Origin of the sequence: Sphingomonas astragali, assembly GCF_051400615.1 — a bacterium.
In the GTDB taxonomy this organism is placed as follows: Bacteria; Pseudomonadota; Alphaproteobacteria; order Sphingomonadales; family Sphingomonadaceae; genus Sphingomonas.
On record NZ_JBLFFH010000002.1, the window covers coordinates 896,400 to 954,070 of the forward strand.

General features: G+C 67.9%; 48 protein-coding genes (2 of these 48 cut by a window edge). 23 read left to right on the top strand and 25 right to left on the bottom strand.

The window, feature by feature from the left end; all coding sequences use genetic code 11:
- Positions 1-351: the beginning of a serine hydrolase domain-containing protein gene (locus ACMGER_RS12545; RefSeq protein ID WP_436812471.1), read on the bottom strand. 1,494 nt of this gene lie to the left of the window's left edge; the window shows 351 of its 1,845 coding nt (coding positions 1-351); it begins with the start codon at positions 349-351; the stop codon falls past the left edge of the window.
- Positions 352-545: 194 nt separating this feature from the next.
- Between ACMGER_RS12545 and ACMGER_RS12550 the strand changes: the two genes are divergently transcribed.
- The gene (locus ACMGER_RS12550) at positions 546-1,676 is read left to right on the top strand and encodes a pyridoxal-phosphate dependent enzyme (protein ID WP_436812472.1); all 1,131 of its coding nucleotides are present in this window, start codon (positions 546-548) and stop codon (positions 1,674-1,676) included.
- 11 nt (positions 1,677-1,687) lie between these two features.
- On the opposite strand, the gene ACMGER_RS12555 is transcribed toward ACMGER_RS12550, so the two are convergent.
- A complete protein-coding gene (locus ACMGER_RS12555; protein ID WP_436812473.1) occupies positions 1,688-2,296 on the bottom strand; it encodes an FMN-binding negative transcriptional regulator in 609 nt (202 codons plus the stop codon).
- The gene (locus tag ACMGER_RS12560) at positions 2,278-3,267 is read right to left on the bottom strand and encodes a dipeptide epimerase (protein ID WP_436812474.1); all 990 of its coding nucleotides are present in this window, start codon (positions 3,265-3,267) and stop codon (positions 2,278-2,280) included. The genes ACMGER_RS12555 and ACMGER_RS12560 overlap by 19 nt, the downstream gene beginning before the upstream one ends.
- Before the next feature lie 159 nt (positions 3,268-3,426).
- On the opposite strand from ACMGER_RS12560, the gene ACMGER_RS12565 reads away from it, so the two are divergent.
- A complete protein-coding gene (locus ACMGER_RS12565) occupies positions 3,427-4,743 on the top strand; it encodes a M20/M25/M40 family metallo-hydrolase (RefSeq protein ID WP_436812475.1) in 1,317 nt (438 codons plus the stop codon).
- 11 nt (positions 4,744-4,754) lie between these two features.
- Here ACMGER_RS12565 and ACMGER_RS12570 read toward each other — a convergent pair whose 3' ends face one another.
- The 5 genes from ACMGER_RS12570 to ACMGER_RS12590 all read right to left on the bottom strand — a co-directional run bounded on the left by ACMGER_RS12570 (position 4,755) and on the right by ACMGER_RS12590 (position 11,388).
- Positions 4,755-5,786, bottom strand: a complete 1,032-nt coding sequence (locus ACMGER_RS12570) for a helix-turn-helix domain-containing protein (protein ID WP_436812476.1) — start codon at positions 5,784-5,786, stop codon at positions 4,755-4,757.
- Positions 5,787-5,905: 119 nt separating this feature from the next.
- Positions 5,906-7,321, bottom strand: a complete 1,416-nt coding sequence (locus ACMGER_RS12575; protein WP_436812477.1) for an amidase family protein — start codon at positions 7,319-7,321, stop codon at positions 5,906-5,908.
- Entirely contained in the window at positions 7,318-8,436 is a 1,119-nt protein-coding gene (locus tag ACMGER_RS12580; RefSeq protein WP_436812478.1) for a hypothetical protein, read from the bottom strand. The genes ACMGER_RS12575 and ACMGER_RS12580 overlap by 4 nt, the downstream gene beginning before the upstream one ends.
- A 433-nt stretch (positions 8,437-8,869) precedes the next feature.
- Positions 8,870-10,606, bottom strand: coding sequence for a GH39 family glycosyl hydrolase (locus tag ACMGER_RS12585; RefSeq protein ID WP_436812479.1), 1,737 nt, complete (start codon positions 10,604-10,606; stop codon positions 8,870-8,872).
- Between the two features lie 350 nt (positions 10,607-10,956).
- The gene (locus tag ACMGER_RS12590; RefSeq protein ID WP_436812480.1) at positions 10,957-11,388 is read right to left on the bottom strand and encodes a response regulator transcription factor; all 432 of its coding nucleotides are present in this window, start codon (positions 11,386-11,388) and stop codon (positions 10,957-10,959) included.
- Positions 11,389-11,477: 89 nt separating this feature from the next.
- On the opposite strand from ACMGER_RS12590, the gene ACMGER_RS12595 reads away from it, so the two are divergent.
- Positions 11,478-12,539, top strand: coding sequence for a pseudouridine synthase (locus ACMGER_RS12595; protein ID WP_436812481.1), 1,062 nt, complete (start codon positions 11,478-11,480; stop codon positions 12,537-12,539).
- A complete protein-coding gene (gene rsmD / locus ACMGER_RS12600) occupies positions 12,536-13,123 on the top strand; it encodes a 16S rRNA (guanine(966)-N(2))-methyltransferase RsmD (RefSeq protein ID WP_436812482.1) in 588 nt (195 codons plus the stop codon). The genes ACMGER_RS12595 and rsmD overlap by 4 nt, the downstream gene beginning before the upstream one ends.
- A 17-nt stretch (positions 13,124-13,140) precedes the next feature.
- On the opposite strand, the gene ACMGER_RS12605 is transcribed toward rsmD, so the two are convergent.
- Positions 13,141-14,430, bottom strand: coding sequence for an MFS transporter (locus ACMGER_RS12605; protein ID WP_436812483.1), 1,290 nt, complete (start codon positions 14,428-14,430; stop codon positions 13,141-13,143).
- Between the two features lie 106 nt (positions 14,431-14,536).
- Between ACMGER_RS12605 and ACMGER_RS12610 the strand changes: the two genes are divergently transcribed.
- Complete coding sequence (locus tag ACMGER_RS12610) at positions 14,537-14,746, top strand: hypothetical protein (RefSeq protein WP_436812484.1); 210 nt, start codon at positions 14,537-14,539, stop codon at positions 14,744-14,746.
- Here ACMGER_RS12610 and ACMGER_RS12615 read toward each other — a convergent pair.
- Positions 14,704-16,353, bottom strand: a complete 1,650-nt coding sequence (locus ACMGER_RS12615) for an inorganic phosphate transporter (protein ID WP_436812485.1) — start codon at positions 16,351-16,353, stop codon at positions 14,704-14,706. The genes ACMGER_RS12610 and ACMGER_RS12615 overlap by 43 nt on opposite strands.
- Positions 16,354-16,587: 234 nt before the next feature.
- On the opposite strand from ACMGER_RS12615, the gene ACMGER_RS12620 reads away from it, so the two are divergent.
- On the top strand, positions 16,588-18,897 hold the full coding sequence (locus tag ACMGER_RS12620; RefSeq protein ID WP_436812486.1) for an ATP-dependent helicase: 2,310 nt from the start codon (positions 16,588-16,590) through the stop codon (positions 18,895-18,897).
- A gap of 82 nt (positions 18,898-18,979) precedes the next feature.
- Here the strand turns inward: ACMGER_RS12620 and ACMGER_RS12625 are convergent, their stop codons facing one another.
- A complete protein-coding gene (locus tag ACMGER_RS12625) occupies positions 18,980-19,225 on the bottom strand; it encodes a hypothetical protein (RefSeq protein WP_436812487.1) in 246 nt (81 codons plus the stop codon).
- A gap of 174 nt (positions 19,226-19,399) precedes the next feature.
- Positions 19,400-19,759 (bottom strand): WYL domain-containing protein, encoded by a 360-nt coding sequence (locus tag ACMGER_RS12630; protein WP_436812488.1) that lies wholly within the window; start codon positions 19,757-19,759, stop codon positions 19,400-19,402.
- A 189-nt stretch (positions 19,760-19,948) separates the two neighbouring features.
- On the opposite strand from ACMGER_RS12630, the gene ACMGER_RS12635 reads away from it, so the two are divergent.
- The 5 genes from ACMGER_RS12635 (at position 19,949) to ACMGER_RS12655 (ending at position 26,169) form a co-directional block, all read left to right on the top strand.
- Positions 19,949-20,488 carry a glycine zipper 2TM domain-containing protein gene (locus ACMGER_RS12635; RefSeq protein ID WP_436812489.1) on the top strand — a complete coding sequence of 180 codons (540 nt, stop codon included), beginning with the start codon at positions 19,949-19,951 and terminating at the stop codon, positions 20,486-20,488.
- A gap of 199 nt (positions 20,489-20,687) precedes the next feature.
- Positions 20,688-21,509, top strand: a complete 822-nt coding sequence (locus ACMGER_RS12640; protein ID WP_436812490.1) for an alpha/beta fold hydrolase — start codon at positions 20,688-20,690, stop codon at positions 21,507-21,509.
- Positions 21,510-21,597: 88 nt separating this feature from the next.
- Positions 21,598-24,162, top strand: a complete 2,565-nt coding sequence (locus tag ACMGER_RS12645) for a TonB-dependent receptor (protein WP_436812491.1) — start codon at positions 21,598-21,600, stop codon at positions 24,160-24,162.
- A gap of 85 nt (positions 24,163-24,247) precedes the next feature.
- The gene (locus ACMGER_RS12650) at positions 24,248-24,679 is read left to right on the top strand and encodes a cupin domain-containing protein (protein WP_436812492.1); all 432 of its coding nucleotides are present in this window, start codon (positions 24,248-24,250) and stop codon (positions 24,677-24,679) included.
- 134 nt (positions 24,680-24,813) lie between these two features.
- Positions 24,814-26,169 (top strand): MFS transporter, encoded by a 1,356-nt coding sequence (locus ACMGER_RS12655; protein WP_436812876.1) that lies wholly within the window; start codon positions 24,814-24,816, stop codon positions 26,167-26,169.
- 107 nt (positions 26,170-26,276) lie between these two features.
- On the opposite strand, the gene ACMGER_RS12660 is transcribed toward ACMGER_RS12655, so the two are convergent.
- Positions 26,277-27,974 (bottom strand): DUF885 domain-containing protein, encoded by a 1,698-nt coding sequence (locus ACMGER_RS12660; RefSeq protein ID WP_436812493.1) that lies wholly within the window; start codon positions 27,972-27,974, stop codon positions 26,277-26,279.
- Positions 27,975-28,081: 107 nt separating this feature from the next.
- Between ACMGER_RS12660 and ACMGER_RS12665 the strand changes: the two genes are divergently transcribed.
- From ACMGER_RS12665 to ACMGER_RS12680, 4 genes are all read left to right on the top strand, one after another.
- Complete coding sequence (locus ACMGER_RS12665) at positions 28,082-29,452, top strand: MFS transporter (protein WP_436812494.1); 1,371 nt, start codon at positions 28,082-28,084, stop codon at positions 29,450-29,452.
- Between the two features lie 31 nt (positions 29,453-29,483).
- A complete protein-coding gene (cysK, locus tag ACMGER_RS12670) occupies positions 29,484-30,404 on the top strand; it encodes a cysteine synthase A (protein ID WP_436812495.1) in 921 nt (306 codons plus the stop codon).
- 78 nt (positions 30,405-30,482) lie between these two features.
- Positions 30,483-30,809 carry a hypothetical protein gene (locus ACMGER_RS12675; protein ID WP_436812496.1) on the top strand — a complete coding sequence of 109 codons (327 nt, stop codon included), beginning with the start codon at positions 30,483-30,485 and terminating at the stop codon, positions 30,807-30,809.
- A gap of 222 nt (positions 30,810-31,031) precedes the next feature.
- Positions 31,032-32,441, top strand: coding sequence for a cell wall hydrolase (locus ACMGER_RS12680; RefSeq protein ID WP_436812497.1), 1,410 nt, complete (start codon positions 31,032-31,034; stop codon positions 32,439-32,441).
- A gap of 124 nt (positions 32,442-32,565) precedes the next feature.
- Here the strand turns inward: ACMGER_RS12680 and ACMGER_RS12685 are convergent, their stop codons facing one another.
- The 4 genes from ACMGER_RS12685 to hisI are packed head-to-tail and all read right to left on the bottom strand — an operon-like array spanning position 32,566 to position 35,676.
- A complete protein-coding gene (locus ACMGER_RS12685) occupies positions 32,566-34,368 on the bottom strand; it encodes an acyl-CoA dehydrogenase C-terminal domain-containing protein (protein WP_436812498.1) in 1,803 nt (600 codons plus the stop codon).
- Between the two features lie 9 nt (positions 34,369-34,377).
- Positions 34,378-34,782: a MerR family transcriptional regulator gene (locus ACMGER_RS12690; RefSeq protein ID WP_436812499.1), complete on the bottom strand. Its 405-nt coding sequence runs from the start codon at positions 34,780-34,782 to the stop codon at positions 34,378-34,380.
- A gap of 31 nt (positions 34,783-34,813) precedes the next feature.
- A complete protein-coding gene (locus ACMGER_RS12695) occupies positions 34,814-35,317 on the bottom strand; it encodes a hypothetical protein (RefSeq protein ID WP_436812500.1) in 504 nt (167 codons plus the stop codon).
- Positions 35,314-35,676: a phosphoribosyl-AMP cyclohydrolase gene (hisI, locus tag ACMGER_RS12700; RefSeq protein WP_436812501.1), complete on the bottom strand. Its 363-nt coding sequence runs from the start codon at positions 35,674-35,676 to the stop codon at positions 35,314-35,316. The genes ACMGER_RS12695 and hisI overlap by 4 nt, the downstream gene beginning before the upstream one ends.
- A gap of 204 nt (positions 35,677-35,880) precedes the next feature.
- On the opposite strand from hisI, the gene ACMGER_RS12705 reads away from it, so the two are divergent.
- A complete protein-coding gene (locus tag ACMGER_RS12705; protein ID WP_436812502.1) occupies positions 35,881-36,312 on the top strand; it encodes a hypothetical protein in 432 nt (143 codons plus the stop codon).
- 39 nt (positions 36,313-36,351) lie between these two features.
- Here ACMGER_RS12705 and ACMGER_RS12710 read toward each other — a convergent pair whose 3' ends face one another.
- Complete coding sequence (locus tag ACMGER_RS12710) at positions 36,352-36,603, bottom strand: DUF7218 family protein (RefSeq protein WP_436812503.1); 252 nt, start codon at positions 36,601-36,603, stop codon at positions 36,352-36,354.
- Positions 36,604-36,730: 127 nt separating this feature from the next.
- Between ACMGER_RS12710 and purF the strand changes: the two genes are divergently transcribed.
- The gene (gene purF / locus ACMGER_RS12715) at positions 36,731-38,191 is read left to right on the top strand and encodes an amidophosphoribosyltransferase (RefSeq protein ID WP_436812504.1); all 1,461 of its coding nucleotides are present in this window, start codon (positions 36,731-36,733) and stop codon (positions 38,189-38,191) included.
- 120 nt (positions 38,192-38,311) lie between these two features.
- Positions 38,312-39,022, top strand: coding sequence for an SDR family NAD(P)-dependent oxidoreductase (locus tag ACMGER_RS12720; RefSeq protein WP_436812505.1), 711 nt, complete (start codon positions 38,312-38,314; stop codon positions 39,020-39,022).
- Between the two features lie 204 nt (positions 39,023-39,226).
- Here the strand turns inward: ACMGER_RS12720 and ACMGER_RS12725 are convergent, their stop codons facing one another.
- The 3 genes from ACMGER_RS12725 to ACMGER_RS12735 form a co-directional block, all read right to left on the bottom strand.
- Entirely contained in the window at positions 39,227-42,025 is a 2,799-nt protein-coding gene (locus ACMGER_RS12725) for a TonB-dependent receptor (RefSeq protein WP_436812506.1), read from the bottom strand.
- A gap of 320 nt (positions 42,026-42,345) precedes the next feature.
- Positions 42,346-43,056, bottom strand: coding sequence for a TetR/AcrR family transcriptional regulator (locus tag ACMGER_RS12730; protein WP_436812507.1), 711 nt, complete (start codon positions 43,054-43,056; stop codon positions 42,346-42,348).
- Between the two features lie 39 nt (positions 43,057-43,095).
- Positions 43,096-44,649: a carboxylesterase/lipase family protein gene (locus tag ACMGER_RS12735; RefSeq protein WP_436812508.1), complete on the bottom strand. Its 1,554-nt coding sequence runs from the start codon at positions 44,647-44,649 to the stop codon at positions 43,096-43,098.
- 168 nt (positions 44,650-44,817) lie between these two features.
- On the opposite strand from ACMGER_RS12735, the gene ACMGER_RS12740 reads away from it, so the two are divergent.
- Both ACMGER_RS12740 and ACMGER_RS12745 read left to right on the top strand, forming a co-directional pair.
- Positions 44,818-47,469, top strand: a complete 2,652-nt coding sequence (locus tag ACMGER_RS12740) for a TonB-dependent receptor (protein ID WP_436812509.1) — start codon at positions 44,818-44,820, stop codon at positions 47,467-47,469.
- A gap of 177 nt (positions 47,470-47,646) precedes the next feature.
- Positions 47,647-51,039: a glycosyl hydrolase gene (locus ACMGER_RS12745; RefSeq protein WP_436812510.1), complete on the top strand. Its 3,393-nt coding sequence runs from the start codon at positions 47,647-47,649 to the stop codon at positions 51,037-51,039.
- Between the two features lie 28 nt (positions 51,040-51,067).
- On the opposite strand, the gene ACMGER_RS12750 is transcribed toward ACMGER_RS12745, so the two are convergent.
- The 4 genes from ACMGER_RS12750 to ACMGER_RS12765 form a co-directional block, all read right to left on the bottom strand.
- A complete protein-coding gene (locus ACMGER_RS12750; protein ID WP_436812511.1) occupies positions 51,068-51,475 on the bottom strand; it encodes a response regulator in 408 nt (135 codons plus the stop codon).
- Entirely contained in the window at positions 51,460-52,506 is a 1,047-nt protein-coding gene (locus ACMGER_RS12755; protein WP_436812512.1) for a sensor histidine kinase, read from the bottom strand. Before ACMGER_RS12755 ends, ACMGER_RS12750 begins: the two co-directional genes overlap by 16 nt.
- Complete coding sequence (locus tag ACMGER_RS12760; RefSeq protein WP_436812513.1) at positions 52,503-53,915, bottom strand: DUF7125 family protein; 1,413 nt, start codon at positions 53,913-53,915, stop codon at positions 52,503-52,505. The genes ACMGER_RS12755 and ACMGER_RS12760 overlap by 4 nt, the downstream gene beginning before the upstream one ends.
- A gap of 162 nt (positions 53,916-54,077) precedes the next feature.
- Complete coding sequence (locus ACMGER_RS12765) at positions 54,078-54,587, bottom strand: GNAT family N-acetyltransferase (protein ID WP_436812514.1); 510 nt, start codon at positions 54,585-54,587, stop codon at positions 54,078-54,080.
- A 101-nt stretch (positions 54,588-54,688) separates the two neighbouring features.
- Between ACMGER_RS12765 and ACMGER_RS12770 the strand changes: the two genes are divergently transcribed.
- From ACMGER_RS12770 to ACMGER_RS12780, 3 genes are all read left to right on the top strand, one after another.
- Complete coding sequence (locus ACMGER_RS12770; protein ID WP_436812515.1) at positions 54,689-55,657, top strand: LysR substrate-binding domain-containing protein; 969 nt, start codon at positions 54,689-54,691, stop codon at positions 55,655-55,657.
- 188 nt (positions 55,658-55,845) lie between these two features.
- A complete protein-coding gene (gene gabT / locus ACMGER_RS12775; protein ID WP_436812516.1) occupies positions 55,846-57,123 on the top strand; it encodes a 4-aminobutyrate--2-oxoglutarate transaminase in 1,278 nt (425 codons plus the stop codon).
- Positions 57,120-57,671, top strand: partial view of an NAD-dependent succinate-semialdehyde dehydrogenase gene (locus ACMGER_RS12780; protein WP_436812517.1) — the start only. 918 nt of this gene lie beyond the right edge of the window; only the first 552 of its 1,470 coding nucleotides appear in the window; the start codon lies at positions 57,120-57,122; its stop codon lies off the right edge, out of view. The genes gabT and ACMGER_RS12780 overlap by 4 nt, the downstream gene beginning before the upstream one ends.

The window sequence follows — 57,671 nt, forward strand, 5'->3', positions numbered from 1 at the left end:
GGTGCCGGCGCCGAGATAGGCGTTGAGGTCGCGATCGAGATCGAGCCGGCCAGCTTCGGCGAGCTGCATCGCCAGCGTGTAGGTGAAGAGCTTGGTCACCGATGCGAGGCGGAACAGTGTGCGATCGGGATCGACGGGACGACGCCGCGCCAGATCGGCATAGCCATAGCCGCGCGACAGCAGCACGCGACCGTGCCGCACGATCGTCACCGCCACGCCGGGCGTGCGGGTGGCGCGCATCCGCTCGCGCACCAGCCGGTCGGTCGCGGCGATCAGCGCGCGCTCAGGATTCCCGGCGGCGGCCGCCGCCGCAACGCTCGGCGCCAGCGCCAGCCAGGCGGCCAGGATCACCGTCAGTCGCCTCACCCGCCTCATGCCCCCAGCAAGCCCGATCGGCCGGGCATTGTCTGCTCCTGCCGGTCCATCCGCTTAGCAATCGCAGTCGCGCAGCCGCTCTCCGAAATGCAAATCTTCCGCCCTCCCGCGCGAAGACGGCCGCGCCGCGCTACGCTGTCCCGCATCGATCCCGACTGCAAGGACCTGCCATGACCGCTCCCAGCTATATCGGCACCGACGGCACATGCTATCCGCTCGACGTGCCGCGATGGCGCGGCGACGACGGCGGACCGCTCGCGATCAGTGATCTTCCCGGCATCGGCCGTGATCGGATCGCGACAGGCGAGCGATCGCTATGGCGCTACGCCGCGGTGCTGCCCTTTCCGATCGCCGCGCCGATCAGCTTCGGCGAGGGCTGCACGCCGCTCGTGCGCCGGCGGTTCGCGGGCGGGACGCCGCTGTTCAAGCTCGACTATGTCTCGCCGACGGGCAGCTTCAAGGATCGCGGCGCCGCGGTGATGATCTCGGCGCTGCGCCAGCTCGGCGTCGACCGCGTGCTGGAGGACAGCTCGGGCAACGGCGGTGCGGCGATCGCCGCTTATGCCGCCGCGGGCGGGCTCGGGGCGAAGATCCTGGCGCCCGCCAGCACCTCGCCGGCCAAGACCGTGCAGATGCGCGCGCACGGCGCCGAGGTCGAGCTGGTGCCCGGATCGCGCCAGGACACCGCCGACGAGGCGGTGCGCCAGTCGGCGCGGATCTTCTACGCCAGCCACAATTGGCAGCCGCTCTTCCTCCAGGGCACCAAGACGCTCGCCTATGAGCTGTGGGAGGACCTCGGCTTCGCCGCGCCGGACAATGTCGTCATCCCCACCGGGGCGGGGAGCAACGTGCTCGGCTGTGACATCGGCTTCAGCGAGTTGCTGCGGCATGGCGAGATCGCGCGGCGGCCGCGCCTGTTCGCCGCGCAGCCGGCCAGTTGCGCGCCGATCGACGCGAGCTTCCGCGCGGGCGCCGAAGGGCTCGTTCCGATCGCGATCTCGCCGACCATCGCCGAGGGCACCGCCATCGCCGCGCCGGTGCGGCTCGGCGACGTGCTGTCCGCGATCCGCCGGTCCGGGGGCGGAACGGTGGCGATCACCGAGGAGGAGATCGTCGCGACGTGGCGCGCACTCGCCGCGCTCGGCTTCTACGCCGAGCCGACCAGCGCCACCGCCGCGGCAGCCTATGCCGCGCTCATCGCGGACGGGACGATCGGGCCGGAGGAGACGACGGTGATCCTGCTCACCGGTGCCGGCGCCAAGGCGACGCCGCGCATCGGCGAGCTGCTCGGCGTGCTCTGAGCCGCGCCGGCTCATCGCCCGGGATTGAAGGCCGCCATCCAGTCGAGCAGGTCGTGGGCGCCCTCGCCGCCGAGGCCGGCGACGATCTCAACATAGTCGACGTCGCGTTCGCCCTGGCCGAGCTTCATCAGGGGCGCTGCGGTCCGGACACGCGCCTCGAAGCCGATGATCCGGCTCGCCAGCAGCGTGTACCGCGCGCCCATCTCCCCCAAGGACCAGGGGCACGGCCGTTCCTGTTCCATCGCCGTCACCAGATCGTGGAGATGCGCCGCAATCCAGTCATCGTCGTCGATCAGCGTCATCACGACGTCGAAACGCGCCGCCGCATAGTTCCAGGTCGGCGCCTGGGTCCGGTCGCTCAGCCATGATGGCGAGACATAGCCCTGCGGCCCCATCGCCAGCACGGCAGCACGCGGATCGGCGCGCAGCCGCTCGGTCAGGGGGCTGTGCCGCGGGAAATGGCCGCGGATCGCGACCAGCGTCCCGTCGTGGCCGCGCACCGGCCGGACCGGAAGCGGGATCGCGAAGGGCGCCTCGCCAGGCGCGACGATCCACGCCAGCGGATGGGCCTCGATCAGCGCGGCGAAGTCGTGCGCGCCGCTCATGCGGCCGGACCGCACCACAGCGGATCCTCGCAGCGCACCGTGCCGCCGGCATAGGTCGCGGCCGGCTCGCGATCGCGCGCCAGCAGCAGCGGTCCGTCGAGATCGACGATGTCGCAGACCTGTCCGAGCAGATAGGCGGGCGCCAGCGCCAGCGACGTCCCGACCATGTTGCCGACCATCACGCCCAGCCCGAGCCGCCGCGCCTCGCGTGCCATCGCGAGCGCGCGGGTGAGGCCCCCGCACTTGTCGAGCTTGATGTTGACCATGTCGAACAGGCCGGCGACCGCGGCGAGGTCGCCGATGTCCTGTACCGATTCGTCGGCGGCGGTGGCGATCGGCGACGCCAGTTTGGCCATCTCCGCCTCCTGGCCGATCGCGAAAGGCTGCTCGATCAGCGCGACCCCGGCCTCGACCAGCACCGGCAGCAGCGCCTCCAGCCGCGGACGGTCGTAGCCGCGGTTGGCGTCGACGCCGAGCCACACGTCGGGCCGGCTTTCGCGCACCAGCGTCACGCGCGCGGCATCGTCATCGTCGCCGACCAGCTTGAGCTTGAGCGCAGCCGCGCCGGCGAAGTCGCGCGCGCGGCTGGCCATCGCGGCGGGCACGTCCGCGCCGATCGTCCAGGTGGTGAGCAGCGGGCGCGGCTCGGCCAGTCCGGCTCGGTGCCACACCGGCTCGCCGGCGCGACGCGCCTCGAGCGCCCAGAAGGCGGCATCGAGCGCGTTGCGCGCGCCACACGCCGGCAGCAGCGCCTGCAGCGCCATGCGATCGGCGCCGGCCTCGATCGCCGGCGTGACCGCGGCGATATCCGAAAGCATCCGGGCGACGGTATCGTGCCGGTAATCGACCCCGCACGCCTCGCCGCGGCCGACGTGGTCGCCGTCACGCAGCTCGACCACGACCACTTCCGATTCATGATAGGTGCGTCCCGTGATCCGGAACGGCACCGCCAGCGGCCAGCGCTCGTGCGCTGCGTTCACTTTCATCGACCGGCTCCCATTGTGCGGAGCCCGGTCTCGCATCGAGCGCGCGGGCGCACTTCGCCATAAGGCCGCCGTGCTTTGCAACTGTGCTGACGGCGCAATTGCGAAGACCGGCGCCCGTCCCGCGAAGCCGTGGCGGCGGATCGCGGGCAGGATCCCGCCATGACGAAGCTTCGCCCGATCCACCGATTGCCGCTGATCGCCCTGGCCCTGCTTTCCGCACCACTGGTGGCCGAGACGGCACCTGGACGCTCCAATGTCGCCCAACTCGCCAAGTCGGCCGCCGTCGCCAAGCTGCTCGCCGATATCCGCGCCGACGAGCCGCAGGCGATCGCGGACCAGATCGCGATCACCGAAATCCCCGCGCCGCCGTTCAAGGAAAGGAGACGCGCGGAGGACTATCTGCGCCGTGTCCACGTACTCGGCCTCGACGACGCGACGATCGACGCGGAGGGCAATGTCGTGGCCCTGCGGCGCGGCACCGGCAAGGGGCCGCTGCTGGTCGTCTCCGCGCATCTCGACACCGTTTTTCCCGCCGGCGACAGCGTTGCGGTGACCCGGCGCGACGGACGGCTCTACGGCCGCGGCATCGCCGACGACGGGCGCGGGCTGACGGTGCTGCTGTCGATACTGCGCGCGCTGGAGCGGTCCCGCATCCGCACCGTCGGCGACATCCTGTTCGTCGCCACCGTCGGCGAGGAAGGGATCGGCAACCTGCGCGGCACCAAGGCGCTGTTCCGCGATCGGCGCGACATCGACGGTTTCATCACCGTCGAGCCCGGGTTCGACGGGATCGTCGGGATGGCCAATGGCGCGACCGGCAGCCGGCGCTGGGACCTGACCTTCGAGGGCCCCGGCGGCCACAGCTTCGAGGCGTTCGGCACGCCGAGCGCGATCCATGCCCTGGGCCGGGCGATCGCGCGGATCGCCGAGCTGCGCCCGCCGGCCGATCCCAAGACGACCTTCAACGTCGGCGTGGTCTCCGGCGGCACCTCGGTCAACACCGTCGCCGCCAGCGCGACGATGACGGTCGACATCCGCTCCAACACCAACGAAGCGCTCGCCGCGATGGAACAGCAGGTGCTTGCCGCCGCCGAACGCGGCGCGGCGGACGAGAATGCGCGCTGGGGCGCGAGCTCGATCCGGGTCGGGCGCAAGCTGCTCGGCGATCGCGGTGCCGGAGCGACCCCGGCGTCCTCGCCGATCGTGCGCGCGGCCAGCGATGCCGCGGTCGCGCTCGGTCGGCCGGCGCCGATCCTCGTCCATACCAGCACGGACAGTAACGTGCCGATCTCGCTCGGCATTCCCGCGCTGATGATGACCGGCGGGGGAAAGGCGGGCGGGCTCCACTCGCCGGGCGAATGGTTCGATCCGCAGGAGTCCTGGCTCGGCACCCAGTCGGTGCTGCTGACCGCGCTCGCGCTGGTCGGGGTCGACGGGATCGCGGAGCCGATGCTGGAGCGCCGGACCTCGCCCTGATCCCGGATGACCTATCGGCCGTCGAGGTGGCCGATCAGCACGCCTTCCTGGGCCATGCGCCGCATCTGGATCGGGGCGACGCCGAACGCAGCCTTGAACGCGCGGGTGAAGCTCGGCGGATGTTCGTAGCCGGTCTCGAGCGCGATCTCGATCATCGACATCTGCGATCCGCGCACCAGCTCGAGCGCCCGCTCGAGCCGCAGCCGGTCGCGCATCTGGCCGACGGTGTCGCCATAGACGCGGCGGAATCCCATCTGCAGCTTCTGCCGCGTCAAGCCCACCACCGACGCGAGCTCGGCGATGGTCCAGGGCTCGTCCAGCGAGCGTTCGATATAGCGCTTGGCCCGCGCCAGCTTGTCGAAGTCACCGCCGCTCATGCTGACGCCGTTAAGCTGGTCCTCGCAATTGCTGCGGAACGAGAACAGGATCAGGCAGGCGAGCTCGAGCGCCTTGGCGGTGAGGAAGGCGCGGCGGACGCTGCCGCGATAGGCGCATTCCAGGATCTGGTGCGCGGCCAGCGACGCCGCCGGCGAGAGCGGGACGTTGTGATAGGGCAGCGGCGCCTGGCCCTCGACATACGCCGCCACCGTCGGCGGCAGATCGTCGGGCATGATCTGGACGACGTCGCCGAACAGGTCGCGATCGATCACGACGCTCACCCATTTGAGCGTGCGATCGGGTTCGTAGAGCGTCTCGAACCCGCCGTCCGAGCCCATGCCGTAGAGCGTACAGTGGCCGTTGGCGAGCTTGCCGTCGATCCCGCTCGGGTCGCGGATCTCGACGCCACCGTTGAGCACCGCCGACAGCACGAGCTGGTCCTCGAAGCTGTGGCGGCGCGGGATGTACTGGCAGGTCACCATGTCGACGATCAGCAGCGCCAGTCCCGGACGAAGCTGGTAGAATTCCCAACCGCCGATCGCGATCTCGGAATCATAGACGTGGCGGATGCCCCCGCTCGCGCCGAGCGACTGACGCTGCCCGTCGGTCACCCGCGTCGGTGCCGCGCCGGCGTGATGCTGCTCGTCCAGCGCCGAGCGGAACATCGCGATGCTCCGCACTGCCGCGGGAGCGAGTGGCGTGCCGGGCAAGGGCGTAGCACCTGAAAGGCGGCCGGCTGTCATGGTACCGACATGCTGCACCGCAGAATAGGAACCTGCAACCATCATTCGACCATGGCCTCCAGACCGGTGTTCACGATCGAGACGGCCGGCCAGCGATCGCGCCATGGCGAAGCCTCCTCCAGGGCCGCGGCGAGAGCGAGCAGGCGCGCCTCGTCGCCGCGCGTGGCGGCGAACATGCACCCGATCGGCAGGCCGGTGTCGTTCCAATGCAGCGGCAGCGAGATCGCCGGTGCGCCGACCAGGTTGTGGAGCTGGGTGTAGCCGAGATAGCCAAACATCGCCGGCATCAGCGTCTCGAACGGACGGGTCGGCGCCAGCGTGCCGAGCAGCGGCGGCGGATCGCGGACCACGGGCGAGAGCACCATGTCGAACCGCTCCAGCGCCGATTCCCAGCGCATGGTGGCCGCCGCGGCATCAGCCAGCGCCCGTTCGAGCTGGTCCGGGCCGAGCCGCGCTCCCCAGCCGGCCAGGCCGAGCGTCCAGGGCTCCAGCACCTCCTCGACCGCACGGCCCGCGATCAGCGGTGCCACGCCCGCCATCGCCTCGTGCGCGAGATAGCCCCAGATGACCTTGAACGCGCGCGCCACGGCACCGCCGTCGACGATCCCCGTAACCGGCTCGATCTCGTGGCCGAGCGCGCGACAGAGACCTGCGGCGCGGCCGACCGCCTCGGCGACGTCGCGGTGGGGCTCCTCCCCTTCCAGGGTGCGCGTTACCATCGCGATCCGGAGCGGCCGCGCGGGGGTGACCTGCCTCTCGTAACGATGCCCGGTGGCCGCCGTCGCCCAGGTGACGTCCCGTACCGATCGCGCGAGCAGCGTGTCGCCGACCAGCATGTCCTCGACGACATGCGCCGGCCGCGCGCGGACATGGCTGCCACGCCCTGGCTTCAGTCCGACGACCCCGCAGCACGATGCCGGAATTCGGATCGAACCGCCGCCGTCCGCCGCATGGGCGAGCGGCACCATGCCCGCCGCGACCGCCGCGGCGGCACCCCCGCTCGATCCGCCTGCCGAGCGATCGCGTGCCCAGGGGTTGCGGACCGGACCGTAGAGCACCGGCTCGGTGGTCGGCAGCAGCGCGAATTCGGGGGCGCTGCTCTTGCCGAGCGCGACGAGGCCCGCGGCGTCGAGCCGTTCGACATAGGGGAAGGCCGATCCGGGCCCCACGGGCGGCACATCCGCAAAGGCGCGGCTGCCGTAGCGGGTCGGCATACCCGGATAGCTCAGCCCCTCCTTGACGAGATAGGGGACCGGCATCGCCTTGGTGCCGTCGACTCGCGCCCGCGCCTGGTCGAACGCGCGGTGGCTGACGGCGTTGATCGCGCCATCGAGCGCTTCGATGCGGACGATCGCGGACTCGACCAGCTCCGCCGCGGTCACCTCGCCGCCATGCACCAGCGCAGCCTGATCATGGGCATCCAGCCGGCCGATGGCGAAGGCGTCGTCGCGGGTCATGCCGGCACGCGCTCCGCAATGCCGTCGCCACGCAACAGTCGCCACAGCCCGATCGTCAGCAGCGGCGCGACGAACACCGCGAGGAAATAGGCGGAGATGAAGCGATAGCCGTGCGCGATCAGTGCAACCAGCCCGACCGCCGCGGCAAGATAGAGCGTGAACACCAACGCCCCGAGCGCCACCGCCGGCCTCACCCAATACGGCATCGGCCGCGCGTTCTCCGCCATGGCCGCCGCGATCCGCTCGTTGAGACCGTGCAACAGCCCCACGCCGGTCTTCACCAGCGCGCCGAAGATCACCAACTCGACCAATGCTCCGAGCGCCGGAATGTCGATCGCTGCGAGCACCGCCGTCACCGGCAGCGGCGACGCGATGATCGCCGGATAGAAGGCCGACAGCGCGAGCAGGAAGGCCAGCCCCGGCGCCAGCACGAGCGGTCCGGTGATTGCGCCGGCGACCAACGCTTCGCGGGGCGAGGCGAAATCGCGCGCGACGAAGATCAGGATCGGCAGCAGCGGAATATTGTAGCCGGTATAGGCGAGGCCATTGGCGATCGCATCGCCGAGATCGATCGGCGCCATCGCGATCGCCGCCCCCATTTGGTCGCCGAAGCGCATCAGCACGACGACCAGCATCGATCCATAGGTGACGTAGAACAGCAGCGACCATGCCGAAATCACCCGCTCGACGAAGGCGCTGCCGAATACCACCAGCCCGGCAACGATGGTGATGAACCCGACCGCGTTCGCCATCGACGGCGTGCCGAGCACCTCCGCCAGCAGCTTGCCCGCCGCCGCCGACACCACCGACAGCACCAGCAGCAGCGACAGCGCGTAGCCGAGCTCGAACAGGAACCAGAACCGTCCGAGATAGACCTTGCAGAAGCTGCGATAATCGAAGGCGCGGAAGCGGCGCGCCAGCTCGAACGAGATCATGGCGCCGATGCTGAACAAGGCGGCCGTCAATGCGAAGCCGACGAAACCGGTGGCGGGCCCGCTTTGCAGGAAGAATTCGACGAGCTCGCGCCCCGTGGCATAGCCACCTCCCACGAGCACCGCCTGGATGACCAGCCCGGGAACGACATAGCGGGAAAAGTAGCTCGTGATGGCGCGCACCCTCCGTCTGCTCCGCAGCTATGCGGGAAATCACATATCTTCCGGTGAAGAGCCATCAGGTCTTTGCGATCGAGACCGCCTCCTTAGCGGTTCGTACAAGTCCGCAGGCCGGTAAAGGGGGCGGCAAAAGGAACGGCCGTGCCTAAGGCGCGAAATTCCAGAACTGGAATGTGAGTAAATCTTTCTCCACGAGACTTTAAAGGGCTTTTCTCTGCGCATCTTCCGAGCCGATGGTAAGCATTTCAGCCGGCAGACAGCGGCGGCGCGATCTCCGGCTCCTTCAGAGCCGGGTGCGCAGCGTCGCCACGACGTTGCGAGGATCGCCATGGGCCTCGGTCGACCCCCAGCGGACGTCATAGCCGCTGAATCTATCGATCCGCTTCGGCCGGGCCGCTTTCGCCGCGGCGCCGGATATGGTCCGGGGGACGGACCCTCAGTCTCCCGAACTATCGAACATGAGCAGGGTGACCCCCTGCCGGCGCAGCGTCACGTCCACGCTCGCCCGGCCACCGTTGACCGTGATAGCTTGGGGCGGTCCCACCGGCTCGAGCGCGGAGGCCTTCTCGAGAGCAGCATATTGGGCGGCGTCGGGCGATTGCGGGGATCCCAACGCCTTCCATGCGCTGAACGCATTGGCATGGCTCTCGTCGACCAGCCATTGCGTCAAATGGCGGCTCTTGCCGCGGCCCAGCCCCGCGAGGTTCACGCGGATGGCAGCGTCGGGACCGGCAAGATCGTCGTCATGATAGTGCCAGATGAGGATCGCCAGCTGCCCGTCGGCTGTCCTGGTGGCGATCGTGCCGATGTCAGGGGCACCGCGCACCCCCTGCTCCACCATGGCGGCAAGCGGGATCTGGCCGCTGCTTCGAGCCGCGATCCGCGTGTCGCCCAGCTTGGCGAACAGCCGGAACACGTTGAGCACCGGCAGGTCGATCCCGTTGGTGGCAAGCTGGCGATAGCCCGCGAACCAGGGCTGATCCTCGAAGGTGAAGGCCCAGGTGAGCGCACCTTCGACGTTCACCTTGTGCTGGTCGGCAAGGTCCCAGATCCGCGCGAAGCTGGCGGCGGTGTAGCTCGAGTACATCGTGCCGTTGCGATAGGCGTTCTGCGGACCGGGACAGGCGGCGCACCCCTCGGGATCGCTCTCGCCGATGACGATCGGCTTTCCCGCCAGCTCGGGGACGGCGGCGATCTTGGCGAAGCCGTTGCTCACGCCCTTCAGATGCGCTGCAATCCCCATGCGGACATGCCCGTCGACGAAGGTCGGCTGCCCCTTGGCGTGAAAGGCAAGGAAGTCGGTCGGCGTGCCGATCCTGCCGGTGGCATGGTTGGTGCCGTCCACGACATGGGCGAGGAACTTGTCCATGAACGCGCCACCCGATCCGGCGACATCGGGCCCGCCTACGCGCGCGGTGGGAAGCGCCCGGCGCACGGCGTCGATCGCATAGTCATGGAGCTTGTTGAACTCCTCCTGCGTGCCCGTCCAATAGGACGGGCCGTTGGGTTCGTTCCAGACCTCGAAATACCAGCTTTCGACCTCGGCGCGACCGTAGCGTTCGACGTTGTGCTTCGTCCATTGATAGACGAGCTCGGCCCATTTGGCGTAATCCTTGGGCAGCGCGTTCCATGCTCCGGCGATGAGATCATAGGCGAAGCCTGGACGCCAGGCGTGTTGATATGGCGTTCCTGGCGGCGCCGAGGACAGTGCCTCCGGCATGAAGCCGATCTGGAGATAGGGCCTGACCCCGCGCGCGCGATAGGTGTCGATGATCCGGTCGACGACGGTCCAATCATAGACGGGCTTGCCGTCAGCATCCTCGGTATAGATGTTGGTGCTGCCCCATTTGAACGCGGGCGTGCCGTCGCCCGTGTTGAGCAGGTTGTGCGCGCGGAAGTACACCGCGCCCGGCTTCAGCGCACCCAGATGGGCGAGCAGCTTCCGGCCGTCCTTCATCGTCGCGTAATTGGGCTCGTCCGCGCCGAAGAAGCGCCAGATCGGCTTGAGCGGACCGCGCGAAACGGCGGCGTCGACGTCGATGGTGACGGCGATGCTGGCCGGCGCCGGCGCTGCGGCCGAGGACCCGCGCGGAGATGCCGCGGCGTGAAGTACCGTCCCGATCAGAAGCGCAGCCGCCGCAGCCCCCCTCGCGATCCGCATCATCGCCCGCATCATGCCCCTTCTGACAAAGCAGCGTTCCGTAACGGCGGCTTTGCAGGATCAATTAGCAGGTATCTGAACGACCGCTAGTGGGCGCGAAGTCGCCGATGTCCGCTGATATCGGGCCTGCTTCTCCGTCCTGGTTCACTGTCGGCACACGGACGCCAACTGGTCCGCCTTGGAAAACTGGTCCAATTCTGAAGAGAGCCCTGCGGGGCATGGGAATTGGAGAAAGATATGCCGTCAGCGATCTACGCCGGAGCAAATCATTGCGAATCGTCATCCGGCAGATACGCGATCCCCAATCCGCCAAGCGCAGCGGCTTGCGCAGGCGCCACCTCCGCATCTCCGCAAACAAATCCTCAAGCCGGCGTCACGAACAGCTTGAAACTCGCCGGCAGGCGCTTCGGCATCGCGCCCTCGAGCACCTTCTCGATCGCGCCGATCGCCGCGGTGAGGTCACGCGGCGCATAGGGCTTGGCCAGGCATCCTGCTGCCAGCGCGCGCGCTGCGCTCGGACAGTCGCCAGTCACGAACAGCACCGACAACCCGCGCGCATTCGCCGCCCGCGCCACCTCAATTCCGCTGCCGTCCGCCAAGGTGAGGTCGACCAGCACCAGGTCGATCGCCGCGTCCTCGTCGATCAGCGCTACCGCTTCCGCGACGCGGTCGACCGTGGCGACGATCTCGAAACGCTCTTCGCTCAGATGGTGCTCGGTAGCGAACGCGATCAGCGGCTCGTCCTCAACGATGAGGATGCGGGTGATCCGGCGCGGCTTCCTGGCGAACAACATGATTGCCTCCCGCCTTGCTTAACGTAGTCGGCGGCGGCGTGCCGCAAAGAAATTTTGTCCTCACCCGTATCTCCGCGCTAAGGCGCCCCATGGCCAGGATGACCGGCAAGGACCCCCAGCGTATCGCCAAGCTGCTCGCCCGCGCGGGCGTGGCGTCGCGGCGCGAGATCGAGCGGATGATCGGCGAAGGCCGTATCGCGCTGAACGGTGCACCGGTTGAAACGCCGGCGACGCTGCTGCCGTCGCTGCGCGGCGTCACCGTCGACGGCCAGCCGGTGAAGGAACCCGCGCCTGCCCGCCTGTTCCTGTTCCACAAGCCGGTCGGCGTCCTCACTGCCGCCCAGGATCCGCAGGGCCGTCCCACCATCTACGACCGGCTGCCCAGGGACCTCCCGCGCCTGGTGCCGGTCGGCCGGCTCGATCTCAACACGGAGGGGCTGCTGCTCCTCACCACCGACGGCGAGCTCAAACGCCAGCTCGAGCTCCCGTCGACCGGCGTCGAGCGCCGCTATCGCGCCCGCGCCTATGGCCAGGTCAGCCAGCAGCAGCTCGAGGCACTGATCGAGGGCATCGAGATCGACGGCATCCGCTACGGCGCGATCGATGCCAATCTCGAGCGCCGTACCGGTGCCAATGTCTGGATCGAGCTGACCTTGAAGGAAGGCAAGAACCGCGAGGTCCGCCGCGTGCTCGAGCATCTCGGACTCAAGGTCGGGCGCCTGATCCGCACCCGCTACGGCCCGTTCGTGCTCGGCGACCTCCCAGCCGGCGCGGTCGGCGAGGTACGTCAGGCCGATCTGATCGCGTTCCGGCAATCGCTGCGGAAGGGTAAGGAGCAGGCGGCCGTCACCGTCGGGCCGATCGCGCCTGCCGAGCTGGCGCAAGCGCCAGGCTCCAGGTCCAAGCCGGCCAAGGCCGGTGCGACACCCCCCGCCCGCCTTCCTTCCAAACGTCACCCACGCGAAGGCGGGGATCCGTTCTCGCCGAAGTCGCGGGGGACCGCGAAGCCGGCCAGAACGGATCCCCGCGTTCGCGGGAATGACGATAAGGTCGAGGCGCCGTCCAACCGCCCGACCCGCTCCCCCCGCCCACCCAAACGCAAGGCCGGCTGGGCAAGGCCGAAGTCCAAGCCCGGAACGCGCCGCAAATGAGGATCATCGCCGGCCAGTGGCGCGGCCGCCCGCTGGTGGCGCCGCCGGGCGACGCCACCCGGCCAACCGCCGACCGCACCCGCGAGGCGCTGTTCTCGATGCTGGCCAGCCGTCTGGGCAGCTTCGACGGGTTGGCGGTCGCGGACCTGTTCGCCGGCTCGGGTGCGCTCGGGCTGGAAGCCCTGTCGCGCGGCGCCGCGACCTGCCTGTTCGTCGAGCAGGACCGCAAGGCGCTCGAGGTCCTCAAGGCGAATATCGCGAAGCTCGGCGCCAGAGAAACGGACGTCCGCGCGACCTCGGTCCTGTCGCTCGGTCACGCTCCCGCGCCGCTCGACCTGATCCTGATGGACCCGCCCTATGCGAGCGGTGCCGGCTATGTCGCGCTGGACAAGCTCGCCCGCCTCGGCTGGACCGGCCCCGCTACCTGGATCAGCATCGAGACGGCACGCGACGAGACGGTCTCCGTCGCCGGATTCGAGATCGACGCCGAGCGGGTGCACGGCAAGGCGAAGCTGAGCTTGCTGAGGGCGAAGACCAATCACTCCCTCTCCCCTTCGGAGAGGGAGGAGTCGGCTCGGGCATAGCCCAAGAGGGACGGTGATCACACCTCCAGCACCGCCACTCCGGCATCGCGCCGCGTCCGCAGCACGAGCAGCGCCCCGAGACTGAGCAGCGATGCCGCCGCCAGATAGAGCCCCACCAACGTCAGTCCGCCGCGCTCGGCCAGCGCCTGCGCCACCACCGGCGTCAATCCGCCGCCGATGATGCCGGCCAGGTTGAAGGCCAGGCTCACCCCCGTATAGCGCACCCGCGCGGGATAGAGGCTCGGCAGCCACGCGCCGAGCGGGCCATAGACGAACCCCATCACGAACAGCGAAAAGGCGAGCGCGGCAAAGATCAGCGCCAGCGAGCCCGATCCCAGACCCGGCGCGAGCAACAGCCCCGCCACCACCGCGCCGACGCAGCCCCAGGTCAGCACATTGTTGGGACTGGTGCGATCCGCCCAGATTCCCGACAGCACGATGCCGACCGCCATGAACAGGATCGCGCCGAGCTGCAGTCCCAGGAAAACCTCGCGATCGATGTGCAGCGTCGTCGTCGCATAGCCGAGCGCGAAGGCGGTCGCGAGGTAGTAGACGGCGAAGCAGGCGACTGCCCCCAACGTCCCGCCGACCGCCTTGCCCCAATGATCGCGCAGCAGCTCGCCGATCGGCACCGCAGGCGGCGGCCCTTGCTCGAGAACCTTCGCAAAGGCGGGCGTCTCCGCGATCTTGAGCCGCACCCAAAGGCCGAGACCGACCAGGATGACCGACAGCAGGAACGGCACGCGCCAGCCCCACGCCATGAAGTCGGCGGGCGTCATCACCAGCCCCAGCACCAGGAACAGGCCATTGGCGGCGATGAAGCCGATCGGCGCGCCGATCTGCGGCACCATGCCGTAGCGCCCATGCCAGCCCGGCGGCGCATATTCGACCGCGAGCAGCGCCGCCCCGCCCCATTCGCCGCCGAGCCCGAAGCCTTGGCCGAACCGCAGGATGCACAGCAGTACCGGCGCCAGCCAGCCAGCGGTCTGATAGGTCGGCAGGAACGCGATCGCCAGCGTCGATCCGCCCATCAGCATCAGGCTGGCGACCAGTGTCGACTTGCGCCCGATGCGGTCGCCGTAGTGACCGAACGCCCAGGCCCCCACCGGCCGTGCGAGGAAGGCGACCGCCAGGCTCGCATAGGCGGACAGGAGTTGGATCGACGGATCACCCGTCGGAAAGAACAATGGCCCGAACACCAGCGCCGCTGCGGTCGCGTAGATGTAGAAATCGTAGAACTCGACCGACGTGCCGACCAGGCTCGCCAACAGCACCCGCCGGTGCGCGCCCATCCCCCGTATGCTCATGGGCGTCACCGTTCGTCGCATCCGGGCGGGCCGTCAACCCGCTCGTTCATTCGCCGGTCAGGCACGATACGTCACCAACCCGGCAGCGCCGCAAAGGGAGGACGACATGCGCGATCGCAACCGCATTATGCTCGCCGCCGTGGCCGCGTTCGCCGCCGGGGCGCTCGCCTACGCCAATCCCGCGCACAAGATCGAGCACCGTGTCGTCAAGGACGAAAGGGTGGCGAAGAAGAGCTTCCATGCCCTTCTCGCCGATTGTCCGATCGACTGGGATCAGGCGCCGGTTGCCCGCGCGATGCTCAGCATCACCCAGTAGAGGAAACCCGACAGCACCATCGCCGCGGGGAGCGTCAGCACCCACGCCAGCACCATGTTGACGATCGTGCGCGGCTGCAGCCCGGCACCGCTCGCCACCGATGCGCCGGCGACGCCCGAGGTGAGGATGTGCGTGGTCGACACCGGCAGCCCCCAGCGGTCGGCGGCCAGGATCGTGCTGGCGGCGACGAGCTCGGCCGCCGCGCCGATGCCGTAGGTCATGTGCTGCTTGCCGATCTTCTCGCCGACCGTGACCACGATCCGCTTCCAGCCGACCATGGTGCCGAGCCCGAGCGCCAGCGCCACCGAGATCTTGACCCACAGCGGGATGAAGCGCGTGCCGTTCTGGAGAGAGGCCTGATAGTCGTTCACGGCCTTGAGCGCCGCGGCGTCGCCGAAGCCGGCAGCCGCATCGCCCTGGGTCGCGAGCTTGCTGGTGTCGAGCACCAGATACATGTCGTTGCGCAGGTTCGGCGTCGCGCTCGCCGGCACCGCGCGGATCGAGCCGTAGCCCTCGACGCGGCCGGCGATGTCGCGCGTCGTCGTCGCCAGCGCCGCGAAGGTCTCGGGCGAATCCGCCTTCCGCGCCTGGAGAGCGCGCGTCATCATCTCGCGCGCCTGCTCGACCGGCACCACGACCCCGTTCGCCCGCGCATCGAACGCCGCGGCAGCGCGATGGGCGGTCTCGACGAAGGCAGGCGTCGCGCTCGCCGGCAAGGTGCGGTTGAGCGCATAGGCGGTGGGGGCGCAACCGATCAGGATCAGCATGATCAGGCCCATCCCTTTCTGCCCGTCGTTGCTGCCGTGGGCGAAGGAGACGCCGGTGCAGGTGAAGATCAGCAGCGCCCGGATGCCGACCGGCGGCGGCGTGCCGGCGCGCGGGGTCGTGTAGAGCTTGGGATTGCGTAGCAGCACCCGCATCACGAGCAGCAGCAGGCACGCGCCGACGAAGCCCATCAGCGGACTGAATACGAGCGCCGACAGCACCTTCTGCGCCTGGCTCCAGTCGACGCCGGCGGTGCCGCCCTTGGAACCCGCCGAAATGAGTTGGTTGGCGACGCCGACGCCCAGCACCGACCCGATCAGCGTGTGGCTCGACGAGTTGGGCAGGCCGACATACCAGGTCGCGAGGTTCCAGATCACCGCTGCCAGCAGCAGCGCGAAGATCATCGCGAAGCCTGCGCTCGATCCCACGTTGAGGATCAGGTCGACCGGCAGCAGCGTGATGATCGAATAGGCGACTGCGCCCGACGACACCATCACGCCCAGGAAGTTGAAGAAGCCCGACCAGACCACGGCGAGGTGCGCGGGCATCGAATTGGTGTAGATCACCGTCGCGACGGCATTGGCGGTGTCGTGGAAGCCGTTCACGAACTCGAAGCCGAGCGCGATCAGCATCGCCAGCGCGAGGAAGGCGAACACGCCGACCGCCAGCGTCTCCCCGACGCCCGCGGTATCGGTCATCACGCTCCAGCCGGCATAGAGGAAGCCGCCGACGAGCATAAGGCCGAAGATCCACTTCGCCGCGGGGTGCGAAGGAGCGTCGAGCCGCGGCCGTGGCGGCGCGACTTCACCCGACTCATCGGGCGCGAGAGCGATGCTGGTCATGATCGGCCCCGCCCTTCGCCGACTTGTGTGACAATAAGATGACAATCTCCACTATCCCTGTCCCTCCGGGAGAGGGAAGGAGCGCCGAAGGCGCGGGAGGGGAGGGTGACTACAGCCGGCGAGGGTCACCCTCACCATCCCACTCGCCGTCGTCGAGCGGGCCCTCAGCCCTTCCAGAGGGAGAGGGATCTATCCCGCTTGCCCCCAATGCCGCCGTTCCCTAACTGTTCACCGATGTCCGTCCCCGCCCCCTCGCCCCAGGATCCGCCCTATCTCCAGGGCCTCAATGCGCCCCAGCGCGAGGCGGTGCTCACCACCGACGGCCCGGTGCTCGTCCTCGCCGGCGCCGGCACCGGCAAGACCGCGGCGCTCACCGCCCGGCTCGCGCACCTGCTCTATACGCGCAAGGCCTATCCGTCGGAGATCCTCGCCGTCACCTTCACCAACAAGGCGGCGCGCGAGATGCGCGAGCGTGTGCGGGGCCTTGTCGGCGACGCGGTCGAGGGGATGCCGTGGCTCGGCACCTTCCACGCGATCGGCGCGAAGATGCTCCGCCGCCACGCCGAGCTGGTCGGCCTGCACAGCAACTTCACCATCCTCGACACCGACGACCAGCTCCGCCTCCTCAAGGCGCTGATCGCCGTCGCCGGCATCGACGAGAAGCGCTGGCCCGCCCGCGCCCTCGCCGGCCATATCGATGCGTGGAAGAACAAGGGGCTGCTGCCGAAGGACGTCGATGCCGGCGAGTCGGAGCTCTACGCCAACGGCAAGGGCGCGCAGATGTACGCCGCCTACCAGGAGCGGCTGCGCGCGCTCAACGCCTGCGACTTCGGCGACCTGTTGCTCCACATGCTGACGATCCTCAAGACCGACCGCGAGGTGCTCAGCCTGTACCAGCAGCGCTTCCGCTACATCATGGTCGACGAGTATCAGGACACCAATTCCAGCCAGTATCTCTGGCTCCGCCTGCTCGCGCAGGAGCGGAAGAACATCTGCTGCGTCGGCGACGACGATCAGTCGATCTATTCGTGGCGTGGCGCGCAGGTGGAGAACATCCTCAAGTTCGAGCGCGACTTCCCCGGTGCCCGGGTGATCCGGCTCGAGCAGAACTACCGCTCGACCCCGCACATCCTCGCCGCTGCCTCAGGGGTGATCGCCCACAACGGCGGCCGCCTCGGCAAGACCTTGTGGACCGAGGCGAGCGAGGGCGAGAAGGTCCGCGTGATCGGCGTGTGGGACGGCCCCGAGGAGGCCCGCCGCGTCGGCGACGAGATCGAGGCGGCCGCACGCGCCGGCACCAGCCTCAACGACATCGCCATCCTGGTCCGCGCCCAGCACCAGACCCGCGAGTTCGAGGACCGCTTCATCGCGATCGGGCTCAACTACCGCATCGTCGGCGGCTTCCGCTTCTACGAGCGCGCCGAGATCCGCGATGCGCTTGCCTATCTGCGCGTCGTCGCGCAGCCGGCGGACGATCTCGCGTTCGAGCGCATCGTCAACGTCCCCAAGCGCGGCCTCGGCGACAAGGCGGTGGCGAGGCTCCACCAGCTCGCGCGCGCCGAGCGGGTGCCGCTCTCCATCGCGGCCGCCCGTATCCTCGACACCGACGAGATGACCGGCGCCGCGCGCAAGTCGCTCGGCAACCTGATCGCCGATTTCGCCCGCTGGCGCGAGAAGGTGGACGAGCTCCCCCACCCCGAGCTCGCCCGCCAGATCCTCGACGAGAGCGGCTATACCGCGATGTGGCAGGCCGACCGCTCGGCCGAGGCCGCCGGCCGCCTGGAGAACCTGGGCGAGCTGATTCGCGCGATGGAGGAGTATGAGAGCCTCGGCGCCTTCCTCGAGCACGTCAGCCTGGTGATGGACAACGACGCCGCCGACGAGGGGGCGAAGGTCACGATCATGACCATCCACGCCGCCAAGGGACTGGAGTTCGACACCGTGTTCCTCGCCGGTTGGGAGGAGGGACTGTTCCCCTCGCAGCGCGCGCTCGACGAGGGCGGGCTCGCGTCGCTGGAGGAGGAACGCCGCCTCGCCTATGTCGCGATCACCCGCGCGCGGCAACGCGCGGTGATCCTTCACGCCGCCAACCGCCGCATCTACGGCCAATGGACCAGCTCGATCCCGAGCCGCTTCATCGGCGAGCTGCCCAAGGCACACACCGCCGAGGAGACCACCATGTCCGGCGGCGAGAGCCTGTGGCGCGCCAACTGGAGCGAGCGCGCCGATCCCTTTGCGGACGTGGGTCGCGGCACCGGTCGGGGCCCCGGCTGGCAGCGCGCCGCCGGCACGCTCGGCGGCAAGCCCGGCGGCGACTGGACCAGCCGCACCTTCACCCGCGAGCCGACCCGCATCCGTGAGAACACATCGAGCGCCGTCAGCCTCGGCAACAAGGGCCGCAGCGACTTGTCACTCGGCCAGCGCGTGTTCCACCAGAAGTTCGGTTACGGCATCATCGCCGAGATCGAGGGCAACAAGCTCGAGATCGACTTCGAGGTGGCGGGCCGGAAACGAGTGATGGACAGCTTCGTAACGGCGAATTGACGGAGCGGCCGCCGACCGCCTGCCGAAACAGGAAAAGGGCCGCCGGGAATCCCGACGACCCTCAATTCCCAACGTCGGCCGATCAGTTGCTATCCGAATCGTCGTCGTCGTCATCCAGCGCGAGCACGATCGCCGCCGCGCCGATCGCAAGCGAGGCGACAACGCCGATCCAGGCGCTGCCGGTGAGGCGGCTCTTGCCGTCGAGGCTCGACGACGCGCGCACCTGCGGCGCATTGGCAACGGACAGACGCGCGGCCGGATTGGCAAGCGCGGGCGTAGCAACGAGAGACAGCGCAAGCGCTGCGGACGTCAAAAGTCTGGCACGCATAAAAGACCCCTTCGACAAATGAACCTCAGCAATGCGTAACGCGCTCCACTGCCTTGGTTGCCCGGCGGTCCCATCCGGAAACAGATATTTGCACGCTACAGTTCAGACATAGCCCGAACAGGGCTCCACGACAAGCATGTCGGTGACCCCGCCCGACAAGCTTCGTGACGGTCGTTAACCCGCGGATTGCGCGATCGGTTCCACTTTCATCAGTGTCACACCGGCGTATTTCTCCAGCTCGGCGTCGAACAGGCTGCTGAGCTCGAATGGCCGTTCAGTCACCCGCAGCCCGCCGAGACCGGCCAGCTTGAAGGTGGCGAGCTTCGGCTCGCGCACCATCACCATGTTACGCGACACGGTCACCGCGTCGACGTAGAGCTCGCCGTGCCGCGTGTAGAGGATATGCGGCGCGACGACGATGTTCGCGCGATTGTAGATCGCGGTCAGGCAACGCTGGCGCACGATCGCTTCCAGGATCGGCGCCGTCGGATTGACGGGCGCGTTCGCGGCAGGAGAGGCGTCGATCAGGTACATGAGACCCCGTCTACACGATTATGTTGCGTTGCAGCAATAGTTGTATGATTATTCGGTCGCCGAGCCGCCCGATCATCGCGGCGACCGCCGGTTGCGCCCCGATCGTTCAGCAACCATCTTGGTTTCCGCTCCTATCCTTGCCACCGTGCCCGGACCTTCGGACATCGAAGAGGATATGAGACCATGCGCATGATCCACGCCGCCCTGCTCGCCGCCGCTGCCGCCGCGGGTACGGCTCTCGCCACTCCAGCCGCCGCGCAGAGCGCAGCCGAGCAGCAGCGCTTCGATCAGGCGCAGGAGCGATTCGACCGCGAATACCAGACCTATCGCGACGAGGTGGAACGCTATGTCGCCGCGCGGCAGCGCGACCAGGGGAGCTATCGCGACGACCTGCCGCCGCCGAACGGGGGCTATCGCCGTGCGCCCGATCCCTACCCCGGCGATCGCGATGAGGGCGGCTATGATCCCGCCCGCTATTACCGTCCCGGCAATGAAGAGCGCGTGCTCCGCCCCGACGATCGTGTCTATGCCGGCGAGGACGGCCGATATTACTGCAAGCGCTCGGACGGCACCACCGGGCTGATCGTCGGCGGCGCGGCCGGCGGCATCCTCGGCAACGTCATCGACGGCGGCCATTCGCGCACCGTCGGCACGCTGCTCGGCGGCGCGATCGGCGCGCTCGCCGGCCGCTCGATCGATCAGCAGCAGAGCCAGATCCGCTGCCGCTGATCTCCATCCGCCAGGCTCGGGCCGCTCCGTTCAGGTGAACAGCGGCCCGAGGATCGGAGGACCGGCCTCGGCGCCCCCGTAACCCCCTACGCTTGGCCTGAAGAATGAAATCCATCGTTGCCGCATTTGCACACGCCAGAATCGTTGCCTTCGCGTAATAGCGCCTCCCGGGAATGCCCCCGCCAACCGGAGACGCGCCATGCCCTTCATTACCACGAACGACGGGACCGAGATCTTCTACAAGGACTGGGGCACCGGCCCGGTCATCACCTTCAGCCATGGCTGGCCGCTCACCGCGGACGACTGGGACGCGCAGATGCTGTTCTTCTACCGGAAGGGCTATCGCGTCGTCGCCCATGACCGCCGCGGCCACGGCCGCTCGTCGCAGCCCGCACAGGGCAACGACATGGATACCTACGCCGACGACCTCGCCACGCTGTTCGACCAGCTCGACGTCAGGGACGCGGTGATGGTCGGCCACTCGACCGGCGGCGGCGAGGTCGCCCATTACATCGGCCGCCACGGCACGTCGCGGGTCAAGAAGGCGGTGCTGATCGGCGCCGTCCCGCCGCTGATGCTCAAGACCCCGTCGAACCCCGAGGGCACCCCGCTCGAGGTGTTCGACGGCTTTCGCGAGACGCTCGCCGCCAATCGGGCGCAGATGTACAAGGACGTGCCGATCCCCTTCTACGGCTACAACCGCGACGGCGCGGAGCCCAGTCAGGGCATCGTCGACCATTGGTGGCACCAGGGGATGCAGGGCTCGATCCTCGCCCATTACGAGTGCATCAAGCAGTTCTCCGAGATCGACTATACCGAGGACCTCAAGAAGATCGACGTGCCCTGCCTGATCATGCACGGCGACGACGACCAGATCGTCCCAATCGCCGCGGCGGCCGAGAAGGCGATCAAGCTGGTGCCCAACGGCACGCTCAAGGTCTATCCGGGCTTCCCGCACGGCATGGCGACCACCCACGCCGACGTGATCAACGCCGACCTGCTTGCCTTCATCGAAAGCTGAACGATGCCGGTGCGGCGGCCGTCCGCCGCACCGCAACACAAACGTCATGTGGTCCCCCTAGGGCGGTTCAAAACCAAAGGGGAACACCATGCGACTCACAGCCCTGCTTCTCAGCGCAAGCACGCTCGCCCTCGCCGCGCCGGCCTTCGCTCAGGATGCGCCCGCCGACACGCCGGCCGGGGAAGAAGACATCGTCGTCACCGCTCAGCTGATCGAGCAGCGCCCGATCGAGGTGCCGTTCGCGCTCACCGCCTACACCGGCAGCTTCCTCGACGATCAGGGCATCGAGGATTTCGAGCGTCTCGCGCAGTATGTTCCGGGCTTCAACGTCCAGAACCAATCGCCGAACAATCCCGCGCTGTCGATCCGCGGCATCACCTCCGATTCGGGCGAGAGCTTCACCGAGCCGCGCGTGTCGGTGTTCCAGGACGGCGTGTCGATCTCGCGCTCGCGCGGTGCCTATGTCGAGCTCTTCGACCTCGAGCGCGTCGAGGTGTCGAAGGGGCCGCAGTCGACGCTCTACGGGCGCGGCGCGCTGATCGGCGCGGTCAACATCGTCCAGGCCAAGGCCGATCCCGACGCGGTTTACGGTTACGGCTACGGGCAATACACCAACTTCAACGGCTATCGCCTCGACGGTACGATGAACCTGCCGCTCAGCGACACGCTGGCGGTGCGCGTCGCCGGCCGCGTCAAGAAGCGCGACGGCTATGTCGAGAACCTGCTCGGCGGCCGCGACTTCAACTCGCAGGATACCGAGGCGGTGCGCGGCTCGATCCGCTTCGCCCCGGAGCGGCTGACGATCGACGTCATCGCCAACTACCAGCACGACGCACCGGCCGGCACCGCGTTCAAGTCGATCGCCTACAACCCAACCGACCCGACCACCGGCGCGGTGATCGGCGACCGCGGCCGCAACTCGGGCGCGGCGCTGATGGCGCCTGCAAGCTTAGTCGCCCGCGAAGGTCAGGACCTCGGCCTCGAACGCGACGTCGGCGGCGTCACCGGCCTCGTCAACTACGAGCTCACGGACGCCCTGTCGCTGAACGGCGTGGTTGGGTGGCGGAGCTTCCACTCAAAGGAGGTGTTCGACGCCGACGGCATCTCGTTGCCGATCCTGACGGCCGCCGAGGACGCCGAGGGCAAGCAGACCCAGGCGACGCTGCGCCTCACCTACGACAACGACGGCGGCTTCACCGGCTTCGTCGGCGCGACCTGGTTCAAGGAAAGCGGCCAGACCCGCGTGCCGCTCCAGTTCGACGAGCGCGTCGCACTGGCGCGGCTGGCGGGCGTGCTGAACGGCCCGATCCCTGGCCGCCCGGCGACAGACCCGGCACCGCTCGCGGCGTTCGGCAACACTCAGTTCACTGGCGCGCTGCTGCAGGGCGTCCTCGCCAACCTCGCAGGCATCACCCCGGCGCAGGCCGCCGCGCTGCTGCCGACGCCGCAGGCGCAGGCGATCGCCGCCAATCTCGGCACCGGCTTCGTCGAGAGCACCACCAACTACAACGAGACCGAGAGCTTCGACGTCTTCGCCGACGGCAAGCTCAGGCTCGGCGACAGGTTCGAGATCGGCGGCGGCATCCGCTACACGCACGACAGCAAGACCACCGGCATCGCCAGCGCCGTGCCGGGCGGCCGCTCGATCCTCGGCGGCTTCATCGGTGCGCTGAGCCAGCCGGCAGCGGTGCGGACGCAGCTCCTCCAGGCGCTCGCCGTGCCCGGCGCCGCCACCATCCCGCAGTCCGCCCAATATCCGGTGCCGATGTTCGCCATCTCCGGCCAGCCGACCGCGGGCAACGGTTCGATCGTCAGCCAGGACCTCGACACCGACGGCCTCACCTGGCGTGCCACCGCCCGCTACATGCCGAGCGAGGACGCCAGCCTCTACTTCACCTACGCCCGCGGCCGCCGGCCCGAGCTGCTGAGCCCGCGCCCGCCGTCCGCTCCCTATGGCGCGCCGGTGTTCACCAAGGTCGATGCCGAGACGGTCGACAGCTTCGAGGGCGGCGTGAAGACCGCGCTGCTCGACCGCAAGCTGTCGCTCGACGCGGCAGTCTTCTACTACAAGTACAACAATTTCCAGACGACCGAGCAGGTCGGCACCGCCTTCGTCGTCACCAATGCCGGCAAGGCCGAGAGCTACGGCTTCGAGGGCCAGTTCCGCTGGGCGGCCGCCGACTGGGTCGATCTGTTCGGCACCTATGCCTACAACCACGGGCGGCTGAAGTCCGGCATCTACGACGGCAACCACTTCCGCCTGTCGCCCGATCATGCCGCATCGTTCGGCGTCCAGGTCAAGGCGCCGGTCGGTCCGCTCCGCATCGATTTCAGTCCGAGCGTGACCTACCAGAGCAAGGTCTTCTACGACGACAACAACGACCTCCCCGCGCTCCAGCAGCCGCCGCGCGCGCTGGTCGCCGACAACATCCAGGACGAGTTCCAGGACGGCTACGCGCTGGTCAACGCGCGCATCGGCATCGAGCGGCCGGAGGCCGGCTGGCGGATCGAGGCGTTCGCCACCAACCTGTTCGGCAAGGATTACATCAGGGACGCCGGCAACTCCGGCGACAACCTGGGCCTCCCCACCTTCATCGCCGGCGAGCCGCGCATCTACGGCGTCGCGCTCAGCATCAAGACCGGCCGGCGCTGATTGGACGCGAGGAGATGCGGGGACTAGTTCTTAAGATCCTCCCGGCGCGGGGAGGATCTTAAGAAGCCCGTTATCGGAGAAAGCCATGCCGACCGCCGCCGACCTGATCGCCGCCCTCGGCCTCGCCCCGCACCCGGAGGGCGGCTGGTACCGCGAGACGGTGCGCGAGCCCTCGCCCGACGGCGGCCGCGATCGGGTGACGGCGATCTATTTCCTGCTCGACGCCGGCCAGCGCTCGCACTGGCACCGCGTCGACGCCGCCGAGATCTGGCTGTGGCACGCCGGCGCGCCGCTGACGCTCAGGATCGATGCCGACGAGCACCGCCTAGGCCCCGACGTGCTCGGCGGAGAGGCGCCGCAAATGCTGGTCCCGCCGCACGCCTGGCAATCGGCCGAAGCGGACAGCGGCTGGACGCTGGTGAGCTGCATCGTCGCGCCGGGCTTCGACTTCGCCGGCTTCGAGCTCGCTCCCGAAGGCTGGACGCCGGACTTGCCGACTCGGGAGCCGCGTTCCTAAAGCGTTCGACGATGGTCGATCGCTCCCCTTCCCCTCCGACCGGCTCCGGGGCAGATGATCTGGACGAGGAGCAAACCGCCCTTTCCCTTCCGCTCCCCCACGACGGCCTGCCGACGCCGCGCCGCTATGTCGCGATGGTGGCGGTGTCGTTCGGCACCGCGCTGGTGGTGATCGACGGCGCGATCGCCGCGGTCGCGCTGCCGACGATCGCCCGCTCGCTCCACGTCGACAATTCCTCGGTGGTCGCGGTCGTCACCGTCTACCAGCTCATGCTGGTGATGCTGCTGCTGCCGTTCGCCGGCCTCGCCGAGCGGATCGGCGTCAAGCGCGTGTATCAGGGCGGGCAGCTCGTCTTCACCATCGCCACCATCCTCTGCTTCTTCGCCGAGAGCCTGCCGTTCCTGCTGATTGTGCGGGCGGTGCAGGCGATCGGCGCCGCGGGGGCGCTCAGCGTCACCTCGGCGATGGTGCGGGCGATCTACCCGCGATCGATGCTCGGCCGCGGCCTCGGCCTCAACGCGGTGATCGTGTCGAGCTCGGCCGCGGCGGCGCCGACGGTCGGCGGCCTCATCCTCGGCATCGCGCCCTGGCCCTGGGTGTTCGCGAGCGCGGTGCCCTTCGCGATCGTCTCGCTGCTGCTCGGGCGCGCGCTGCCCGACCTTCCCAGGCGCAGCGAGCCGTTCGACGTGATCGGCGGCATCATGTGCGCCGCCACCTTCGGGCTGGTGATCGGCGGGCTCGAGACCGCCGTCCATGGCGACAGCCCGGTGGTATCGGCCGCGATCGTCGCAGCGGGATGCGTGATCGGCTGGTTCTTCGTCCGGCGCGAGATGAACGACACCAAGCCGATCCTGCCGATCGATCTGCTCGCCCGACCCGTGATCGCGCTGTCGGCGATCGGCGCCTTCACCGCCTTCCTCGCCAGCCAGACCCTGCTGCTGTCGGTCCCGTTCCGCCTCCAGCACGCCTATGGCTTCGCACCGTCGGAGGTCGGCGCGATGATCGCGCCCTGGCCGCTCACCACCCTGTTCGTCGCCCCGGTCTCCGGGGCCCTCTCGGACAGGATCCCGGCCGGCCTGCTCGGCGGCATCGGCATGACGCTGTCGGTGACCGCACTGCTGCTGCTCGCCAACCTGCCGCCGCATCCCGATTATCTCGACGTCGCCTGGCGCATGTCGCTGTGCGGCGCCGGTTTCGGCATGTTCCTGTCGCCCAATGCGCGTCTGGTGGTAGGTTCGGCGCCGCGCGACCGCGCCACGGCGGCGGGGGGTCTGGTCTCGACGATCCGCATGGTCGGCCAGACCTCCGGCGCGACGATGGTCGCGGCGCTGCTCGCGATCGGCGTCGGCGCAGGCGCGGTGCCGCCCTACACCGCCGCCGCGCTCGCGCTGATCGCGGGCCTGTGCAGCATCGCGCGGCTGCGCCCCTCGATCCGCAATCCCCAGTTCGGGGAGTCCGGAGGCACGCAGCCGGCGAGCCAGATTCGTTAGAATCGAGCTCTGTTCCCCGGCGAAGGCCGGGGTCCAGTGCAAGCGGTTCGAGACTGGGCCCCGGCCTTCGCCGGGGAACAGCTGCTTCAAGCCGGACGGATCAAATTCTAAAACACCGCCTTCGCCTCCCCGCCCATCATCGCCTTGCGCACCAGCGGGATCGGCGGGCCGCCATAGCTCAGGAATTGGTCGTGGAACGCCTTCCACGCCTTGCGGCCGCCGCGCGTCGCGGTCCAGTCGTCGCGCAGCTTGCGGATCAAGAGCTTGCCCATCGTGTAGTTGAGGTACGACGGATCATAGGTCCCCCGCGCCGCCTGCTGCCGGGCGGTGCCCTCGTCCTGATAGCATTGCTCCTCGAACAGCTTCTGGCTGTCCGCCTGCGTCATCCCGCGCGCGTGGAGCTCGATCGCGGAGAGATAGCGACAGTCGCGCAGCAGCGCGTTGGAGATCTGGCCGATATGCGTCTCCGGCGTGCCGCGCAGACCCGCCTCCCACATCATCTCCTCGGCATAATGCGCCCAGCCCTCGGCGAAGGCATAGCCAACATAGGCCCGCCCGAAGACCGATTTCGCCCGGTTGCTGTGCAGGAACTGGAGGAAGTGCCCCGGCATGATCTCATGCACGGTGGTGAACAGGAGGTCCGCCTCGCCCGGCACGAACGCCGCCTGCACCGCCGCCGGCCATGAGGGATCGGGCGGCGAGATGTAGTAGACGGAGGCGACCCCCTTCTCGAACGGCCCCGCGGGGTCGATATAGGCCGAGTTCTGCCGGTTGTAGGGCGGACTCTCCCGCACCAGCGCCTGTTCGGTGCCGGGGATGGTGACGATGTCGTGCCTGATCACGAAGTCGCGCAGCTCCGGGATCTGCGCGGTGGCGGCGGCGACCGGGCCGTCCTTGGGCTTGTCCGCCTTCATCTTCTCCATGCAGGCGGGAACGGTCGCCCCCGGTGCGAATTCGGCGCAGGCGGCCTTGAGCGCGTCCTGGTTGCGCTTGAGGTCGGCGCGGCCCACCGCCTCCAGCTCGTCGAGGCTGACGTCGACACCCTCGGTATCCTTGACCATCTTGGCGAACTTCTCGGGCCCGAGCGCGAAGTCTTGCGTCGTCGTCCTGCCGTTGTCGTCGAACCATTTCGCCAGGTCGCGCATCGCCTTGCCGGCGGCCGCCGCGGCAGTGTCGAACTCTTGCTGAAGCGCCGGATCCTTGACGCTCGCGAAGGCCTTCTTCGCGTCCCCGGTGTAATAGTCGGCGAACCCGCCGAACCCCGCCTTGCCGTAATAGACGAAGCTCGCCGGCATCGGCATCCTGAGGTTCGCGCGGATGTTCGCCGCCGCCGTCGGCACCCCATTCAGGAAGGCGATCATCGCCTTCATCCGCGTCGGCGCGTCGGCATAGTCGCGCGCGATATAGACGTTGGGATCGAGCCCGCCGCCGACGTAGAAGGCCGGATTGCGGTGCGGCTGATCGGCGTCGGCGAGCCAGAACAGCTTGCCCTTCATCACCTGCACCACATAGTCGCGCTCGAACGCCTGATCGGCGTCGAGCCCCTGGAACGCTTGCGCCTTCTCGATCGTGCGGCGGTAGAAATCGGCCGTCGCCTTCAGCCCCGCCTCGCTCCAGTCGGGCAGCTTGCCGTCGAAGTCGTGCCGCCCCTGATAGACCGCGAACGCCGGATCGAGCCGGAAATGCTCCTCCATCGTCGCGTCGACGAACGCCTTCCAGTCCTTCGCCTGCGGCGCGGCGCCGCCCGAAGGCGTGCAGCCCGCCAGTGCCGCCGCGGCAAGGGCCGCGAGCCAGATTCCCTTCAAATGTGCCTCCCTGAACGCTGATCTGTGCCGGCGATGCTGGCATCGCGTTCGGGCAAGCACCAGAGCCGTTGCAACGAACGACATCCCGCGCCTATGAGCGGCCGCGCATGGCCAGAGCCGCCCCCTCCCCGCCTCATCCCTTCACCATCCCCAATTTCCGCGCCTATTGGCTGGCCCGCTTCACCGCGACGCTGGCGCAGATGGCGATGGTGATCGTGATCGGCTGGCAGGTCTACGACCTCGCCCGCCGCACGATGAGCGTGAAGGAGGCCGCCTTCCAACTCGGCCTGATCGGGGTTGCGCAGTTCCTGCCGATGCTCGCGCTGTCGCTGTTCGCCGGCTGGGTCGCCGACCGGCTCGACCGGCGCTGGATCGCGCGTTCGGCGGTGGCGATGGAGGCGGCCTGCGCGATCGCGCTCGGCTGGCTCACCTGGACCGATCAGATCGCGCTGCCCTGGCTGTTCCTGATCGCCGCGCTGCTCGGCGTCGCCCGCGCCTTCGCCGGCCCGGCGCTGAGCGCGCTCTCGCCCAATCTGGTGCCCAAGGAGGTGCTGCCCACCGCCATCGCGATCAGCACGGTGGCATGGCAGGGCGCGGCGATCTTCGGTCCGGCGCTCGGCGGCTATCTTTACGCGATCAACGACTGGATGCCCTATCTCGTCTCGGGCGCGCTGTTCAGCTTCTCCTTCCTGATGCTGATGCTGATCGGCCGGGTGCCGCGCAGCACGATCAGGAGCGAGGCCAATCCCTGGGTCCAGATGATCGACGGGCTCCATTACGTCCGCCGCAACCGGCTGGTGCTCGGCGCGATCTCGCTCGACCTGTTCGCGGTGCTGCTCGGCGGCGCCACCGCGATGCTGCCGGTCTATGCTCGCGACATCCTGAAGGTCGGCGCCGATGGGCTCGGCCACCTGCGCGCCGCGCCGGCGGTGGGCGCGGTGACGATGGCGCTGATCTTCGGCTGGCGGCCGCTCAGGACCAACGTCGGCGCCAAGATGCTGGGTGCGGTTGCGCTGTTCGGCCTGGCGACGGCGGTGTTCGGCCTGTCGGCGCCGCTGCTGCTGCCGGTGCTTGGGCCGTCGGCGGTCGGCAGCGACTTCGCGCCTGCGGTGGTCCTCGCCCTGATCGCGCTGTTCGTGGTGGGCGCCGCCGACATGGTGTCGGTCTATGTCCGCCAGTCGCTGATCCAGCTCTACACGCCCGACGAGATGCGCGGGCGAGTCGGCGCGGTCTCCACCCTGTTCATCTCGGGATCGAACGAGCTGGGCGAGGCCGAATCGGGCTTCCTCGCCGCGCTGATCGGCCCGATCGCGGCGGTGGTCGCCGGCGGCATCGGCGCGATCCTCGTCACCGCCCTATGGTCGCGCTGGTTCCCGGAGCTGCGCAACGCCCGCACCTTCGATTCGCCCGAACGGATGATCGAGCCGGTCGCGCCGCACGCGACCCTTGATGCCGAGGCGACAAACCCCCATCCCTGATTTCCGTCCACCGAGCGCAGGAGCCTGACCCATGAAGGCCAACACCATCCTCGAGACGATCGGCAACACCCCCCATATCCGCCTTCAGCGCCTGTTCCCGGGCGCCGAGGTGTGGATCAAGTCCGAACGCTCCAATCCCGGCGGCTCGATCAAGGACCGCATCGCGCTGTCGATGGTCGAGGCGGCCGAGGCGTCGGGCGACCTCAAGCCCGGCGGCACGATCGTCGAGCCGACCAGCGGCAACACCGGCGTCGGCCTGGCGATGGTCGCGGCGGTCAAGGGCTACAGGCTGATCCTGGTGATGCCGGAGAGCATGTCGATCGAACGCCGCCGCCTGATGCTCGCCTATGGCGCGACCTTCGACCTCACCCCGCGCGAGAAGGGCATGAAGGGCTCGATCGAACGCGCCATGCAGATCGTCGAGGAAACGCCCGGCGCCTGGATGCCGCAGCAGTTCGAGAATCCCGCCAACGTCGACGTCCATGTCCGCACCACCGCCCAGGAGATCCTGAACGATTTCCGCGACAGCCCGATCGACGTGATCATCACCGGCGTCGGCACCGGCGGCCACATCACCGGCGTCGCCGAGACGCTCAAGAAGGAATGGCCGGATCTCAAGGTGTTCGCGGTCGAACCCGAGCAGTCGGCAGTGATCTCGGGCGGCCAGCCCGGCCCGCATCCGATCCAGGGCATCGGCGCCGGCTTCATCCCGCGCAACCTGCACACCCAGGCGATCGACGGCGCGATCAAGGTCGACGCGGCGGTGGCCAAGGACATGGCCCGCCGCGCCGCGCGCGAGGAGGGGATTCTGGTCGGCATCAGCTCGGGCGCGACGCTGGCCGCGATCCTGCAGAAGCTGCCGGACCTGCCGGACGGGGTGCGCGTGCTCGGTTTCAACTACGATACCGGCGAACGCTATCTGTCGGTCCCGGATTTCCTCCCGGAAAGCTGAAAGCGACTCGCAAAATTCATCGATTCGCCATAGGGGGGTCCTGGCAACCCGAATCGCGAATCGTTTCCGGGGGGAACCGTGCGCAACGCGATGATCTGTGCCGGCGCGATGCTGGCGACCGTTCTGGTTTGGCCCATGGTCTTCAGCGGCGGTGCGAACTTCGCCGTGGCGGCGGCACCCGCGCCCCATCATCCCGGCGGCAACACGATGCTGGTTCCGCCCCCGACCGAGCCGACGCCGCAGCCGGTCAGTTACGACGCCGGGCGGGTCTCGCGCCCCGGCGCGCCGGAAACCTGCTCCCAAGGCTACGCCCGCGCCGCCCCCGCCTGCACCAGCGAAGGCTGCCGCAACCGCGCGCTCGATGCGCTCGACATCTGCCAGGGCACCGGTTTCTGGCCGGATTAGGGCCCTGGGTTGCCCGTATCAGATTGCATCGTGCTCCTGCGAAGGCAGGAACACTGACATCGCCTTGATCCGGCCGCACCCCCCTCACCACCCGTCGCCCCCGCCCTTCCGCCAACGAAACGATTGCGCTATGGCCCCGCGTCCCGTTGAACCGGAGGTGCAGCCCGAATGTTGGCGCGCCCATATCAGCTCCATAGAGACAGCGTCCTCATCCACGATCGCATGACGTTATCTGCCACCACTCCCCTGCCGCGCTGGCTGCTCGGCGTGCTGGCGCTGCTTGCGACCGCGTCGATCGCCGTGCCCGCGTGGCTCGTGACCCATGCGCCGAAGCTTCCGCCGGTCGCGGCCAAGGTGGTGCGTCCGCAACGCGTCGTCCCCCCGGCCGAGCTGCCGCCGGTCGAGCCGATCGAGCTCCAGAACCTCGCGCCGGAGGATGCCCGCGAGTATAACGCCAGCATCCCCTTCTCCACCGCGCCCAACCCGGCGGCGCGACCGTTCCGAATCTCCGGCTCGCCGGAGGATCAGGCGCGCGCCATCGACTGTCTCGCCGCCGCGGTGATCTATGAGGCGGGCGACGACGCTTCCGGCGAGAAGGCGGTGGCGCAGGTCGTGCTGAACCGCGTCCGCCATCCCGCCTTCCCGCACAGCGTATGCGGCGTGGTGTTCCAAGGGGCGGAGCGGCGCACCGGCTGCCAGTTCACCTTCACCTGCGACGGTGCGATATTGCGCACCGTGCGCCCCGCCGCCTGGGAGCGCGCGCGCGAGATCGCCAGGGCCGCGCTCAACGGCACGATCGACAAGCGCGTCGGCCATGCGACCCACTATCACACCGATTGGGTGGTGCCCTATTGGAGCGCGAGCCTCGACAAGATCACCGAGGTGCACACCCACCTCTTCTTCCGCTGGACCGGCTGGTGGGGCACCCCGCCGGCCTTCGCCAGCCGCTACACCGGGGCCGAACCCAACATCCCGCAGCTCGCGCGGCTCTCGACCGCGCACCACTTGCCGGGAGATGACGTCGCGGCGCTTGCGACGGACGTCGCGAACGTGCTGCTGCCGGAGGGTCTGGCAGTGCCTCAGAGTCTGGCGCAGGATTCGAACACCTTCCTCGTCACGCTCGACCCCCGGCTCGGCCCGGAGATGTACCCGGCACTCGCGCTGAAGGCCTGCGGCGACCGGCCCTTCTGCAAGTTCATGTCCTGGACCGACAAGGCCGCCACCCCGGCCGCGCTGCCGATCACGCCGGTGCAGCAGCGGGCGATGTCGTTCAGCTATCTTCGCGACCGCGCGTTCAATTTCGAGAAGACGCTGTGGAACTGCAGCGAGTTCAAGAACACCCAGCCGAACCAGTGCATGAAGGCGCAGGTCTCGATCACGATGGTTCCGCCAGCCGCAGCGCTCGCCCCCTCCCGCGCGAACCCGAACTTCGACCTGCGCAGCGTCACCGGCGGAGTGTCGGGGAGCATCGCGCCCCCGCCGGTGGTGCCAACGAAACCCACCACGCCCCCGCCGCTTGCCGGCGTACGCCTCAAGGCAGCGCCCGCCGCGGCTCCGGCGGACGGTCGTGGACCCGCCCCCGTCCCGAGCCCGACGCCGCTGAAACCGGCCCCGAAGGCGGGCGAGGAGTAGGAGCTAGTCCGGATAAAGTGGCATCGTGCTCCTGCGAATGCAGGGATCACTGGAGATCGCTTGCGGCCAGAGCTCCTGCCTTCGCAGGAGCACCGGTGCTACTTCAATCCGGTTAGGACGGACCTCAGGCTGCGACGAACAGCTCCGGGTCGATCGCCATCACGCTCTCCGCCCCGCCTTCGATCTTGTGCCGCAGCGCGCCGGCGTCGGGCATGATCCGTTCGGCGAAGAAGCGCGCGGTGACGAGCTTCGCCTCCAGGAAGGCCGCATCGCCTCCGTCCGCCGCAAGCCCGGCTGCCGCCGCGCGCGCCATGCGCAGCCACATCAGGCCGACCGCGACGATCCCCATCAACTGCATGTAGCTATAGGCCCCTGCGCCGACCTGGTTGGGATTCTGCATCCCGTTCGCCATGAACCACATCGTCGCGGCCTGGAGCTCGCCCAGCGCCTTCTCCAGCCGTCCGGCGAAATCGGCGACCTTCTCGTCGCCCTTCGCCGCCGCGCATTCCTCGGCGACCAGCTTGAAGAAGGCCTGCACCGCCCGCCCGCCGTTCTGCGCGAGCTTGCGGCCGACCAGATCCATCGCCTGCACGCCGTTGGTGCCCTCGTAGATCATCGAGATGCGGGCGTCGCGGACATATTGCTCCATCCCCCATTCGGTGATGTAGCCATGCCCGCCATAGACCTGCTGGCTGTCGGTTGCGATGCGATAGCCGGCGTCGGTGCCGACGCCCTTGATCACCGGGGTCAGCAGCCCGATCAGGTCGGCGGCGAGCTGCCGCTCCTCCTCGCTCTGCGCCGCGTGCTCGAGGTCGACCTGGAGCGCGCCCCACAAGCACAGCGCGCGCAGCCCCTCGGTCCACGCCTTCGATTCCATCAGCATCCGCCTGACGTCCGGATGGACGAACAGCGGGTCGGCCTTCTCCTCCGGGTCCTTGGGCCCGGTCAGCGCGCGGCCCTGGCGGCGGTCCTTGGCGTATTGCACCGCGTTCTGGAACGCGACCTCGCCCACCGCCAGCCCCTGCAGCCCCACGCCGAGCCGCGCCGCGTTCATCATGATGAACATCGCGGCGAGCCCCTTCATCTCCTCGCCGACCAGCCAGCCCTTCGCCCCGTCATAGTTCATCACGCAGGTCGAGTTGGCGTGGATGCCCATCTTGTGCTCGATCGACCCGCAGGTGACCGCATTGCGCTCGCCCAACGATCCGTCGTCGTTCACCAGGAATTTCGGCACCACGAACAGCGAGATGCCCTTCGAGCTGTCCGGCGCGCCCGGCGTCTTGGCAAGCACGAGGTGGATGATGTTGTCGGTGAGGTCATGCTCGCCGGACGAGATGAAGATCTTCGTCCCCGTGATCGCGTAGCTGCCGTCCGCCTGCGGCTCGGCGCGGGTGCGGATCAGGCCGAGGTCGGTGCCGCACTGGGGCTCGGTCAGGTTCATCGTCCCGCCCCATTCGCCTGACACCATCCTGGGCACGTATTTCGCCTGCTGCTCGGGCGATCCCTTGACCAGCAGCGCGGCGATCGCACCATGGGTCAGTCCCGGATACATGGCGAAGGCCATGTTCGCCGAGATCATATATTCCTGAAATGCGGTGGCGACGACGTGCGGCATCCCTTGCCCGCCGAACTGCTCCGGCGCGGCGAGCGTCGCCCAGCCGCTCTCGACGAACTGGCGATAGGCCTCCTTGAAGCCCTTGGGCGTGGTGACGCTGCCGTCCGGATGCCGGGTGCACCCTTCCGCATCGCCGGTCTGGTTGAGCGGGAACAGCACCTCGGCGACGAACCTGCCGCCCTCCTCCAGCACCGCCTCGACCACGTCGGGTGACGCCACGGCAAAGCCCGGCAGGTTGGCGTAGCGGTCGAGCCCGATCACCTGATCCAGGATGAATCGCGTATCGCGGACAGGCGGCTGATATTGCGGCATGGTTTCTCCTCAGGATTCTTCGAGCAGCGCCACGAAATCCTCCAGCTCGGCGATCGCGGCGTCGATATCCACCTTCTGGCGCCTCAGCAGCGCGATCCGGTCCCGGCAACGCGCGAGCGTCACCTGGCGCTGCACCTGCCGCCCGTCGCCGATGTCGTAGAGGTCGATCATCTCGCGGATCTCGGCCAGGCTGAAGCCGACGCGCTTGCCGCGCAGGATCCAGGCGAGCCGGGCGCGGTCGCGGTGCGAATAGATGCGCTGGAGGCCCCGCCGCTCGGGCGAGATCAGCCCCTCGTCCTCGTAGAAGCGCAGCGCACGGGCGGTGACGTCGAACTCGGCCGACAGGTCCGAGATCGAGAAGCTCTCCCGATCGGTCCGTGGCTCGATCGGGGCCAGAGCGGGCGAGGGCGACATGGCCCGTTTATGCCTTCCCTTTACGTGAACGTCAACGAGTCGCACAGGGCAACCACCCCCGCCCGTCGCGCATCGCCGCCGCCTCCGACAACGACTCGCTGAGCCGCGTCGCCTCCAGCGCCGCCAGCGACGCGCGCTGCGTGCACAACGCCGCACAGGCATCGGGCAACCGCCCGGGAAAGGTGATGCGGTCGCCGTCGAAGCGCGCATCGAAGCTGCACTTGCCATCCCCGAGCCGCACCCGCAGCGTCTCTCCCGAGCGGGTGGCGCTGCCCGCGGCGTTGCAGGCGATCCCCTCGCCATAGTCGACGAAGGCACCGACGCGGTAATCGATCCCCTTCGGCACGATACAGACACGGTCGGTGTCGCGCGCATAGAGGCCGGTCGGCTCGGTATCGCGCGGATCGCGGACGATGCCGCGCGCGATGGCCGCGGTTTCCAGGTCGGGCGCCCCGCTCGTCTGCACGGCGTCACGCGGCCGCGGCGGGCAACTCGCGAGCAGCAGCACCGGCAGCAGCGCCGCCCAGCGGATCATTCGACGCGAACCAGCCCGCCGCCCTCGATCCGGCGGTAGAAGCAGCTTCTCTCACCGGTGTGGCAGGCAGGCCCGGCGGGCTCGACGCGCAGCCACACCGCGTCCTGGTCGCAGTCGATCCGTGCCTCGACGACGCGCAGCACATGGCCCGAGGTCTCGCCCTTCTTCCACAGCCGGCCGCGGCTGCGCGACCAGAAATGCGCATCGCCGGTGGCGAACGTCTTCTCCAGCGCCTCGGCGTTCATGTGCGCGACCATCAGCACCTCGCCGGTGGCGGCATCGGTGGCGACGGCCGTCACCAGGCCAGCGGCGTCATATCTGGGGTCGAGCGTCAGCCCGCTCTCGCGAGGATCGGTCATGGGCGTGCTCTAGAGGCTATCCGGTCGAGATTGAACCACCGTCATTCCCGCGAAGGCGGGAATCTATCCTGGCTGATCGTCGTGAGTCTCACTGCCACCAGTGACAATGGATTCCCGCCTTCGCGGGAATGACGACAAAAGACATTCCTCAAACCTGAAGATTCCGCTTTCCTACATCCAGGCGATTTAGCCATATCCTGTCGGATGACCGATTCGCTCGCTCCTTCGGACGACGACCAGATCGCCTTCACGCCGGTTCCCACCACGTCACACCGCCGCGACGGCTGGACTGCGGATCGGCAGCGCCGCTTCATCGCGAACCTCGCCGAACACGGCGGCGTCGCGGCCGCGGCGCGCGCGGTCGGGATGACGCCGCAGTCCGCGAATCGCCTGCGCAAACGACCGGGCGCGGCAAGCTTCGCCCGCGCCTGGGACATGGCGTTCGAGCAGGGCCGGCAAAACGCGTTCGAGGAGGCGGTCCGGCGCGGCCGCGACGGCTGGATCTCCCCGGTGATGCGGAACGGCCGGGTGGTCGGCCATCGTCACCGCTTCGACAACCGCCTGCTCTACGCCGCCTGCTACGGCGAGCCGATGACGCGCTTCACGCGCCGAGACCGCGGCCAAGGCGACGATTGATGTCGTTTTCCCGGAACTTTCGGAACCTTCGGCGGCCGCTCAGTGATTGCGGATCGCGTCGATCAGTTCCTTCTTGTCCATCTTCGAGCGGCCATCGATGCCGATCTCCTTGGCCTCGTCGTAGAGGTCCTCCTTGCTGCGGTCCTCGAGATGCGTCGACCGATGGTCGAGCGAATGGCCCGCCTTCGCATTGGCGATGCGCGCCGCCTTCTCCTTCGATTCGCCCTCGTCACGCAGCTTGTCGTAGAGCTTGTCGTCCTTGATCTGGGGTCCATGGTCCTTGCCCGGCATGGTCAGTCTCCTTTCTCGAAGACCGAACGCGTGCGGAACGGGGTGGGTTCAGCAGATGATGACAAATAGGCGACAAACCGGCTCGGCCTCCCTATATGGCGTTCGAACACAGCCCGTGCGGGAAATGATGCTCACCACTCATCCTTTCGACGACGACCATCTCCGCGAGGAGTGTGGCATTTTCGGAGTTTCGGGGGCGGACGGCGCGGCGGCGCTGGTCGCGCTCGGCCTCCATGCGCTCCAGCACCGCGGCCAGGAGGCGGCCGGCATCACCAGCTACGACGGTCACGGCTTCCATACCCATCGCGCGATGGGTCATGTCGCCGGGAACTTCGACCGCGACGACGTGATGCGGGCGCTGCCGGGCAGCGTCGCCTGCGGCCATGTCCGCTATTCGACCACCGGCGAGACGGCGCTCCGCAACGTCCAGCCGCTCTATGCCGAGCTCCAGAGCGGCGGCTTCGCGGTGGCGCACAACGGCAACATCTCCAACGCGATGCGGCTCAGGCGCGATCTCGTCCGCACCGGGTCGATCTTCCAGTCGACCTCGGATACCGAGGTGATCATCCACCTCGTCGCCACCTCCAGCTACCGCACGCTGATCGACAAGTTCATCGACGCGCTGAAGCAGCTCGAGGGCGCCTATTCGCTGATCTGCATGACCGCCGAGGGCATGATCGCCTGCCGCGACCCGCTCGGCATCCGCCCGCTGGTGATGGGCAGGCTCGGCGACACCGTCATCTTCGCCTCGGAGACGGTGGCGCTCGACGTGGTCGGCGCCGACTTCGTCCGCGCCGTAGAGCCGGGCGAGCTGGTGATCGTCAAGGGCACCGACGTCACCTCGCATCGTCCGTTCAGCCCGATGGCGCCGCGGCCGTGCATCTTCGAGTGGGTCTATTTCTCGCGCCCCGATTCGATCGCCGACGACCGCTCGGTCTACGACGTGCGCAAGGCGATCGGCGCGCAGCTCGCGATCGAGAATCCGGTCGATGCCGATCTCGTCATCCCGGTGCCCGATTCGGGCGTTCCCGCCGCGATCGGCTATGCCCAGCAGTCGGGCATCCCGTTCGAGCTCGGCATCATCCGCTCGCATTATGTCGGGCGCACCTTCATCCAGCCGGGCGACCAGATCCGCCATCTCGGCGTCAAGCTCAAGCACAACGCCAACCGCGCGCTGATCCAGGGCAGGCGCATCGTCCTCATCGACGATTCGATCGTGCGCGGCACCACCAGCCTCAAGATCGTGCAGATGATGCGCGACGCCGGCGCCGCCGAGGTGCACATGCGCATCGCCTCGCCGCCGACGCGGCATTCGTGCTTCTACGGCGTCGACACGCCCGAACGGTCGAAACTGCTCGCCGCGACCCATGATCTCGAGGAAATGCGGACCTATATCCATGCCGACAGCCTCGCCTTCGTCAGCATCGACGGGCTCTACAAGGCGATCGGCCAGAACGGCGGGCGGCCGCGGGTGCATCCCGGCTATTGCGACGCCTGCTTCACCGGCGACTATCCCACCACCCTCACCGACCAGGACGAAAGCGCCCCGATCGACCAGTTCGCGCTGCTCGAGGAACGAGTGGGCTAAACTTCCGACTTCTCCAACCAAATCTCCGTTCGGGCTGAGCTTGTCGAAGCCCGCCTCTCCTCAAGCGCATCGCGCGCGGCTACTCGCCCTTCGACAAGCTCAGGGCGAACGGATTGTTGAATGGCTGACGGACCTCTTTCGAATCGCACCGCCCTCGTCACCGGCGCCAGCCGCGGCATCGGCGCCGCCACCGCCAAGGCGCTTGCCGCCGCCGGCGCGCATGTCATCCTCACCGCCCGCACCGCCGGCGGGCTTGAGGAGGTCGAGGAGGCGATCGACGCCGCGGGCGGCACCGCCACCATCGCCCCGCTCGACCTCACCGAAAGCGACGCCATCCCCCGCCTTGCCGCCGCCATCGCCGGACGCTGGCCGGCGCTCGACATCCTCGTGCTCAACGCCGCGGCCCTCGGGACGCTGGGTCCCGTCCCGGCCTTCGATCCCAAGGAATTCGCCAGAGTGATGACGCTCAACGTCAGCGCCCAGACGGCGCTGCTCGGCGCGTTCGATCCGCTGCTCAAGGCATCGCAGCACGGCCGCGTGATCGGCCTCACCTCCACCGTCGGTCGCGAGCCGCGCGCCTATTGGGGCATGTACGGCGCCTCCAAGGCTGCGTTCGAGAACCTGCTGCTGAGCTACGGCGACGAGGTCCGCCACCTCTCGTCGACGCGGGTCGCGCTCGTGAACCCCGGCGCCACCCGCACCAGGATGCGCGCCCGCGCCTATCCGGGCGAGGACCCGGCGAGCGTCAAGCCGCCGGAAGCGGTGGCGGACCGGATCGTCGCCCTGCTGGCCGAGGACTTCGAGACCGGTGCCTTCGTCCGCGTCGACTGACCGGCGGCCGCGATCAGCCTGGCCTGGAACCCGCCCGCGCCACCGACAATAGCTTGCGCGGGATCCGACGTCTCAGCGCCGCCGCTCTCCCGAGGATATTGTTGCGATGACCTGAGGGTTGGAGTGGCGATGCGAATCGCCGACTCCATGGCTCCGACAGCCGCCGTTTAAGCACCGTCGGAGGCCCAGGCTCAAACAGGCGCGCTACATCCGAAAGGAAATGCTGCCGACGAAGGTGCGGCCGTTCTTATAGAAGGCGGAGGGGCGATCGCGCGTGCCGCTGTATTGCAGATATTTTTCGTCGAGCAGGTTCTGCGCCTGGACGGTCAGCGTGACGTTCTCGGTCAGCTTGAGCGCCGCCGAAGCGTCCAGCTGATGGTACGGCGCCACCATCTCCTGCGAACCGAGGCGCCCGATCGTCCGGAAATAGGATGAGCGATAATTGTAGCTCAGGCGCGCCTGGAACGGTCCCTTCTCGAAATAGGGAATGATGTTGACCGTGTGCTTGGAGAGATAAGGCAGGTTGAGGATCTCGGTCGTGTCCAGCGTCGTCGAGGTGCTGCTGTCCTGATAGGCATAGTTGGCCTGGATGCCGAACCCGCCCCAGAGCTCCGCCTGGCCGTTGATGAGGATGCCGTTCACCTTCGCCTTGCCGCCGTTGATCGGCCGCGACACGCTGTAACGGCTCTCGAGCTGGCCCGTCAGCGAATTGTAGAGCGTCACGCCTTCCTGGCGCGTGGTGATGATGTAGTTGGAAATCTCGCGGCGGTAGAGTTCGAGCGACAGGAGCGCGCCGGGCGCCGGATAATATTCCGCCGTGATCTCGTAGTTGGTCGATTCGTACGGCTTGAGGAAGGGATTGCCGCCGCCTGCGTCGTAGGTGACGTCGTTCTGCGTGATCGAGGCCGCCAGGTCCTGGTAGCGCGGCCGGGAGATCACCTTGGCCACCGCGCCGCGGAAGATCAGCTTCGGGTTGACCTCATAGGCGATGTTGAGCGCCGGCAGGAACTTCAGATAGTCGGTCGAGGTGCTGGTCGGCACCGGGCGCGGATTGGGATTGTCCGGCGTCGGCAAGGTCAGGGCATAGTGCGACACGTTCTTGGTATAGACGAGCCGTCCGCCGATGTTGCCGCGCAGCCCGCCGTCCTCGAAGTTGAGCTGAACGTAGCTCGCCGCGACCCTTTCCTTGACGCGCGTCGACGCGCCGATCTTATCGACCAGCGGGGAATTGATCGCATTGGCGAGGACGTCGATGACCGACTGCTCGGGCAGGTTCAGGTACTGCGTCGCATTGCCGCCGGCTCCCGTACCGCCGAACACGCCGTCGGGAGTGACGAGCGCCTCCACGCCCAATTGCGAACCCAGCAGCGACTGCTGGAGGTAGGTATTCACGCCGCGCGCATCGACACGGTTGACATGGTCGGTGAAGCGGGCGCCGATCAGCAGCTGCGTGAAGAAGCCGCCGAGGGGCACGGTCGCGTCGAACCCGCCGAACACGTCCCGGTCGGTGGTGACGCTGTAGTCGAGGCCGCCGATCTGCGCGGCGACGAGCGGCGTGCCGTTGACGATCACCGGGCTGCCCTCGATCGTCGCGGGATTGTTGTTGGGATTGGTGAAATAGCTGGCCGGATCGGTGATGTCGCCGCCGAAGTTCACCTCGGCCGACGTCGGGGTGATCGAATAGCTGAACGGCGCCCGAGTCTGCACGTTGAAGAGATATTCGGGGTTCCGCCCGCCGGTCGCCTTGCTCCACCCGGCGGCGAAGGACAGTTTGGCGCCGTCGTCGCCCTCCCAGTCGGCGAAGAAGTTGACGTTGTCCGTCTTGAGCTTGGTGCGGCGGACGAGCGTGTCGAGCTGCGCGCTCTGTCCGGTGGCGGCGCCGAAGCTGGCATCCGTCACGACGCCGTTCGAGATGGTCGCCGACTGCAGCACGTCGCCCGTCCAGGCGCCGGGGATCGTGTACATCGACTGGCTGTAGTTGTTGTAGTTGCCGTCGATGTGCAGCCCGTTGAGCGTGAGGGTCAGGCCCTCCGTCGGACGGACCTGCACGGTGCCCGCGACGCTGGCGCGTTCGCGCCGCTGCTGGAAATAGGCGTAGTTGATACCGAACGGCGATGCGGCCGCGTCGAGGTCGGCGAGCGTGCCCCCGGTGATCACCGCATTCGGGTTCTTGAGCACGCGCTCGCCCGCGGCGTTGGTCGTCATGAAGGGGCTGCCGGAGCCGTCGGCATTGTCGTAGCCGAAGAACTCGACGCCCGAGCGCACGAGATTCTGCCTGTCATAGGTGGCGGCGACCAGGATGCCGAACGTCTCCGCCTCGTTCTTCCAGCTGTAGAGGCCGGAGCCCCGGAAGCTCCCCTTCTCCGCCCGGTCATTGTACGAATAGCCGCCCGACGCGAAGATCGAATTGGCCTCCAGCTCGAGCGGCCGGCGGGTGCGGACGATCACCGTGCCGCCGAGGCTTCCCTCCTCGATGCGCGCCTCGGGCGATTTGTAGACTTCCAGCCGGTCGACCAGCTCGGGTGCGAGCAGCGAGTAGTTGAACGTGCGGCTGCTCGGATCGTTGTCGTTGCCGCCCCAATCGGCCGAGGCGAGGCCGTGCCCGTCGAGCAGCATCCGATTCAGCGCCGGATCGGTGCCGAGAATGGCGACCTTCTCGCCCTCGCCGAAACGGCGGTCGATCGAGACGCCCGGGATGTGCGACAGCGATTCGGCGACGTTGCGATCGGGAAACTTGCCGATGTCCTCGGCGGAAATCACGTCCACCACCGCGTTCGCGTTGCGCTTGATCTGGATAGCCTCGCGCAGGCTGCCGGCATAGCCGGTGACGACGATGTCGGCGTCGCCGGTCTCAGCGCCTTGATCCGCCGGCTGGGGTGCAGCTTCCTGTGCGGGTGTCGTGCCGGACGGGGTGGCAGGGACCTGCTGCGCCTGGGCACTGCCGGCGAAGCCGAGAACGCCGGCCAAGGAGGTGGACAGCAGGGTCATCTCTCGCAAACGCATGTGGTACTCCCTTTTCAAGCATCGATTGGCGTGCGTCGCATGGACGCCGTTCCCCGCTGGCGGTCGCGCCCGGCGGCTTTGCCCGCTCCATCGCGCTACAATCGACATAACCAAAATACTACCATTCATGCGAGCACAATCGACGGCGCCTGCCGGCAATCACCGCCGGGAAGCAGCATTTCGTCGTGGAAAGCCGATCTCGAAAGGGGCAGGAAAAGTCCAAATCCCCAGTTGGGCTATGAAAGTATCGTTCTGGTCCTAGCGGGATACCGGCGGCCCCAGCGGCCGCGTCCATGAGCAGACGCTGCGGAAGGGTGCGCTCAGGCGCCCGTTTCCGGACCCGGCGCTTCCCGTCGTTCGGCCCGCAGCCGCTCAAATCCCCCGGCGAACAACGGAATGATCCGCTGGCGAATCGCGGCCATGTCGTCCGATCGGCAGAGGCCACTCGAAAGCCTGTCGATCCGTCCGGTCTGGGCGAGGGTCAGCGTGAGCGCTCCGGACAGGCAGTGATAGAACCAATAAAGGTCCGCGTCGGACAATTCCGGCGCGATCTGCCTCAACAGCGCAATCAGCCGCTGGATCAGCGGATCGAAATGCAGCCGCATGGTTTCGCCGCCCCATTCGGGCGTGTTGTTCACCTGCGCGACCAGCACCGCATAATTGCGCCAGCCGGGATCAGATTCCATCACCAGTTCGAACGTGGGTGTGAGGAACGCGTCGATCACGCCCTCCGCGGTCAGCGCGTCGCCTGCGGCTTCGGCATAGCGATCCATCGCTTCGGTGCGGACGCGATTGGCGATCACCGCCCGGCGGCCGAACACCGCGTCGAACAATTGCTGCTTGTCGCCGAAATAATGGTGGAGCAGCGCCGGATCGACGCCTGCGGACTTGGCCACCTGCTTGAGCGTGGTGCCGTGAAGCCCGTGGCGTGCGAACAGCATCTCGGCGTGGTCGAGAATCCGGGTGGTGGTCTGCTCGCGCTGTTCCGCCTGGCGCCGCCGGCGCGCCGGAAAGGGAGGCTCGCTCGTCATCCGCACTCTATTAGACGAGGCCGGCATGGATGGAAGACGTCAGAACCACCGCGCGAACCACGCCTTGATCCACGCCAGCCAGACCAGCCAGCCGACCTTGCCGTCATACCAGTCGAGCTGTTTGTCCAGGATATGGTGCTCCACCCGGCCCTTGCCGGCGGCGAAGACCATCCATGGATCGCCGTCGGCCGAATAGGCCGGCCATTGGGCGAGTCCCTCGACATTGGGATTGCCGGTGCGGGCAAAGGCGACCCACCGGGCATGGATGGCGTCGGCGAGCCGGAGATCGGCCGCGCCTGGCGTCAGCGGCTGGCCCGGCTCACGGCCGAGCGTCTTGAACACATAGAAGATCTCGGCGCCGTGCGGCGCCCGGTTGCGCCTGTCGTGCGTGCCGATGTGCTGGAATCGATAGAGGTAGACGGGCGAGCGCCTCGACCAGTGCCGCGCCACCCATCGCGCGGGCGCGGTGCCCAGCCCGTCGCGCATGGAGTAGCGCAGCGCCAGCTCCTCGCTCAGCCCGCCGCCGTAGCGCCGCTGGACTTCGGCGATCTTCTCGGGCGTAGTCGACGCCCTGGCCTTCGCCAGGCCGCCGCCATAGTCGAGCAGCGAATCCTCGCCATCGGTCACGCCGATCAGCAGCGGCACTCTCGCCTGCCATCCCCCATAGATCGTCACGGTCGGGCTCTCGGGCAGCAGCGCCCGATTGGGCTCGGCGACAGCGTCTCCTGGCGCCTTGGCGAACGCCTCCGCCGGCAGCGCGCGCAGCTGCGCTGCCGTGGCGTTCGCCGGCGCCCCCGCAGCTCGGGCGACCTCGATCCCGGCGGCGTGCGCCTTCTCGCGGCCGGGCGGCGGCGGAAACCATCCGCCAGCCGATTCGATCACTGCGCGATGGAACAGCCCCCGCGCCGTGGGCGAGGCGATGAGGTTGAAGACGCTGATGCCGCCGGCGGACTGGCCGATGATCGTGATATTGCCAGGATCGCCCCCGAAGGCGGCGATGTTGCGCTTCACCCATTGGAGCGCCGCGATCTGGTCCATCAGCGCATAGTTGCCGCCTTCCGGCTCACCCGACAGCGCCGGGTGGGCGAAGGCGCCGAGGTGGCCGAGCCGGTAGTTGATCGTTACCATGATCACGCCGTCGCGGGCGAAGGCGCTGCCGTCATAATAGGGCAGCGATCCGGCGCCCATCCGTCCCGATCCGCCATGGAGCCACACCATCACCGCCGCGCGCGCCGCGCCGGCCGGGGGTGCCCAGACGTTCAGCGTCAGACAGTCCTCGCTGGTCGGCTGGCCCGCGCCGCCGAAGCGGGTGATGTCGCTCTCGCCGGCAGGGCCTCGCTGCGGACAGGCGGGGCCGAAGCGGGTCGCGTCGCGGGTGCCGTCCCAATACGGCGCCGGCCGGGGCGGTCGCCAGCGAAGCGGCCCGACCGGAGGCGCGACATAGGGAATGCCGCGATAGACGCGCAGGTCCGGACGGACCTCGCCAGCGATGCTCCCGGTGTCGATCGTCACCACGCCCGCTGAGGCAGGCCGCACCTGGTCAGCCTGCGCCGAGGCACTGCCGGTCAGGCTCAGCGCGCCCGCTGCGATCATGCACCGCTGCATCCGGGACAGCTGCCGTATCGCCCCCATCCTTCATCCTCTCCCGGTTTGACAGCAGCGCAAATTCCGTCGTACGTTCATTCAACAATGAATGAATAAACAGCAGTGTCAAGCATCGGGCCACGGTGCGGCACTCGCAAAGTGGGAGGGGAGAGGATGATGCGTGGTTTCGCAGCATTGCTGGCGTCCGGTACCGCACTTGCCACCGCGATACTGGCTGCAGCGCCGGCCCTGGCGCAGACTCCGGCGCAGGACAGTCAGGAAGCAGAGCCGTCCCCGGAGCAGGACATCATCGTCACCGGCGTGCTCAATCCCCGCGCGATCGAGCGGGCGCCCATCTCGATCACCGCCGTCACCAGCGAGCAGCTCCAGCAGCAGGCAATCACTTCCGCCGCGGACGTGCTCCGCACCGTGCCGGGCGTGTTCGTGAACAACGCGCTGGGCGAGATCCGCAACGTCGTCTACTCGCGCGGCGTCTCCGCCAACTCGCTCGACGCCGACAACGGCTATTTCTACGTCTCGCTGCAAGAGGACGGCCTGCCGGTCGAACCGATCCTCGTCAGCAATTACGGCCCCGACTATTTCAGCCGGCCGGACATCATGCTGAGCCGGCTCGAGGCGCTGCGCGGCGGCACCGCAGCGATCACCGGACCCAATGCGCCCGGCGGCATCTTCAACTACATCTCGCGCACCGGCCGCTCCGATCCCGGCACGGAAATCCAGGCCAAGGTCGGCCTGGAGGGGAGCGGCAACAACGAATATTACCGCGCCGACGCCTATACCGGCGGCCGGATCGGCTCGTCGGAGCTCTATTATGCGGTGGCCGGCTTCTACCGGAAAAGCATCGGTGCGCGCGATCCCGGCTTCTTCCGCAATCGCGGCGGACAGGTCCGCGGCAACCTGCTGTGGCGCTACGACAGCGGCTCGCTGCTGCTGACCGCAAAATATCTGAACGACCGCAACGGCTTCGACGAGTTCATCCCGGCCTTCGGCTTCAAGGACCCGAAGATCGCCCGGCCCTATGACAACACGAAGACGACGCTGCCCGGTCCCGGCGACCACCCCTACACTCGCCCCGACGACAGCGCAGCGAACTGGAATCCGAAGGACGCGGTGCACTCGCGATCCTGGTCGGTCGGGGCGAACTGGACGCAGGAGTTCGGCGACAATATCCGCTTCGAGAACAAGGCGCGCTACAGCCGCAACAAGAGCGACTGGTCGGTCGGCGCGATCATCAGCGCGTCGTCGCTGAGCGACCTCACCACCTATCTCTTCACCGGCGCGATCGCGCCGGGCACCCTCACCTTCCGCTTCCCCGACGGCAGCATCGCGGCGCGGGCCAACATCGACATCGGGCCCGGCGGGCTCCAGGTCAGCGTGCCGGTCAACAACCTGCCCAACCAGCATATCCTGGCGAACGGGGTCGAGACGCTCGCCGGCTATTCGCCGCGCTACCGGGGCGAATCCTTCCAGGACCAGTTCACGCTGAGCGCGGAGCTCGGCAACCACAATCTGGCGATCGGCGGCTATTACCAGACCGGCACGCTCAGGCAGGACATGTCGGTCGCCGGCTACGGCCTGCTCACGCTGGAGCCCGATCCGCAGTTCCTCAGCATCACGCTCGACCGTGCGCCGGCCGCAGGCGGCGGCAGCTTCCAGGTGACGTCGCCGACCGGCTTCTCCAATTTCGGCGCCAACGTCGGCGGCGACTATTACGACGGCGAGCAGGAGACGCTCTCCTTCGTCGCCGGGGACAGCTGGCAGGTTACCGATCGGCTGCAGATCGAAGGCGGCGTGCGCTACGAGCGGATCAGCTACGACATCACCAACGCGACGCTGACCGCCTTCACCGGCAACCGCTTCGCCGTCGGCGGGGCGGATGGCAATCCGGCGACGCTCTACGACAACGCTCCCAACCAGATCACCGGGACGACGCAGACGAAGCGCAAGTTCGACTTCTTCAACTTCTCCGGCTCGATTGCCTACACATTCTCCGACAATTTCAACGCCTATGTCCGCTACACGCAGGGCAAGAAGGCGCCGAGCTTCGGCATCATCCAGGCGATCGACACGCCCGCGGAGATCGCGACCCAATTCCCCAGGCCGCAGAAGATCACCCAGATCGAGGCCGGTCTCAAATACCGTCGCGGCGGCATCGATATCCAGGCCTTCCCCTTCTATTCGAAGCTGTCGAACGTCGCCGATTCGCAGACCTTCGTCGACCAGAACGGCCTCGCCTATACGCCGCCGCTCGTGTTCGGGCAGATCGAGACCTATGGCGTCGAGCTGCAGTCGAACCTCACCTTCGGCCGCTTCAACCTCTATTCGGCGGTGACGATCCAGGAGCCCAAGGCGTCGGGCTTCAGCACCTGGATCCAGGGCCAGCCGACGCGCGACGACGACCGGCTCGTCACGATTCCGGACGGTGATGCCGACAACAATCCCAAGCTGATTGTCCGCTCGACCGGCACGGTGAAGCTCACCGATGCGCTGCAGGTGTTCGCCACCTACAATTATCTCGGCAAGCGCGCGGCGAACCGCTTCAACGCCTTCTACCTGCCCGGCTTCAGCACGGTGGACCTCGGCGCATCGGTCGAGTTCGGCAACTTCAGGGTGCAGGCGAACGTCAACAACCTGCTCAACAACTACGGCATCCTGTCCTATTCGCGCTCGGGCAGCATCTTCGCCTCGCTCGACCGGCAGGGGCTGACGCCGGAAGCGGTGGCGGCGGCGGGGTCCAACGGTCTCATCCAGGTCATCCCGTCGCAGCCGCGCGCCTTCTTCCTCACCGCGACGCTCAAGATCAAATAGGGGTCTGTTCGGATGAAATGGAATCGTGCTCCTGCGAAGGCAGGAGCCCTGGATCACAGGGCAGTCGCTTGCGGCCAAGGCTCCTGCCTTCGCAGGAGCACTGAACGATGCTCCAATCTGAACAGGACAGATTCAAGCTGCCTCAAAACCAGAACAGCTCGTTCCTGGGAGAGTAGAATGACCGCCACCGTCCGGCCGCCCCGCTCCGCCCGTCTCGGTCTGGCCGCATTGCTCGCGGCGACCTGCCTCGCCGCAGGACTGCCGGCGCAGGAGCGTGCGCCGGCCGGCGATCCACTGCTCGAAGCTTTCCGCGACCCGCCCGCCGCCGCCCGTCCGCGCGTGTGGTGGCACTGGATGAACGGCAACATCTCGAAGGACGGCATCCGCAAGGACCTGGAGTGGATGAAGCGGACCGGCATCGCCGGGCTCCAGAACTTCGACGCCAACCTGATCACGCCGCAGATCGTCGACAAGCGGCTCGTCTACATGACGCCCGAATGGAAGGACGCCTTCCGCTACGCCGCGAACCTCGCCGACCAACTCGATCTGGAGCTCGCTATCGCCGCCTCGCCCGGCTGGTCGGAAACCGGCGGCCCCTGGGTCAGGCCGGAGGATGGGGTGAAGAAGATCGCCTGGAGCGAGACGATCGTCACCGGCGGCCGCCGCTTCACCGGCGTGCTGCCCGCGCCGCCCCAGACCACCGGGCCGTTCCAGGACGTGGCGGCGGTCGATCCGCTCGCGTCGCTGAGCGGCGAGAAGAAGAAGCCCGACCCCGTCCACTACGCCGACTCGGCGGTGGTCGCCTATCGCGTGACCGATACGGGCGCGCTCCCCGCCCCGCGCGCAACGCTCGGCGACGGCAAGCCGCTTGACGCCGCCCCGCTCGCCGACGGCCGGTTCGCCACCGCGGTCGACGTGCCGCGCAGCAGCCGGGATACGCCGACCGTCATCACCCTCGACTATGACCGGCCGCAGACGATCCGCTCGGCATCGCTCTACGTGCCCGGCGCCGCCTCGATCTTCGCCCCCGCGTCGATCCAGCCGCGGCTGGAGGCGAGCGACGACGGGCTGTCGTGGCGCAAGGTCACCGACGTCACGCTCAGCATGGCGCCGACCACGGTGAGCTTCGCCCCGGTGACGGCGCGCCGGTTCCGCATCGTGTTCGCGCTTGCGCCCGACGGCCCGCCGAAGTTCACGCCCGCGCCGGGCGTCGACGACAGCCTGGTCACGGCCTTCTTCGCGGCCAAGCCGATGATGCCGGTGGCGGAGCTGCGCCTCTCGTCCGAGGCGCGCGTCAATCAATGGGAGACCAAGGCCGGCTTCTCCCTGTCCAACGACTATTATGCGCTCGACGCGGATGCCGGGCCGGACGTGAAGGGCGTGCCCGCGGCGGAGGTCGTCGACCTCACCGCGCGGATGCGCCCCGACGGCACGCTCGACTGGACGCCGCCCGAAGGGAGCTGGCGGATCGTGCGGATGGGCTGGTCGCTCACCGGCAAGACCAACCACCCCGCCCCCGCCGAGGCGACCGGGCTGGAGGTCGACAAGCTCGACGGCCGCGCGGTGCGCGATTATCTTGAGACCTATCTCAAGATGTACCGCGACGCCGCCGGCGCGGACATGATCGGCGCGCGCGGTGTCAAGGCGTTGCTGACCGACTCGACCGAGGTCGGCGCGTTCAACTGGACGCCGCGCATCCTCGAGGAATTCCGGCACCTGCGCGGCTACGATTCCCGCCCGTGGCTGCCGGCGCTGACCGGCGCGATCGTCGGCTCGCGAAGCGAGAGCGACCGCTTCCTCTACGACTTCCGCCGCACGATCGGCGAACTCCACGCCTCGCAGCATTACGGCACCGTCGCCGCCGTGGCGCACGAGAACGGCCTGAAGGTCTATGGCGAGGCGCTGGAGGCCGGCCGCCCCTCGCTCGGCGACGACATGGACATGCGGCGTTACGCCGACGTGCCGATGGCGGCGCTGTGGACCTGGCCGCGGGACGGGGCGGCCAAGACCGTCTACCTCTCTGACATGCGCGGCGCGGCGTCGGTCGCGCATCTCTACGGCCAGAATCTGGTCGCGGCCGAATCGATGACCAGCGCGGTCACCCCCTGGGCCCATGCGCCGTCGGACCTGCGCCGCATCATCGATCTGGAGTTCGCGAACGGCATCAACCGGCCGGTGATCCACACCTCGGTCCACCAGCCGGTCGACGACAGGCAGCCGGGCCTGTCGCTCCTCGTCTTCGGCCAGTATTTCAACCGGCACGAGACCTGGGCGGAAATGGCGCGGCCGTGGATCGACTATCTCGCGCGCAGCGGCCATATGCTCCAGCAAGGCCGCTTCTTCGCCGACGTCGCCTATTTCTACGGCGAGGAATCGCCGACGGTCGGCCAGACGCAGGCGACCTATTTCAAGGACGTGCCGACCCGCTACGCCTATGATTTCGTGAGCCCGAGAGCGGTCCGCGATCTGCTCAAGGTGGACAACGGCGATCTCGTCGCACCGTCGGGCGCACGCTACCGCGTCCTCTATCTCGGCGGCATGAGCGGGCGCATGACGCTGCCGATGTTGCGGCATCTGGCGAAGCTCGCGGAGAGCGGCGCGACGATCGTCGGCGACGCGCCGGCCGGCTCGCCCGCGCTCGGTGAGGACAGGCCGGAATATCGCGCGCTGGTCGCCCGCCTGTGGCCGGGCCAATCCGTGACCGAAGTCGGCCGCGGCCGCGTGATCGCGGGCCGCGACGTCGAGGGCGCGCTGCAGCGCATCGGCGTGTCGCCCGATTTCAGCTATGCGAAGCCGCAGCCCGACAGCGAGCTGCTGTTCGTCCACCGCCGGCTCGACGACGGCGACGTCTATTTCGTCAACAACCGCCGCAACCGCCCCGAGCGGGTCGAGGCGCGGTTCCGCGTGACCGGCAAGGCCCCCGAGATCTGGCGCGCGGACACCGGAACCTCCGAGCCGGTCTCTTACCGTATCGACGGCAATGAGACGATCGTGCCGCTGGATTTCGAGGCGGAGGGCAGCTTCTTCGTGGTCTTCCGCAACCCCGCCGGCGCGCCCTCGGCCACCGTCGCCAGGCCCGCGGCTCAACCCGTCGCGACGCTCGACGGCGTCTGGACCGTCGCTTTCCAGCCCGGCCGCGGCGCGCCCGCCTCGATCACCCTCCCCGACCTCGGCTCGCTCAGCGGCCAGGCCAATCCCGGCGTCCGATATTTCTCGGGCGTGTCGACCTATACCAAGGACTTCACCGTGCCGGCCGGCCATCGCCCGGGCCAGCCGCTGCTGCTCGACCTGGGATCGGTCGGCGACGTGGCGGAGGTGCGCGTCAACGACCGGCTCGTCGGCACCGTCTGGCACGCGCCCTATCGGCTTGACATCGCCGGCACGGTCAAGCCGGGCCGGAACCGGCTCGAAGTCCGCGTCGCCAATCTCTGGGTCAACCGCCTGATCGGCGACGTCCAGCCGGGCGCGAAGAAAATCACCTTCACGACGGTCCCGACCTACAAACCCGACGCCCCGCTCCGCCCGTCCGGGCTGATCGGCCCGGTCAGGTTGATGACCGCAGGGCGCTAGGTGTTTGTCCCGACATTTGCTGGGGGCATCATCCGCGACGGAACAATTCCAGTTTGGCCGCGAGATCGGAGGCCGTGACGGGCTTCTTGATCAGCCCGAGCGCCGCCGCCGGATATTCGGCCGCGATCATCTCCTGCCCCGTAACGAAGACAGCAGGGATTCCGCGATCGCGAAGCCATTCCGCCGCGTCGGGGCCGGTCCGCCCGTCAGCCAGATCGATGTCCACCAGCACGCCGTCGATCTCCAGCGAGTCGATCATTTGGACCAGTTCGGCGAAGCTGCCGGCAGAGCCGGCGAATACATGCCCCAGATCCTCGATCATCGTCTCGACATGGAAAACGATCAGCGGATTGTCTTCCAGATAGAAGATGCGGAGCGCCGACTGAGACTGAACCATGTCTCTTGAACGTTCCATCCAATTCACCGTTTCAGCCATACGCGAGAAAGCGGACCCGATATCGTGAAGTGCAGCCCTTCCGGTCGGTAAACGATGGCCGGAGGCGAGCCGAACACGCTCCTGAGGGCAGAACGAAGATAGCTCGTGCCATAGCCGCTTCGCGACGGCTCCCTTACCGGCGGACCTCCGCTTTCGATCCACTGGATGGTCAGGATCGCATCGGTCGCCGACACCGCCCAATGCAGCTGCACGCGGCCGCCCGGCTGAGACAAGGCGCCGTATTTGAGCGCATTGGTTGCGAGCTCGTGGAAGCAAAGCGCGAGTGTGGTCGCCGCTTCTCGCCGCAAGGTGACTCCCGGTCCCTCGACAATGATACGATCCTCGCTGCTCGTTTGGTACGGCTTCAAGGTGAGGTCGGCGACCTGCGCGAGCTCCACCGATTCCCCGTCCGCCTCGAATGCGACCGAGTGGATGTTCGCGAGGGCCATCAGCCGGCCGCCGAAATCCTCGGCAAACCGCTCAAGCGAATCAGCGCTCCGGCGGGTCATCGAGAATATCGACGAGACGCTGGCGAGGATGTTCTTCACGCGATGATTGAGTTCGCGCCGCAGCTCGATCTCGCGTTCGATGTGATCGCGCACGTCGCGCTGACGCAGGCGGGCCAACAGCGCCGACTGGACGCCGCTGACGAGTTCCAGCGTCGCCACTGGACGCTGATAGTAAAGCTGGCGAGATCCCGGCCAGGCGGCACTCAGCTCAGCGCGGATGCGCGCGTGAGGTGCGGCCCGGTCCAGAAGAATGATGATCGGCATCTCGGACCAGTCCGGCTGATCGAGCAGATGCGAGCGGACCAGCTCCAGAACGTCCGGCTTCAGCGCCTCGTGGGTCGCCACCAGAATGCCGGGCGATTGCTCCAGCAGCGCGGCAAACTCTTCCAGCCCAGCGGCCTGCTGCACCGACAAGCCATGCTGGGAAAGGAGCATTTCGAGATAGTCGGCATCCCGCCGGTAAGGCGCAAGCGCCAATATCCAGTCGAGAGACCCGTCATTCCGCGACACGGGGACGATCACATGTCCGGCAACGGGTTATATGGGACGACACTGACGCCCGAACTCTGGATGAAGAGTTCGCGCACGTCGAGATCGTGCGGACCGTGGCGTTTCTTGACGACCGTGATGCTGCGCCGCAGCCGGCCCTCATGCTCGATGATCCGCAACAGCAGCACGGTGTCGCCGAGGAAGCTCACGTCGACGTCGGTGCCGAGATTCTGGCCGAGGAGGCCGTGCTGCGCCACGATCAGGATCGTGAGCACCCCGGCGCGGGCGAGATATTTGAGCAGCGATTGGATGTCGCGGACCGCCTTGTCGCGATGCGGCAGCGAATTGACGTAGCCGGTGAAGCTGTCGATCACCACGACGCGTACCTTTTCGCTGCTGACCGCCTCCTGGACGATCTGGCCGAACTCTCCCGGCGAGATCTCGTTGGGATTGAAATCGCGAATGACCAGCTGGCCGTCCTCATGGAACTGGCGCAGATCCATGCCGAGCCCTTCCGAGCGTCGGAAAAAGGTCTCGAGCCGCTCCTCGAACAGGAAGAGGGCGACGCTTTCGCCCCGTTTGAGCGCCGCGGTCGCATAGAGCGAGGCCATGGTCGATTTGCCCGTACCCGCCTGCCCGATCACGAGCGTGGTCGTTCCTGCTTCCTGCCCGCCACCGAACATTTCGTCGAGCGTGTCGACGCCGGACTTGATCAAGTGCGGCTTGTCGCTCCCGACCGCCGAACCCGGGATGATGCGTGGAAAGACGACCACGCCCTCGCCTTCGCGGATCGCCATGTCGTGATAGCCGTCGGCGACGGGCACGCCGCGCATCTTGCACACCTCAATCCGGCGCCGGACGGAGCCATATTCCTCGAGCGCCTTGTCGAGGCGGATCACGCCGTGGGCGATGCCATCGACCTCCTCGCCCGACTGGGCCATCTCTTGGGCTTGGGTGTCGAGCAGCAAAGCGACGACGTTGCGCCTTGCGAGGAAGGCCTTGAAGGCGATGAGCTCACGCCGGAAACGTGGCGAATCCCCGGTGATCAGCCGGATCTCGAGCAACGAGTCGTAAACGAGGCGACTGGGTTCATGCTCCTCGATCGCGCTTTCTATCGCCTTCCTCGTCTCGTCGAGCCGCAGTTCGGCGGTCTGGAAGATCGTCTGGTCGGCAGCGCCGCTGACGGACTCCGACGCGGACAACTCCTCGACGCGGATGCCGTCCAGCGTCCATCCGTGCGATTTCGCGATCGCCTCCAGCTCGGCCTTTGTTTGCGAGAGGCTGACATAGATGCACCGCTCGCCCCGTGCGACGCCGGCACGCAGGAACTGCAGGGCGGCGGTCGTCTTGCCCGATCCCGGCGCGCCCTGGAGAATATAGAGGTTGGATGCCGGCAGCCCGCCACGGAGAACTTCGTCGAGTCCCTCGATCCCGGAACTCACCATCGATTGCTTCGTGCGTTCGCCCACATTCGCCTCACGAGTTGATTCATTTCAGCTTCGGAACGCATGTCATCGTGGATTGTGCCTTCTTCGAAGGTGCGATGTCATCGGGAGGTGTGACCATGCCGATCAGCCCGCCGCCAAGCTCAGCGGACTATCCATTCAAGCCAGTCCGGCAGTCCGTATCATGAAGCAGGCGTCGACGCCGTAGCTGTGCAGCTTCGACTGGATGCCGGCCTCTGCAACTGCTTCAAATCTACATGCGCGCCAGAACGGCTGAGCGCCGCCGAGAGCGACCAGCGAGAGATTATCGAAGCCGCGCCCATGCGCGAACGCAGCGATCTCCTCGATCATCGCCTTGCCTTCTCCGGACCTTCGTGCGCTTGGCAGGATCGCCAGATCATGAATGTAAAAGGTCGACGGCGAGGAAGGCAGTTCGCTCAACATCGCGTTCAGCGCAGGTGGATCGGCGTATCGCCAGGGATGGCTTACCAAATATCCCGCGACGGTGCCGCCGCTCTCCAGAATATGACACCCAGCCGCAAAGAGCGCCAAGCGCCCGCGGAATACAGCTTCGTCTTCCGGGAATTCCGGATGAACAATGCCGGCGACCTGAACCACCGCAGGCAGATCGGCGACCTGCATCGCGCGCCAGGCGGCTTGTGTCTGCATCACCGGCGACCGTCGATTGCGTTTCGTGAAGAGTGATCGCAAGCTAGGCGCGAGCGAGATGACGCGCAAGGGCGGCCGCGCCAGCGGCAATGGAGATTAAATTGAACAGCCGCAAGCCACGCGAGGGCGCGAAAGGGCTTCCGCCGCGCAACAGCATCCCACCTTTTGCTGCGCTTCGTGCATTCGATGCGGTGGCGCGGCTCGGCGGAATCCGCAAGGCGGCGCAGACGCTGAGCCTCGACCATGCCGTCGTCAGTCGACACCTGCGCGCGCTCGAGCTGTGGACGGGAACCATGCTGCTCGAACGCGCCCGCTCCGGTTCGGCGCTGACACCTGAGGGGCTCGCCTATCATCGCAACATCGCCGCCGCGATCGACCTCATTTCCAACGCGACGCTCGATCTCATAAAGGCGAGCGACGACCATCAGCTCAAGATCTGGTGTATGCCGGGCTTCGCGTCGAAATGGCTGCTGTCGCGGATGCGTGCGTTCGAGATGGCGCACTCGGGGATGACGATCGAGGTGCGGCCGAGCGACCACCAGCCCGACTTCAACCGGCACGAGGCCGATATCGATATCCGCTACGCGCCCACCTATGGGGAATCGATCGACCTGCCGCCCAACGTGCGCACGCTCGAACTGGCGCGGCCGTCGGTCATCCCGGTCGCCAGCCCCGCCTATCTGGCGAGCGCGCCGCCGATCACGCGCGGGGCCGACCTCTTGGCGCACCCGTTGCTGCACGAGGAGAATTTCGAGAACTGGCGAGCATGGCTGACCGCGCATGGTGTCGCGGTGCCTGAGGATATCACCGGCACGCGACTGTGGCACGCGCATCTGACGATCGACGCCGCCTGTCAGGGACGCGGCATCGCGCTCGCCAATCATTTCCTGGCGGCCGATGCGATCGAGACGGGGCAGCTGGTCGAGCTCGGCGGCGAGGACGGGCCGTTCGAGAAGCTCTCGCTCGGCTCCTACCTGCTCATCGCCCGGACCGACCGCTGGTCGAGTCCAGCGATCGCCCGCTTCCGGCGGTGGATCGTGGCGACGATCGCCCGGGAGGAGATTGTTTAGGCGATCGAGATTCAGGCGTACCGCCTGCCTAACTCAAGCCCTTCCCCTTCAGGGGAGGAGCCAATTGTCGAACGCCGATCCGCCCGACGGTGATTCGCAGGCACCACCGCCGCTTTCGTTCGCATCTTATTCCGACCGACACGGAGTGACAGTCTGACGGCCAGTTCGCTTGTCTTCGAAAGGCCGCCATGCAGTCCAACGCCGCGCTCCACCGTCGCCGTCTCGACGCGATCCCGCGGGGCATTGCCAACGCCACCGCGATTGCCGCCGACCGGGCGGAGAATGCCGAGCTGTGGGACGTCGAGGGGCGCCGCTACATCGACTTCGCGGCAGGGATCGCGGTGGTCAACACGGGACATCGGCATCCCAAGGTGATGGCCGCGGTCCATGCGCAGCTCGACCGGTTCACGCATACCGCCTTTCAGGTCGTCGCCTACGAACCCTATGTCGCGCTGGCCGAGCGCCTCAACGCGCTCGCGCCGATCGCGGGGGATGCGCAGACGGTACTCTTCTCGACCGGCGCGGAGGCGGTCGAGAATGCGGTGAAGATCGCCCGCCGCGCAACGGGCCGGGCATCGGCGATCGCGTTCGCCGGCGCGTTTCACGGACGCTCGCTGCTGACGATGGCGCTGACCGGCAAGGTCGCTCCCTACAAGACCGGATTCGGCCCGATGCAGGGGGGCGTGCATCATGTCCCCTTTCCGTCCGGCGACGTCACCGTCGCGGAGAGCCTGCGTGCGCTCGACCTGCTGTTCGCCGCAAGCGTCGAACCCAGGCAGGTGGCCACGATCGTCATCGAGCCGGTACAGGGTGAAGGCGGCTTCCATCCGACACCGCATGAGCTGCTGCGCGCGCTTCGCGACATCTGCGACCGCCATGGCATCCTGCTGATCGCCGACGAGGTGCAGACCGGCTTCGCCCGCACCGGCAGGCTGTTCGGCATCGAGCACAGTGGGGTTGAGCCCGACCTGATCACGGTAGCCAAGGGGCTGGCTGGCGGCTTCCCACTCGCCGGGGTGATCGGGCGCAAGGCGGTGATGGACGCGTGCGACCCGGGCGGGCTCGGTACCACCTTCGGCGGCTCTCCGGTCGCCTGCGCGGCGGCGCTGGCGGTGCTCGAGGTGATCGAGGAGGAGCGGCTGTGCGACCGTGCCGCTGCGATCGGGGGCACGCTTTCCGCCCGTATCGCCGGGTTCGCCGGACGCAACGACCTGACCCGTGTCTCTGCGCCGCGCGGGCTGGGTGCGATGGTCGCCTTCGACATCCTCGACGACGCGGGTGCGCCCGATCCGCAGGCGGCAAAGCGGGTCGTTGCGCGCGCGCTCGATAACGGCCTGATCGTCCTCACCTGCGGTCCGCTCGGGCAGGCGATCCGCATCCTTGCGCCGCTCACGATTCCGGATGCGCAACTGGCGGAGGGATTGGATATTCTGGAGCGTGCGCTCGGCCGGGTGATTGGCGAATGACCGATCCGATCGCGCTCGCCCGTCCCGACTTGCTGCGCCGCTCGGCCTATATCGACGGGCAATGGGCCGACGGCGATGCGACTCTGACAGTCTCCAACCCAGCGACCGGTGCCGTGATCGGCACTGTCCCGAACCTCGGCGGTACGGAGACATCCGGCGCGGTGACGGCGGCCGAACGGGCGCTGCCCGGCTGGCGCGCTCGTTCAGCCAAGGAGCGATCGGATATCCTCCGCCGTTGGCATGACCTCATCATCGCGCATCGCGAGGACCTGGCGCGCATCCTCACCAGCGAGCAGGGCAAGCCGCTCGCCGAAGCGCATGGCGAGGTCGGGTCGACCGCCGCCTATTTCGAATGGTTCGCCGAGGAAGCGCGACGCATCTACGGCGAGGTGATCCCGGCCAACCAGGCGGACCGGCGGCTGATCGTCACGCGTGCGCCAGTCGGCGTCGTCGCGGCGGTGACGCCGTGGAACTTCCCCTCGTCGATGATCGCGCGCAAGGTCGCGCCTGCGCTCGCCGCCGGATGCACGATCGTGCTGAAGCCGTCC

What these genes read in the sequence shown, in the direction of transcription:
- ACMGER_RS12550 (WP_436812472.1), top strand. Translation starts at nt 546, where the DNA reads ATGACCGCTCCCAGCTATATCGGCACCGACGGCACATGCTATCCGCTC.
- ACMGER_RS12560 (WP_436812474.1), bottom strand. Translation starts at nt 3,267, where the DNA reads ATGAAAGTGAACGCAGCGCACGAGCGCTGGCCGCTGGCGGTGCCGTTC.
- ACMGER_RS12565 (WP_436812475.1), top strand. Translation starts at nt 3,427, where the DNA reads ATGACGAAGCTTCGCCCGATCCACCGATTGCCGCTGATCGCCCTGGCC.
- ACMGER_RS12570 (WP_436812476.1), bottom strand. Translation starts at nt 5,786, where the DNA reads ATGTTCCGCTCGGCGCTGGACGAGCAGCATCACGCCGGCGCGGCACCG.
- ACMGER_RS12575 (WP_436812477.1), bottom strand. Translation starts at nt 7,321, where the DNA reads ATGACCCGCGACGACGCCTTCGCCATCGGCCGGCTGGATGCCCATGAT.
- ACMGER_RS12585 (WP_436812479.1), bottom strand. Translation starts at nt 10,606, where the DNA reads ATGCGGGCGATGATGCGGATCGCGAGGGGGGCTGCGGCGGCTGCGCTT.
- ACMGER_RS12590 (WP_436812480.1), bottom strand. Translation starts at nt 11,388, where the DNA reads ATGTTGTTCGCCAGGAAGCCGCGCCGGATCACCCGCATCCTCATCGTT.
- ACMGER_RS12595 (WP_436812481.1), top strand. Translation starts at nt 11,478, where the DNA reads ATGGCCAGGATGACCGGCAAGGACCCCCAGCGTATCGCCAAGCTGCTC.
- rsmD (WP_436812482.1), top strand. Translation starts at nt 12,536, where the DNA reads ATGAGGATCATCGCCGGCCAGTGGCGCGGCCGCCCGCTGGTGGCGCCG.
- ACMGER_RS12605 (WP_436812483.1), bottom strand. Translation starts at nt 14,430, where the DNA reads ATGAGCATACGGGGGATGGGCGCGCACCGGCGGGTGCTGTTGGCGAGC.
- ACMGER_RS12610 (WP_436812484.1), top strand. Translation starts at nt 14,537, where the DNA reads ATGCGCGATCGCAACCGCATTATGCTCGCCGCCGTGGCCGCGTTCGCC.
- ACMGER_RS12615 (WP_436812485.1), bottom strand. Translation starts at nt 16,353, where the DNA reads ATGACCAGCATCGCTCTCGCGCCCGATGAGTCGGGTGAAGTCGCGCCG.
- ACMGER_RS12620 (WP_436812486.1), top strand. Translation starts at nt 16,588, where the DNA reads ATGTCCGTCCCCGCCCCCTCGCCCCAGGATCCGCCCTATCTCCAGGGC.
- ACMGER_RS12625 (WP_436812487.1), bottom strand. Translation starts at nt 19,225, where the DNA reads ATGCGTGCCAGACTTTTGACGTCCGCAGCGCTTGCGCTGTCTCTCGTT.
- ACMGER_RS12630 (WP_436812488.1), bottom strand. Translation starts at nt 19,759, where the DNA reads ATGTACCTGATCGACGCCTCTCCTGCCGCGAACGCGCCCGTCAATCCG.
- ACMGER_RS12635 (WP_436812489.1), top strand. Translation starts at nt 19,949, where the DNA reads ATGATCCACGCCGCCCTGCTCGCCGCCGCTGCCGCCGCGGGTACGGCT.
- ACMGER_RS12640 (WP_436812490.1), top strand. Translation starts at nt 20,688, where the DNA reads ATGCCCTTCATTACCACGAACGACGGGACCGAGATCTTCTACAAGGAC.
- ACMGER_RS12645 (WP_436812491.1), top strand. Translation starts at nt 21,598, where the DNA reads ATGCGACTCACAGCCCTGCTTCTCAGCGCAAGCACGCTCGCCCTCGCC.
- ACMGER_RS12650 (WP_436812492.1), top strand. Translation starts at nt 24,248, where the DNA reads ATGCCGACCGCCGCCGACCTGATCGCCGCCCTCGGCCTCGCCCCGCAC.
- ACMGER_RS12655 (WP_436812876.1), top strand. Translation starts at nt 24,814, where the DNA reads ATGGTGGCGGTGTCGTTCGGCACCGCGCTGGTGGTGATCGACGGCGCG.
- ACMGER_RS12665 (WP_436812494.1), top strand. Translation starts at nt 28,082, where the DNA reads ATGGCCAGAGCCGCCCCCTCCCCGCCTCATCCCTTCACCATCCCCAAT.
- cysK (WP_436812495.1), top strand. Translation starts at nt 29,484, where the DNA reads ATGAAGGCCAACACCATCCTCGAGACGATCGGCAACACCCCCCATATC.
- ACMGER_RS12680 (WP_436812497.1), top strand. Translation starts at nt 31,032, where the DNA reads ATGACGTTATCTGCCACCACTCCCCTGCCGCGCTGGCTGCTCGGCGTG.
- ACMGER_RS12685 (WP_436812498.1), bottom strand. Translation starts at nt 34,368, where the DNA reads ATGCCGCAATATCAGCCGCCTGTCCGCGATACGCGATTCATCCTGGAT.
- ACMGER_RS12690 (WP_436812499.1), bottom strand. Translation starts at nt 34,782, where the DNA reads ATGTCGCCCTCGCCCGCTCTGGCCCCGATCGAGCCACGGACCGATCGG.
- ACMGER_RS12695 (WP_436812500.1), bottom strand. Translation starts at nt 35,317, where the DNA reads ATGATCCGCTGGGCGGCGCTGCTGCCGGTGCTGCTGCTCGCGAGTTGC.
- hisI (WP_436812501.1), bottom strand. Translation starts at nt 35,676, where the DNA reads ATGACCGATCCTCGCGAGAGCGGGCTGACGCTCGACCCCAGATATGAC.
- ACMGER_RS12705 (WP_436812502.1), top strand. Translation starts at nt 35,881, where the DNA reads ATGACCGATTCGCTCGCTCCTTCGGACGACGACCAGATCGCCTTCACG.
- ACMGER_RS12710 (WP_436812503.1), bottom strand. Translation starts at nt 36,603, where the DNA reads ATGCCGGGCAAGGACCATGGACCCCAGATCAAGGACGACAAGCTCTAC.
- purF (WP_436812504.1), top strand. Translation starts at nt 36,731, where the DNA reads ATGCTCACCACTCATCCTTTCGACGACGACCATCTCCGCGAGGAGTGT.
- ACMGER_RS12720 (WP_436812505.1), top strand. Translation starts at nt 38,312, where the DNA reads ATGGCTGACGGACCTCTTTCGAATCGCACCGCCCTCGTCACCGGCGCC.
- ACMGER_RS12725 (WP_436812506.1), bottom strand. Translation starts at nt 42,025, where the DNA reads ATGCGTTTGCGAGAGATGACCCTGCTGTCCACCTCCTTGGCCGGCGTT.
- ACMGER_RS12730 (WP_436812507.1), bottom strand. Translation starts at nt 43,056, where the DNA reads ATGACGAGCGAGCCTCCCTTTCCGGCGCGCCGGCGGCGCCAGGCGGAA.
- ACMGER_RS12735 (WP_436812508.1), bottom strand. Translation starts at nt 44,649, where the DNA reads ATGATCGCAGCGGGCGCGCTGAGCCTGACCGGCAGTGCCTCGGCGCAG.
- ACMGER_RS12740 (WP_436812509.1), top strand. Translation starts at nt 44,818, where the DNA reads ATGCGTGGTTTCGCAGCATTGCTGGCGTCCGGTACCGCACTTGCCACC.
- ACMGER_RS12745 (WP_436812510.1), top strand. Translation starts at nt 47,647, where the DNA reads ATGACCGCCACCGTCCGGCCGCCCCGCTCCGCCCGTCTCGGTCTGGCC.
- ACMGER_RS12750 (WP_436812511.1), bottom strand. Translation starts at nt 51,475, where the DNA reads ATGGCTGAAACGGTGAATTGGATGGAACGTTCAAGAGACATGGTTCAG.
- ACMGER_RS12765 (WP_436812514.1), bottom strand. Translation starts at nt 54,587, where the DNA reads ATGCAGACACAAGCCGCCTGGCGCGCGATGCAGGTCGCCGATCTGCCT.
- gabT (WP_436812516.1), top strand. Translation starts at nt 55,846, where the DNA reads ATGCAGTCCAACGCCGCGCTCCACCGTCGCCGTCTCGACGCGATCCCG.